General features: G+C 38.1%; 29 protein-coding genes (1 of these 29 cut by a window edge). 23 read left to right on the top strand and 6 right to left on the bottom strand.

The features are described from left to right. Positions 1 to 1393: 1393 nt before the first annotated feature. Positions 1394 to 2119 (bottom strand): YebC/PmpR family DNA-binding transcriptional regulator, encoded by a 726-nt coding sequence (locus EDF66_RS18880; RefSeq protein ID WP_132844318.1) that lies wholly within the window; start codon positions 2117 to 2119, stop codon positions 1394 to 1396. A 1-nt stretch (position 2120) separates the two neighbouring features. Next, on the bottom strand, positions 2121 to 3071 hold the full coding sequence (locus EDF66_RS18875; RefSeq protein ID WP_132844316.1) for an NAD-dependent epimerase/dehydratase family protein: 951 nt from the start codon (positions 3069 to 3071) through the stop codon (positions 2121 to 2123). Positions 3072 to 3546: 475 nt separating this feature from the next. On the opposite strand from EDF66_RS18875, the gene EDF66_RS18870 reads away from it, so the two are divergent. The 5 genes from EDF66_RS18870 to EDF66_RS18850 all read left to right on the top strand — a co-directional run bounded on the left by EDF66_RS18870 (position 3547) and on the right by EDF66_RS18850 (position 9976). After that, positions 3547 to 4539 (top strand): aspartate-semialdehyde dehydrogenase, encoded by a 993-nt coding sequence (locus EDF66_RS18870; RefSeq protein WP_021190281.1) that lies wholly within the window; start codon positions 3547 to 3549, stop codon positions 4537 to 4539. Positions 4540 to 5019: 480 nt separating this feature from the next. After that, positions 5020 to 5553 (top strand): sigma-70 family RNA polymerase sigma factor, encoded by a 534-nt coding sequence (locus EDF66_RS18865; RefSeq protein ID WP_132844315.1) that lies wholly within the window; start codon positions 5020 to 5022, stop codon positions 5551 to 5553. Between the two features lie 66 nt (positions 5554 to 5619). Continuing rightward, a complete protein-coding gene (locus tag EDF66_RS18860) occupies positions 5620 to 6222 on the top strand; it encodes a hypothetical protein (protein WP_132844313.1) in 603 nt (200 codons plus the stop codon). A 16-nt stretch (positions 6223 to 6238) separates the two neighbouring features. Then, the gene (locus tag EDF66_RS18855; RefSeq protein ID WP_132844311.1) at positions 6239 to 7438 is read left to right on the top strand and encodes a hypothetical protein; all 1200 of its coding nucleotides are present in this window, start codon (positions 6239 to 6241) and stop codon (positions 7436 to 7438) included. Positions 7439 to 7564: 126 nt separating this feature from the next. After that, complete coding sequence (locus tag EDF66_RS18850) at positions 7565 to 9976, top strand: TonB-dependent receptor (protein ID WP_243656089.1); 2412 nt, start codon at positions 7565 to 7567, stop codon at positions 9974 to 9976. A gap of 142 nt (positions 9977 to 10118) precedes the next feature. Here EDF66_RS18850 and EDF66_RS18845 read toward each other — a convergent pair whose 3' ends face one another. Further along, a complete protein-coding gene (locus tag EDF66_RS18845) occupies positions 10119 to 11126 on the bottom strand; it encodes a Kelch repeat-containing protein (protein ID WP_132844309.1) in 1008 nt (335 codons plus the stop codon). 6 nt (positions 11127 to 11132) lie between these two features. Continuing rightward, complete coding sequence (locus tag EDF66_RS18840) at positions 11133 to 12521, bottom strand: DUF4270 family protein (protein WP_165902472.1); 1389 nt, start codon at positions 12519 to 12521, stop codon at positions 11133 to 11135. A gap of 121 nt (positions 12522 to 12642) precedes the next feature. Here EDF66_RS18840 and EDF66_RS18835 point away from each other — a divergent pair, with 121 nt between their 5' ends. The 4 genes from EDF66_RS18835 to EDF66_RS18820 all read left to right on the top strand — a co-directional run bounded on the left by EDF66_RS18835 (position 12643) and on the right by EDF66_RS18820 (position 17370). After that, the gene (locus tag EDF66_RS18835) at positions 12643 to 14058 is read left to right on the top strand and encodes a sensor histidine kinase (protein ID WP_165902471.1); all 1416 of its coding nucleotides are present in this window, start codon (positions 12643 to 12645) and stop codon (positions 14056 to 14058) included. Between the two features lie 8 nt (positions 14059 to 14066). Next, positions 14067 to 14750, top strand: coding sequence for a response regulator transcription factor (locus tag EDF66_RS18830; protein ID WP_132844305.1), 684 nt, complete (start codon positions 14067 to 14069; stop codon positions 14748 to 14750). Between the two features lie 252 nt (positions 14751 to 15002). After that, complete coding sequence (locus EDF66_RS18825) at positions 15003 to 15545, top strand: TetR/AcrR family transcriptional regulator (RefSeq protein WP_021188632.1); 543 nt, start codon at positions 15003 to 15005, stop codon at positions 15543 to 15545. A gap of 118 nt (positions 15546 to 15663) precedes the next feature. Next, the gene (locus EDF66_RS18820; RefSeq protein WP_243656088.1) at positions 15664 to 17370 is read left to right on the top strand and encodes a glycoside hydrolase family 3 protein; all 1707 of its coding nucleotides are present in this window, start codon (positions 15664 to 15666) and stop codon (positions 17368 to 17370) included. A 73-nt stretch (positions 17371 to 17443) separates the two neighbouring features. Here EDF66_RS18820 and EDF66_RS18815 read toward each other — a convergent pair whose 3' ends face one another. After that, positions 17444 to 19564 (bottom strand): carboxy terminal-processing peptidase, encoded by a 2121-nt coding sequence (locus EDF66_RS18815; RefSeq protein WP_132844303.1) that lies wholly within the window; start codon positions 19562 to 19564, stop codon positions 17444 to 17446. 405 nt (positions 19565 to 19969) lie between these two features. Here EDF66_RS18815 and EDF66_RS18810 point away from each other — a divergent pair, with 405 nt between their 5' ends. After that, the gene (locus tag EDF66_RS18810) at positions 19970 to 20707 is read left to right on the top strand and encodes a dienelactone hydrolase family protein (RefSeq protein WP_132844302.1); all 738 of its coding nucleotides are present in this window, start codon (positions 19970 to 19972) and stop codon (positions 20705 to 20707) included. 45 nt (positions 20708 to 20752) lie between these two features. On the opposite strand, the gene EDF66_RS18805 is transcribed toward EDF66_RS18810, so the two are convergent. Next, a complete protein-coding gene (locus EDF66_RS18805; RefSeq protein WP_132844300.1) occupies positions 20753 to 21874 on the bottom strand; it encodes a tetratricopeptide repeat protein in 1122 nt (373 codons plus the stop codon). Positions 21875 to 22180: 306 nt separating this feature from the next. Here EDF66_RS18805 and EDF66_RS18800 point away from each other — a divergent pair, with 306 nt between their 5' ends. The 13 genes from EDF66_RS18800 to EDF66_RS18740 form a co-directional block, all read left to right on the top strand. Continuing rightward, on the top strand, positions 22181 to 25150 hold the full coding sequence (locus EDF66_RS18800; protein WP_132844299.1) for a SusC/RagA family TonB-linked outer membrane protein: 2970 nt from the start codon (positions 22181 to 22183) through the stop codon (positions 25148 to 25150). Between the two features lie 22 nt (positions 25151 to 25172). Beyond that, complete coding sequence (locus tag EDF66_RS18795; protein WP_132844297.1) at positions 25173 to 26714, top strand: RagB/SusD family nutrient uptake outer membrane protein; 1542 nt, start codon at positions 25173 to 25175, stop codon at positions 26712 to 26714. A gap of 11 nt (positions 26715 to 26725) precedes the next feature. Further along, positions 26726 to 27385 (top strand): fasciclin domain-containing protein, encoded by a 660-nt coding sequence (locus EDF66_RS18790; RefSeq protein ID WP_132844296.1) that lies wholly within the window; start codon positions 26726 to 26728, stop codon positions 27383 to 27385. A 2-nt stretch (positions 27386 to 27387) separates the two neighbouring features. Then, complete coding sequence (locus EDF66_RS18785; RefSeq protein WP_132844294.1) at positions 27388 to 28356, top strand: DUF5007 domain-containing protein; 969 nt, start codon at positions 27388 to 27390, stop codon at positions 28354 to 28356. A gap of 14 nt (positions 28357 to 28370) precedes the next feature. Continuing rightward, positions 28371 to 31544, top strand: coding sequence for a SusC/RagA family TonB-linked outer membrane protein (locus EDF66_RS18780; protein ID WP_132844293.1), 3174 nt, complete (start codon positions 28371 to 28373; stop codon positions 31542 to 31544). Between the two features lie 10 nt (positions 31545 to 31554). After that, a complete protein-coding gene (locus EDF66_RS18775; RefSeq protein ID WP_243656087.1) occupies positions 31555 to 33147 on the top strand; it encodes a RagB/SusD family nutrient uptake outer membrane protein in 1593 nt (530 codons plus the stop codon). A 13-nt stretch (positions 33148 to 33160) separates the two neighbouring features. Further along, positions 33161 to 33892: a hypothetical protein gene (locus EDF66_RS18770; protein ID WP_243656086.1), complete on the top strand. Its 732-nt coding sequence runs from the start codon at positions 33161 to 33163 to the stop codon at positions 33890 to 33892. A 3-nt stretch (positions 33893 to 33895) separates the two neighbouring features. Further along, positions 33896 to 35506 (top strand): DUF5008 domain-containing protein, encoded by a 1611-nt coding sequence (locus EDF66_RS18765; RefSeq protein WP_132844289.1) that lies wholly within the window; start codon positions 33896 to 33898, stop codon positions 35504 to 35506. A gap of 45 nt (positions 35507 to 35551) precedes the next feature. Then, the gene (locus tag EDF66_RS18760) at positions 35552 to 37297 is read left to right on the top strand and encodes a LamG-like jellyroll fold domain-containing protein (protein ID WP_132844287.1); all 1746 of its coding nucleotides are present in this window, start codon (positions 35552 to 35554) and stop codon (positions 37295 to 37297) included. Between the two features lie 11 nt (positions 37298 to 37308). Continuing rightward, entirely contained in the window at positions 37309 to 39318 is a 2010-nt protein-coding gene (locus tag EDF66_RS18755) for a M60 family metallopeptidase (protein ID WP_132844286.1), read from the top strand. Between the two features lie 12 nt (positions 39319 to 39330). Next, positions 39331 to 41085, top strand: coding sequence for a LamG-like jellyroll fold domain-containing protein (locus EDF66_RS18750; protein WP_132844284.1), 1755 nt, complete (start codon positions 39331 to 39333; stop codon positions 41083 to 41085). 23 nt (positions 41086 to 41108) lie between these two features. Further along, positions 41109 to 43058: a hypothetical protein gene (locus tag EDF66_RS18745; RefSeq protein ID WP_132844282.1), complete on the top strand. Its 1950-nt coding sequence runs from the start codon at positions 41109 to 41111 to the stop codon at positions 43056 to 43058. Between the two features lie 183 nt (positions 43059 to 43241). Beyond that, positions 43242 to 43634 carry the 5' portion of a sigma-70 family RNA polymerase sigma factor gene (locus EDF66_RS18740; protein ID WP_132844281.1) on the top strand. The gene runs 189 nt beyond the window's last position, so only the first 393 of its 582 coding nucleotides appear in the window; its start codon is at positions 43242 to 43244; the stop codon falls past the right edge of the window.

Below are 43634 nucleotides of genomic sequence, written 5' to 3'. Positions count from 1 at the left end.
GTCCAGCCTTAAATCTGGGTTTAAATCCAGCAGGTTTATTTGCCGTTTCAGCAGGCGTGTTCTGTTGATCCGTTTGATCAAGCTGTGCATCTACTTTTTGTTCCGCATCTGCCGGTTCTGCTGTAGTCGCCGGTTTTGTTATTCCAGCCTTAAATCTGGGTTTAAATCCAGCAGGTTTATTTGCCGTTTCAGCAGGCGTGTTCTGTTGATCCGTTTGATCAAGCTGTGCATCTACTTTTTGTTCCGCATCTGCCGGTTCTGCTGTAGTCGCCGGTTTTGTTACTCCAGCCTTAAATCTGGGTTTAAATCCAGCAGGATTGTTTGCTGCTTCAGCAGGCGTGTTCTGTTGGACCGTTTGATCATGCTGTGCATCTACTTTTTGTTCCGCATCTGCCGGTTCCACTGTAGTCGCCGCTTTTGTTACTCCAGCCTTAAATCTGGGTTTAAATCCAGCAGGTTTGTTTGCTGCTTCAGCAGGCGTGTTCTGTTGATCCGTTTGATCAAGCTGTGCATCTACTTTTTGTTCCGCATCTGCCGGTTCCACTGTAGTCGTCGGTTTTGTTACTCCAGCCTTAAATCTAGGTTTAAATCCAGCAGGTTTGTTTGCTGTTTCAGCAGGCGTGTTCTGTTGATCCGTTTGATCAAGCTGTGCATCTACATTTTGTTCCGCTTCTGTCGGTTCTGCTGCAGTCGCCGGTTTTGTTACTCCAGCCTTAAATCTGGGTTTAAATCCAGCAGGTTTAGTCGCGATATCTGCAGTAGGATCAGCTTGTTCTTTTTTATCGTCGACGCTTTCTGTATTGGTCGAAGGTTCAGATACAGGGGACGATGTTATTCCGGCTTTAAATCTAGGTTTGAATCCGGCCGGTTTTGCTGTTACTTCTTGTGATATGGCAGCATTCTGGGTTTTTTCGACATCCTCATCTTTCACTTCTGCTTCAATAGGAGGAGCTATGGCAGGTTTTACCAGTGTTTTAAAGCGTGGTTTAAAACCTGTAGATGGAGTGGCCGTTTCAGCGGCAACAACTTGTTGTTCTTTTACAATTGGAGCAGGTTGTTGTATTTCTTTCTTGTCAACTATTGGCTCCTCTAATCGATAACTTTTTCGGAGTCTATTGAACCAAAATTTCTTGGTATGGTCAAAACTTTTTGCACCCATGGCCACATAGTGCTTTTTAAATTCTTCATAAAGTGAGTTGTCCGCTTTTTTTAAAGCAGTTAAGTCAATCTTTTTTTTAGCGAAAAATTCTTCAAAAGTCATCCTGAAAGTATTTAGTCTATTACAAATGTATACTATTTTATTAAGCTTTAATAGCTTGAGTGCTATTTTGAAATAATTTTGGGTATAAAAAAAGAGCGACAAGCGCTCTTTTTTTATGTTGTTCGAAAAATATTAAGCCATGTTGTGGTATACAGCTTGAACGTCATCATCTTCTTCAATCTTGTCGATTAGTTTTAATACATCTGCAGCATCTTCTTCCGAAATTTCAGAATGAGATAAAGCAATACGTTCTAATTTTGCTGAAGATACCGCGATTCCTTTTTCCTCAAGTAAACGTTGCATATTTCCAAAATCTTCAAATGAAGTTTGGACAACAACTACATCATTTCCCTCTTCATCAGATTCCACATACAATTCTTCAAGACCACCATCAATGAGTTCTAATTCTAGTTCCTCTACATCCAGATCTTCTGTTGCAGGAAATCTAAAAAGAGATTTACGGTTGAAAATAAAGTCTAGAGATCCTGTTTTACCCAATGTTCCACCAGCTTTGGTGAAATAGCTACGTATATTGGCTACAGTTCTATTGGTGTTGTCGGTTGCTGTTTCAATTAAGATAGGTACTCCGTGAGGCCCATATCCTTCATATACATATTCTTCATAGCCTTTGGAATCTTTTTCAGAAGCTCTTTTGATAGCAGCTTCTACACGATCTTTAGGCATATTTACAGCTTTCGCATTGTTTATCGCTGTACGTAATCTAGAATTTGATTCTGGGTGAGGACCACCTTCCTTCACCGCAATTGCAATTTCTTTTCCTAAACGCGTAAATTGGATTGCCATTTTGGCCCAGCGTTTAAACTTACGTTCCTTTCTAAATTCGAAAGCTCTTCCCATGTTATATTTTGTTTGTTTTAAGATTCTCTATCATATCGACAGTAAGCTTTGCTAAATCAAAAGCAGGCTTCCAGTTCCAATCTGCTCTTGCTGGAGAGTCCTCAATACTAGCTGGCCAAGAATCTGCAATGGCTTGTCTAGGATCATTCTCCGAGTAAGTGATTGTAAAATTAGGAAGAATTTTTTTAATTTCTTCAGCTAGTTCTTTTGGGGTAAAACTTACACCTGTTAAATTATAGCTTGAGCGAATCGTTAAACTTTCTTTTGGAGCATCCATCAACTTTAAAGTACCGCGGATAGCATCGTCCATATATAACATCGGTAGTGCTGTATCTTCAGATAAGAAACATTCATACGTTCCTTTCTTAAGTGCATCATAGAAAATATGAACAGCATAATCTGTTGTGCCACCTCCTGGTTCTGCTTTCCAAGAGATAATACCTGGGTAGCGAATACTGCGGATATCTAATCCACGGTTTTCCTGATACCATTCAACAAGTCTCTCGCCGGCAAGTTTGCTGATTCCATAAATGGTATTTGGATCCATCACACAGTATTGATCTGTATTTGTTTTAGGTGAATGAGGTCCAAATACTGCAATTGAGCTCGGCCAAAATATTTTTGATACTTTATATTCAACAGCAAGATCAAGCACATTGAGCAGACCGTTCATGTTAAGGTCCCAGGCTTTTTGTGGATAGATTTCACCAGTCGCCGATAGCATGGCCGCTAATAAATATACTTGTGTTGGTTTATATTTTTGGAATAGGGATTCTATTGCACTTTTGTCAAGTACATTTAGGGTTTCAAAGATTTCCCCATCCTTTAAATTTTGAGGTTCTCTAATATCGGAAGTAACGACATTTTCAATACCAAATTTTTCTCTTAAAGCTGTGGCCAATTCTGTTCCGATTTGACCATTTGCACCGATTATAATAATGCTTTCTTTCATCGATGCAAATATAGTATTTTTATTATCCTAATCAATGTTTCGAAACCATTGAAATGATTAACAGTTATTCTTTTTTTAGTTTTATAAAGTCTTTATTGTCACGGTATTCGGCTCGTTTGCTGTTTCGTTTTAGCGTTTTTTTTCTGATTTTTTAGCAAATTTTATTTGCTTTTATTTTTAATTAAACATGGTTTTATTTGAGAGCAATCGATTGCTTATTTTGCAGCGTCTGTCGTGCTATCAGTTTGTTCTATTTTATACTTAAAAGTTTTAATTTTAGAATAGTTCAGCAAGATATTATTTTAAGATATTTTATTAAAATAGGACTAGGCTATTGATATTACTATTGATTAATCTATTTTTTTGCAATAATCATTAAATATTAGCCCTTAATTTCGTAAGTTTGAGAAATAAGAATGTTCTCATTAGAACATTTATAATACATTTTATAACAAATTAAAGAAAAAGTAGCAAGATGAAAGTCGCAGTAGTCGGCGCAACAGGCCTTGTAGGTACTGAGATGTTAACAGTGTTAGCAGCGCGCAATTTCCCAGTTTCAGAATTAATTCCAGTAGCTTCAGAGCGTAGTAAGGGTAAGGAAATTGATTTTAAGGGAAAGAAGTATAAGGTGGTTACTCCATCTGAAGCTATTGCTTTAAAACCTGATGTTGCTTTGTTCTCTGCTGGTGGAGGTACTTCTTTAGAGTATGCGCCATTATTTGCCGCAGCTGGAATTACAGTTATTGACAATTCTTCTGCTTGGCGTATGGATCCGACCAAGAAATTGGTTGTTCCGGAAGTTAATGGAGATGTATTAACTGCTGAAGATAAAATTATCGCTAATCCAAACTGTTCAACCATACAGATGGTAGTTGCCTTAAAGCCGTTGCATGACAAATATAAAATTAAGCGTGTTGTCGTTTCTACTTATCAGTCTGTGACTGGTACAGGTGTTAAAGCTGTTGAGCAATTGATGAATGAGCGTGCGGGTATTAAGGATGGCGAGAAAGCTTATGCTTACGAGATCGATTTAAATGTTATTCCTCAAATTGATGTATTCCAAGAAAATGGTTATACAAAAGAGGAAATGAAAATGATTTTGGAAACAAATAAGATTATGGGTGATGATTCCATTAAAGTGACTGCGACTACCGTTCGTATTCCAGTAATGGGTGGACACTCTGAATCATTAAATATTGAGTTTGAGCGTGATTTTGATTTAGCAGATGTTCGTGAAGCATTAGCTGCTCAAAGCGGTGTGATTGTCGTTGATGATCCGGCTAATTTGCAGTATCCGATGCCAAAAGATGCACATGGTAGAGATGAAGTATTTGTCGGCCGAATTCGTCGTGATGACTCACAAGCGAATACATTAAATATGTGGGTAGTTGCGGATAATTTGCGTAAAGGTGCTGCAACTAATACCATTCAAATTGCAGAAACATTAAGAGAAAAGGGATTAATTTAATCTGATCTTCATATACGTAAAGAGCTATATCAACACATTGATATAGCTCTTTTTTGTTTTTGGGCTTGTCCCATTGTATTTCTTCTTAATTGCACATCAATCACTTTAAAATGATGCCCTCTCTTTTACTCATTAGAGCTAACTACTTTTCCTATTTTTAACATTTTTTTAATGGATTGCTACGTTTTAAAGAAAATGTGATTAACGTCTACATTAACAGTAATATTTCTACTGCTAGTGTTCACATTTCGTAATTTATTTTTGTGTTCCGTTTTTATTATCAATAAAAAATCCCATCATTCTACCTATTTTATTTGCTTTTTATTTTTTAAGTCGCGATGAAACTTTTTCCATATCTCATGAATGAAAGTTCGGAGATACTCCAACAAATCAAGCTTTTAAAATGTAGGAATAAAAATATTAGGATAATTTCTTAGACTTTCCTATACTTGCATTAAATTAGATTTATTCTAAATAGTGATGAAAGAGCAAAATAATAATGGTATTGATTTTCGATTCTCTGAAGGATTTGAGCTCCTTTATAGACGAACTGCGGATCAACTATTCCATATTATTTTTCGGCAGACTGGTGATAAATCTGTTACGCAGGGTTTGGTTCAAAATATCTATTTGAAATTGTGGGAAAGAAGATTTGAACTCAAGTTGGATCTTCCTGTAGAGCACTATCTCAATCGATCAGCAAAACTTGCCGCATTAGACTATCTAAAAACTGCATCACGAAGAAAACATCACCTACAGGAGATTCTAGGTCAACAAGTACGCGTAACTCAGGAAACAGAGCACGCTATTTTATTTGATGATCTGAAGTTTCAGATCAATGGGATTACAGATCAACTTCCTCCTAAATGTAGAACGGTATTTTTATTAAGCCGGGAAGAGGGATTAAACATCCGTGAGATTTCGAAAAAACTTGCTATTGCTGAAAAGACGGTGGAAGCTCATTTAACAAAGGCTTTAAAGACCATCAGATATTATCTCGAAAAAAAAATCTAAAAAAAACAAATCCGACTAAGGGTATTTGTCCAGTTAGCCAACTAGTTTATTAAAAGATATATTATTTTGGAAATAACCCCAGAAATTTTAGAGCGTTATAATAATGGAACTGCTACTGTTGCGGAAAATGCCGCGGTGGAGTTGTGGCTTGAAAATGACGATCAGGCTGAAAGTACTCTTATGCCCGATGAACTTCAGGAAATGGGATCGGAGGTCTGGAGTAATATTCAGAATATCACTCAGAATGGAAATGGAGTTATTTCAGGATCTGTTCCAAAGATAAATCGCCTCTATACTAAAGTGGCAGCAGCCGCTGTTCTATTATTTTTATTTAGTGCTGGAATATATCATAAGTTTAATTCGGCTTTATTAGATCATACTACTTCTGAAGGTGTTGTCTTTACTTCCGGTAAGGGGCCTATGGAAGTTTTGGGTAATCATTTTAGAATTGAATTTTCAGGATATCTTCAAATCATCAATAAATCGCACGAACCTAAGTCTATTGAATGTACAAATGGTGAGAAGTATACGTTAGCTCCAGGAGAGACTTATTATATGGAGACGATTGCTGGCAGAAATTATTTAATTGCTGAGGAAACACTCTCTCCTGAGGATAATTATGTGCGGTTTGTAACTGGTGATGTTGAAGTTTTTACAGAGACAATTTAGCCTATAGGATTGAGCGATGAGAATTATTGAAAAACAAAGAATGTGGACGTTGCTTTTTTTATTGTTTACTTATCTGACATCTTGCGATTCTTTCAATAGGCCACTGGATGATGATGGAACTATTGTGATTGGCACCCGGGTTAATACACCAAAAGGACGTGTTTTTTATCTTGGGGCTTACGCTGGTATTCCGGAGCAGGTGGATGCACAGGATATGCTTATGTTGGGCAGTGATGTATCTATTTACTCTTACGGTAAACATCCCTATGTGTGGGATGGTACCACTTCTCGATTAAAAAAGTATGCTGTAAATAATAAGATGAATCTTGAAGCTCTAGATTCTATAGATTTGGGAGGTATAGCTAATCGCAGTTCTTTTGGTTCTGTTGCCTTCATTTCTGAGACCGAAGCTTATGTTTTTTTTCTAGGTGAGGGCAAAGTCGTGCAGTTTGATCCTAGTACGATGAAGGTTTCAAAGTTAGTCGTGACCGATGTTTTACCTGGAGGTCCCGATCCTAAAATTGGCACAAATACTTACTATTCATTTATAACCAATGATACAACAGTTCTTTTACCAGTCGGAGCCAATCCTGGTAATTTTGGCAGATTTCCTGATCGTGCGTCAGTTGCAGTATTCAATACTAAAACAAAGGTAGTTAAATACAATATGGATAGCCGGATGTCGATTGGCTATCATAATTTTGCTCAGGATGTAGCGAATGGAGAGCTGTATTATAGACCTTCAAAGTATATCGCCCGTATTCGCGACTATGTTCCGGCTCAGCACAATCCTCCGATAGGTGGTATATTACGTATGAGGTCAGATGGTACTTATGATCCTGATTTTTTTATAGATCTGGAAAAGATCTTGAATGCACATTGTATTCTTTCGGTGATCAATGTTAGAAATAAAGAGGCTCTTGTTCAATATATTGAGCATGACTGGAGTGTTCCTAAAGATCCTGGAGAATGGTATAGTGGACCAACGCAGGTTGCAAGGGTGAACTTGGAGACACTGAATGTGGAAACTAATGATTATTTAAATACTTATGGCGCTCTTTATCCTGTAGGGGAGGTGGATGGAAAGCAATATTACTCGAATTTTGGGGCAAATGATAACAAGTACCATTTTCTGGAATTTGATGACTCTGGTGATTTTATTGATCGCGTGACATCTGTAAGTGGCAGTGGTATATATATAGCACGTCTGAAATAGTATCGTAAAACATATGTACTGTGTAAGCAGCTGTTTTCATGCAGCTGTGCTAAACTGTGGCCTTTGTGTTTCGTTTATTGAAATTTATTATCTTTTATATATTTTTATTTATTTATTGTTTCAAATATGAAATTACTTTTATCAATTATTATTTGTAGTCTTTTACCCTTTTTGGGACTTGCACAAAAGCAGGATAGGGTGAAGGGAAAAATTATGCTTTCTGAAAGCATGCCTGCAAAAGATGCGCTCCTCAGGTTAATAAATACAGCATATCAGTCGAGGACAAATGAAAAGGGAGAATTCTATTTTAATGATCTGCCTACGGGACAGTATATCCTACAGGCAACTATTAATGATGTTGAGCTAATTAGGGAAAACATTTTGATTGACCAAACCCATTCGGAGCTTCCTGTTATCTATGTGATCAAAAAGATGAATAATCTTGACGGGGTTACCATATATGGTTATCGCCGTAATAAATTTTTAGATCGTGACAGTACTTCCGTTGCTAAGATGCCATTGTCGTATATGGAGAATCCACAATCTTACAGTACCGTTAATCAAACGATTATGAAAGAGCAGATTACGACGGATTTGTCGGAAGCCTTGAAAAATGCTCCGGGTATCGTCAAAATGCAGGGTAGTCCAGGGCGTGGAAATGGTGACGGCAGTTTTTACTATAGTTTGCGTGGTTTCCCTACGAAAGTATCTATGGTTGATGGTGTTCCTGCTAATACAAATGGTGAAATTGATCCAGCTGATGTGGAGCGCATCGAAATTATCAAAGGGCCGTCAGGGACCTTGTACGGTGGGGCCGTTACATCTTTTGGAGGTCTAATCAATGTCGTGACCAAAAGGCCAAGGGATTACTTTGGAGGAGAGGTTTCTTATACATTTGGCAGCTTCAATCTTAATCGGCTTACTGCAGATGTTTATGGTCCGGTTACAACTAATAGAAAAACACTTTTTCGATTAAATTCTGCTTATCAATATCAGAATGGCTTTAGAGATTCTGAGTTCAGAAAATCATTCTTTGCAGCACCCAGTTTTAGTTATCAGGTTAATGACCGTCTTGTCTTTAATTTGGGTGCACAGATCTACAATTATGAGGGAACGAATACGCCAATTATTTTTTTAAGTAGGAGCCGTCAATTATTTGCAAGAACGCCTAAAGAATTAGGATTTGATTGGAGCAGATCTTACTCGAATAATGATATGACTTTGAAAGCTCCTGCCATTAATGTCAGGTCAGAAATTAATTACCAGCTATCGGATAGCTGGACTTCTCAAACCCTAATTTCCAGAAATTTTAGAAAAACCGAAGGTCTGTATCAATATCAATTTATTCGTGGCAATACTAGTGATGCCTTATTGGAGCGGAATGTACAATGGAATAATTCCGAAGGTAGTTCGACCAGCATACAACAGAATTTCAATGGCACCTTCCAAATTGGGGGTATTCAAAATAAGTTACTGATTGGGTTTGATTATTTAAATCAATCTTTACGCAATAACCATTCACCTATTGTAAAGTATGACACCATTAATGGACAGAATTTAGAAAGTGATTATGGTTTTATTTCTAGGGAGCTAGCGACAGCAAGTATTCAGAAATCTAAATTAAATATGTTAAGAAACTATACGTCAAGTAATGTTTATGGCGCATACTTTTCTGATGTAGTTTATTTGACAGACCGTTGGACTACGCTATTAAGTTTACGTGTGGATCATTTTGATACACGTGGTCAGTTGAATTTAAATACCAATGTGCGCGAGGGTAATTTTAAGCAGACGGCTTTGTCTCCTAAATTTGGAATGGTTTATCAGATTATTAAAGAGCGCTTATCTGCTTATGGAAATTATATGAATGGCTTCAAAAATGTGGCACCAGTGAGCCAACAGCTTGAATCTTACAGTGGGGTTATGAAACCACAGTTAGCTAATCAATGGGAAGCCGGACTGAAATCTAACTTTTGGTCTAATCGCTTCAATTTTACAGCTTCTTATTATGATATTGTTGTTAATAATATGAGCCGTGATATCGAGGTATTTGAGGGGGATAAAGGTTATAAGGTTACGATACAAGATGGAGAGCAGCGCAGTAAAGGTGTGGAGTTTGAGCTTATTACTAATCCAGTTAGAGGATTAAATATGATGGCTGGATATACTTATAATGATAGTAAGTATCAAAAAGCTAATCAAGAAGTTGATGGAGGTAGACCGACATCGGCTGGGCCTGCGAATGTTTTTAATTCGTGGATCAGTTATGTTTTTCAAACGAAGACTTTGCATGGCTTAGGATTGGGTTTTGGCGTTAACCGCGTTGGTGAGCAGATTTCCGTCGATAATAATATTACAGGGCGATTTACTTTCCCTGCTTATACGTTGGTGAATGCTTCCGTATCCCTGGAGCGTGAGAAATATCGATTTGGCTTTCGGATGAATAATCTAACCAACAGTAATTATTTCGCAGGAGATGGAGTTATTGTAGCGCAGATGCCTCGTAATTTTGCAGCGCAACTTAGTCTGAAGTTTTAGCACTAAATCCAATCATCAAAAATGCAATCAATAGTTCGTTAATGCTCGTTATTATAGTTGTTAACGTGCTGAGTAAAGCATTCTCAAATAATAAAGGGGCTGTATTATACAGCCCCTTTATTATTTAGTATTTTTTCTTTGACTATTTTACCGGAACAAATTTCCAAGTATCGTAGTATTTGTTTGATCCGTTTTGACCAGTAGTGATATAACCTACATTGTCAATTCCAAATCCAACAGCATCTTGTCTAGCTTGACCTTGGAAAACTTGGTTATCAGCATTCCAAACATCAGTTGTTGGGTTATATTCCCAGATCGTGTTGATTGTCGTGTTTTTTCTACCACCTACTACATACGCTAGATTGTTCAATACAAAAGTAGATGCGCTTGAACGTGTTAAGTTGTATGTGTAAGAGTTATCACTACGATCTAAATCATTTAATGGAGTCCATTTGGTACCATCAAATTTAAAGAAATCTTCAGGGTATGAGCTATTATCGATACCACCACCTACGTAAGCGACGTTATTGATAACAAAAGCAAATCCATATCTTCTGTTCGATTTTAATGGGCTTTCTACAGCAGTCCATGAATTAGCTGTAGGATCGTATTTGTAGAATGATTTAACGTTTGTATTGTTATCGTTTCCTTTAGAACCAGTACCTACATAACCGAAACCACCAATTGAAAAAGCAATTGCACCATAACGAGCTGCATCAGCAGGTAAGTCTGCAATTTTAGTCCAAGTGTTAGCTGAAACATCATATTTATAGAAATCTGATAGTGCATTTGTTCCATCATAACCAGATCCTACATATCCATTGTTTCCAATTGAAAAAGCAACAGCAGCATAGCGAGCTGAGCCAGGGAATTCGGCCTTTTGAGACCACGTTCCTGAAGTTGCATTATATGCCCAAATATCTTTTTTAGGCACAGATACTTGACCTTCAGTAGCAAGACCAGTTGCTACATAAGCGATATTGTTAATTAAGAAAGATACTGCCCCACTTCTTGCGCCACCATCGAAAGCAGAACCTTTAGTCCATTCTGTTACCTCATCTGTAGTATCATCATCCTTTGATTTACAAGAGTAAGTAGAGAAAGTAACGACGCACGCTAATAATATTAGTAGCCAATTTTTCTTGTTCATAAACTGTTAAAATTTAGTATATAAGATGTTTAATTTTATTCTTGGTTTGTTATTTGCATCCTTTGCAATAATAAGTCGATCTGTAGTTGCGAATAAACTACTTTGCGGCACACTCAAGAATAAAGATGTGTTAAAGTAGCTATCTTTTTTTATATTATTAACATATTCGATCATATTAAACGTATATTTTGCATTCGCACCAAACTCATCTCCTCCTGCCAAAAATCCATATTGAATAGGATCTTGCTGTCCCTGTTGCTGTAAAAATACGGGTGTAGTAATGATACTTACCGGATTTCCACCAGCATTCGCGATCATCAGCACGACGCGAGCAGGCGGGATAAAAAATGAATTGCGATATTTATTTTCTGTTTCTATAACGAGTTCAACCTTATTGATCGCTACAGTTGGATCGTTAACTAAATCCAATAATGTTGGAAAAGTTAATTTAACGACTGCTCCTGTGCTACCTTCCAGGAAAACATCGCCGTTTGTTGCACTGCTTTTCAATTCTGGATTTGTAACACTTAATGTATTGAATGCTGTTCCTGTACGGTCAGCTTCTACATTATTAAACTGATAAGCTTTGTTGCCCAAATTAAATGAAGTAGATTTATTTACTTTAAATCCTTCGTCGTTTATATAGTTATAATGTACCTGCATACTCACGGTATCTTTAAAACCGATCATTGCCGTGTTATTATTTCCAGGAACAAGTGCTATCCCTTTGAAGTATTCATTGAAATTGTCATTTGATGCAATATTTCCATGCCCATCCTTGATATAAGAAAAGAGTGTATTTCCTAAGTTGTCATTTAATCGGATTGCGATTGAATCTAATTTTTTCACAAAGGGTTTAAATGACAAGGATCCTAAAGCAGTTGGTTCGTAGTTAAATTTTTGATTATTATAAACTGCTGCTCCATTAACATAATAAGGCAATTCATTCGTGCCAGAACCAGTATTTACTTCTTTTAATATAATCTGTTGGGTTAATTGGTGGACAGATAATGTTTGCGTTTTCGTTGTATCTCCGTAGAAATATTTGTTAGGTTTTAACACAAAAGTAATGGAGTCATATTTTGCTGCTGTTGGAATTGAGCCAGCAATAATGTTATCGATAGCCATGCGCATATAAGACGTCGAAAGGACAGATCCTGTTGTGGTATTCGAAATTTTTCCGGCTAGAATCATTCCTGTTCCAGATGTTGGTACATCATCTAACAGATAAGTTGATGTATTCACCTGAAAGGTATCGATAGGAACTAATCCTATGGATTCATCTCTTGAATTGTCTAAAGAGAGCGAAATATCTTTATTACAAGCTGAAATGCCTATCAGTAATAACGCTGAGAATAAAAATTGAATACTACGTCTCTTAAAATTTCTTATCATGCTTAAAAATTGAATATTGCAAATGTAATCAATGCGCATTGTTAATCAGTGTTATATTTTGTTAAATATGGTTAATTACCAAGGCGAATGCAAATCTAGTAATTTAAATTTGTTTTTAATTATGGCAAATAAGTTTAAATTATTGATAACACTTTCGGTATTAACAGGTATCGGGATGATTAGTATCTTGGGTATATGGCTTTACGGAAGTTACAATAACCGGCTTGATCTGTTCCTTTCTTCGGCAGAACGGAGTATGTTTAATGTTGTACAAGATGTGTATCAAGCTCATAGTAATGATCTAAAAAGTGATCAGGGCGGGGCATTGGGAAAATTACGGAAAGAATTAAAAGCAAGATATACAGATGCTGAGATAGACTCGCTATTTAAAGATTTTGGATCCTATTACAAACAGTCAAAAGCTGGACCATCTCGAGGAGGAAAGACGATGGGATCACCTTATCCGCACGGAAAGTCGGGAGGAGAAATGATGGCACCTTATTTATTTTCACAGATCGATGTCACACCAGCGATGATCGACGAAATAAATGAAAAGTTTGCCTCTGCTTTAGAAGCTAAGGGAGTCCGCGCAGAATATGATGTTACGACCGATATTTTTCCAAGGGATAGCTTGTTCGCTATCCGTAAGGAATATAGAGCAAAGAAGTTAGCGTGGACAAGACCGATATTGATAGATGCGTCGGACAGTCGCTTTTTAATCGTCAAATTTAAGCGGGTATGGAAAAATCTCCTGTTTGATTTAGGATGGCAGCTGGGCATTGCTATACTTTTAATCAGTATTTTTATCGGTTCCTTTCTCTATCTCTTTAAAACAATCTTTCGACAGAATCGATTAGCTGAGATGCAAAAGGCATTTGTTAATAATATGACGCATGAGCTGAAGACCCCTGTCTCTACTGTTATGACTGCTATCGAAGCGATTCAACTCTATGGGGTAAAAAATGATCAGGTGAAGATGGATCGTTATTTAGCCATTTCCCGTCGTGAGCTTGATCACTTGTCGGATATGATTGATCGGGTTCTTCAATTGGATGTTGATGAACGAAAAGGTCTCAAACTTGAAAAAAAAGAGATTGATCTGATGCTCGTTTTAACGAATGCGGCAGACACTTTTCGGATCAATGTCAGTAAGGAAGTTAAAATTTCTGTGAACAGTTCTATTCCTAACTTAGCATTAAATGCCGATGAATCGCATCTCCGCAATGTTATTAATAATTTACTAGAAAATGCAGTCAAGTATTCTGCTAATACGGTTGATATTATTATAGATGTCCATGACTATAACGATTATATTGAGTTTAGTGTTGCTGATAAAGGGAAGGGCATCGCTCCGGAGTATCAGAAAGAGATTTTTGGTATGTTTTTTCGCGTTCCTGAAGGTAACTTACATCCAGTAAAGGGTTTTGGAATCGGCTTGGCCTATGTGCGCCAGGTGATACTGCAACATGGAGGTAAAATTACAGTAAAAAGTAGTCCAGGTAAAGGTAGTGCCTTTACGATCAAAATACCTAAATAAGCAAATTTATGATTGATATTTTATATGTTGAAGATGAAGCGAGCCTGGCACTTATTGTTGCTGATAGTCTGGAGATGAACGGTTTTTCAGTAAGACATTGTCAGGATGGGCAACTGGCTCTTCGTTTGTTTGAAAAGCAAAAGCCGGATATTTTGCTTATTGATGTGATGATGCCAGTGATGGATGGCTTTACGTTGGCTACACATATAAGAGCCTTAGACAGTCAGGTGCCTATTATTTTCCTTACCGCTCGCGTGCAGACAGAAGATGTTGTTAAAGGTTTTCATTTGGGGGCGAATGATTATGTTAAAAAACCTTTTCGTATTGAAGAGTTGGTCGTTCGTATCGAATCATTGGTTAAGAACAGTCCTAAAATGCAGCTTAGTCAAAATTTAATGATCGGTGATTATGTCTTAGACAGCTTGAGACAGACACTCAGCTATAAAGGCGAAAGTATTAAGTTGTCTTATCGGGAGAGTGAACTGTTAAGGAGCTTGTATGAAAATAGGAATCAGGTAATTCCTCGTGAAGATATCATGAAGACCTACTGGAGTTATGATAAATATTTTTCTGGAAGAAGTCTTGACGTATTTATAAGTCGAATCAGAAAATATTTGAATCAAGATCCACGGATCAAGATTAGCAATATACGAGGTATAGGTTATATGCTTTCTGTTGAGGAATTGCTCTGAAGGCGTTCTGTAGGGCTAAGTTTTCTGGACTTTGGTCAGCTCTTGAAAATATTATTTTTAAGTTACAATTGAGGGACTCTGTAAGGAAAAGAATAAGTATATTTAAAGGAGTGATCTGAAGATGGAGAAGTATTTATCAGTGATCAATTAAGAAGAACGGATTGAATAATTTGCTTTTATATTTAGGACGATTATAATTGGGTATAAACGCAAATTTATCTAAGTTTGTACGCTGTAAAAAGGAATAAAAAAATGAAAGATAGTGTATTGAGTAGAAAAGAGAAAATTGTTCGTGAGGCATTGAATTTGTTCTCAGAACAAGGTTATGCAGATACCTCTACCAAAGCTATTGCTCAAAATGCGGGTGTGTCTGAGGCTTTAATTTTTAAACATTTCGGGAATAAGGATGCTTTATTGGTTCACCTTATTAAGGCTGGCTATCGTAAAGTGCTGACACATCATAAGGGTATGATGACTTACCGTGATTCTAAAGATTTTTTACGTAAGATGATCAATTTACCGAGTAAGCTGGTCGCTGATGAACCTATCTTTTGGAAATTACAAGAGCGCCTTTCCCATCATCCTTTTTCAAGACAACAGCATGAACAGTTTATGAAACCCGTGCAGGCGATTATTGTGCGGGCTTTTAAGGAGCTGGGGTATAAAAATCCGGACTTGGAAACCGAATTTTTATTGATTGTAATCGATACTTTATGGAAAAAGGAAGCTAATGGTGAACTTGATCATGCGATGGAGCTAGCCATATTATTGGAAGAGAAATATAACTTGATATAGGTTATATTTTTTTGCTCGATAATGCAAGTTTATGCATGTTTCATAAAATTGTTGCACAAACTGTTTTTTATTGTGTGAAAAATACCCGTTATTCGTATTCTATTTTAAACAAAAAATTATGTTAAAAAAACTAGCTTTGGGTGTTGCCGCACTGGCATCTTCCATCTCTTTTTCACAAGCTCAAGATAAGAAGGATTTTGTGAAATATATTAATTCTCCCCATGCTTGGGTTGATTCTGTATTTAATAACTTGACACCTAAAGAACGTATCGCCCAACTTTTTTTGGTGCGTGCCCATACCAATCTGGGACAGCGTTATATTGATTCTGTAGCACAGGTTGTTCAAGATGAGCAATTGGGCGGTCTTGTTGTATTTCAGGGCGGGCCGGTTCGTCATGTGGATATGTTCAATCGTTATCAGCATCTTTCAAAAGTGCCTTTATTGATCACTTTTGATGGAGAATGGGGTTTAGGCATGCGTCTTCCCGATTCAACGCTATCTTATCCTTATCAGATGACTTTGGGAGCTATACAGAATGATCAATTGATTTATCAAATGGGCCAAGAAGTTGCAAAAGATTTTCATCGGATTGGCATGCATTTTAATTTTGCTCCTGTTGTTGATATTAACAATAATCCTAAAAATCCAGTTATCGGATTCCGTTCTTTTGGTGACAATAAAGAGAATGTCGCAAAAAAGGCTAAAGCATATATGGATGGAATGATGAATGGTGGCATTATTTCATCACTCAAGCATTTTCCGGGACATGGTGATACTGATGTTGATTCTCATCATGACTTGCCTCAACTGACCTTTACAAAGGATCGTCTAGAAGCTTTGGAAATGTTTCCATTTAAAGAATTAATTCGTTCTGGTGCGCCTGCGATTATGGTTGCTCATATGAATATTCCAAGTTTAGACCCTACTCCTAATATTCCCTCTTCCATTTCAAAACCTATTGTGACAGGGATATTACGTGAAGAGTTAGGTTTCCGCGGTTTAACGGTAACCGATGCCATGGATATGAATGGTGTGAAAAAGTTTTTCCCTCATGGTGAAGCTGACGTAATGGCTATTATTGCAGGCCATGATTTGTTGGAAGTATCTGAAAATAGTAAACGCGCTATTGACCTTGTATTGAAAGCAATCGGGGAGGGCCGAATCAATCAAGCGGATTTGGATGCGCGTGTTAAAAAAGTACTCGCGTCAAAGCTGTGGTTGGGTTTAGATCAATATCGTGATGTGAATACCGTAAATCTATATTCGGATCTGAATAGAACCTCTTCAAAGCAGCTGATAGACCAATTGGCGGCATCATCGGTCACGGTTTTGAAATCTACGGATAAAATAAAATCATTTAAAAATTCAGAAAAAACGGCAATTGTCAATATCGGATTAAAATCTCCGGGCACTTTTCAACAGATAATGGCCGATGCGCTGACTAATGAAACGCAGTATTTTGTTACTGATGAAACTAGTGAGGCGGAATTAAAGAATATCATCAAAGAGGTCAAGAAAAATAAACAGATTATAGTTGCGATTCATGATACACGCTCTCGCCCAAGACCTGAAGTACCAGCGAATAATGAGGTAAAGAATTTGGTAAAAAAACTGGCTAAGAAATCAATCGTTACTTTTTTCACGAATCCTTATGCATTGGATGGTTTTAAAGGTGTCCATAAAAGTAAAACTATTTTAGTTGCTTATCAAAATGATGATTTTATGCAACGTGCTGCAGCAAAAACAATTTTGGGACAAAATATTGCTACAGGGAAATTGCCGGTCACTATCAATAAATATTTCAAGTACGCTGCGGGTAAATAGCGGAATTGATTCTTTTAAAAGAAAAAGGGGCTTATCATTTGATAAGCCCCTTTTATTATGGATAGAAATACATTTATTTTTTTTCTTGGATGATCATATCTGTCATCACTTTAGCACTTTCATCCTGTACAAAGTCAAATTCCATTTTAGGTTGTGGTTTACCCTCTTCCCATAGCGGCAGACCCCTTTGTTTCAACAAAGCATTGACACGATCTCTATTTTTCTTTTGGAAATCATCACGCTCTTTTTTAAACTTATCAAGTTGTAATGGAATTTTAGTTCCCTCGTCGCGTTTTTCAAAGGTTGCAATGTCTTCCAGTAAAAACTTGTATTCTGTCGAGTTTTTCATTCTCGCTTCGTGCTCTTGTTCAAGTTTTTTGTTCAATGCAGATAGATCTGCTACTTTTTTATACGTACTTGATTTGATTTGATCCCAAGGTAAAGCAGAAGGCTCGGAACTCTCACCGAATTTTTCTGCAGAATACTGCGTCGGGAATGTCACATCTGGGCTTACACCTTTATGTTGTGTGCTGCTACCATTTACACGGTAGAATTTCCCTAATGTAATATTGATCTGACCATATTCTGGCGCACCATTTGGGGTGTCAGGATCTTTTTCGTTTTGTGCTTTTAATAATAATTTACTTGTAGGACTGATCACGCGTGCCATATCAACAGCAGACTGTACCGTACCTTTACCGTATGATTGAGAACCTAAGATGACACCACGGCCATAATCCTGAATTGCACCGGCAAAAATTTCAGACGCTGAAGCAGAGAAACGATTAATCATGACGCCTAGAGGTCCATCCCATGATACTCCTGCATTTCTATCTTCTTCCACATCAATGGTGTTACGGACATCCCGTACTTGTACTACTGGACCTTTATCAATAAATAAACCTGTTAGGTCGATTGCTTCGGGAAGTGACCCTCCGCCATTGAAACGTAAATCTATTAAAACAGCATCTACTTTTTCCTGTTTTAAGGTATCCAGCAATAAGCGCACATCGCGGGTTGTACTTTTATAGTTTGGATCACGCTTACGGTATGCTTCAAAATCCATGTAAAATTTTGGTATGTTGATGACACCAACACGATAATTCTTGCCATCTGTACCTTTAACAGTTAAGATTTCTTTTTTCGCAGATTCTTCTGCTACTACAATTCGCTCTCTTGTTAATGATACTATTTTCGGGTGAGATCCAACCGGCTGACCAGCAGGTAAAATCTTTAAACGAACAATTGTTCCAGCAGGACCTTTAATTTTAGCAACTGCTGCATCTAATCTCCAACCGATGATATCCTCAAATTCTCCATCTTTCCCCTGTGCCACACCTACAATTTTGTCATCAATGGCTAAGCTTTTATCTTTAAAGATCGGTCCTCCAGGAATGATTTCACTAATAGTCACCATTTCATTGTCGATTGTCAATCGTGCACCAATACCTTCAAATGTATTAGCCATACCTTCATTGAAAGCCTGTGCAAATGATGGGTTAAAATACGATGTATGTGGATCAACGGCATCTGTCAATGCAGTCATGATTACCTGGAATGCATCATTTGAATTTATTTTCTTTCCCTGAGAAATTAAATTGTTATATCTTTTGCGAAGGGTTTCCTTCTGTTTAGTTTCTGTACTATCTGTTTTTTTAACAGTTGTCATTTCCAGATTTAACAAATCATATTTTACACGATGCTTCCATTGTGTATCTGCTTCTGCTGTGTTTTTGAACCAGCCTAACTTCTCACGGCTTGGTAAATAGCTTTCATCGATTGTGAAATCTTGTTTTACATCGACTTGCTTCAATGCATATTGCATGCGTTCTAAGTAGCGTTTAGAGTATACATTGAAAATATGAAAAGGAGCAGATAAATCACCATTACGGAAATCCTGTGCGATTGAATTTCGATATTGCTGAAACTCGTCGATATCAGATTGCAACAAGTAGTTTTTTCCCTGGTCTAAAGATTTAATTAAGTTATCAAATACGATTTTAGATATGGAATCATTCAGCTGTACTTTTTTATAACTGGTCGATTCTAAAAGTCCTGCAACTTCTTTTGCTATGACTTCGTGTTGCGCGCTAGGCTTTAGACCTCCTTCTACTTCGCTTAAATTAACACGGGGCTTCGAGCCACAGGAGACAATTGAAATAACAAAAAGGGTGAATATTAGCTTTTTAAACATATTTTCTATAATTTTAATAGTCATTTTTATTTATTGAGATAGCGCTTTAAATCCAAAGAGCTAAATTTAAATAATTTCAGTTCATAAATTTCAACAAATCAACAAATTTATTTGATATTTTAATTGAAAAATATGCACTATTTTATATTTCTTTTAATAATAACTCATTTTAATGAAGTTAAGTATGTTTTCTGAAAAACCAACCGTTCCTGTAATAATAATGTTATCTGATCAATCATTTCCTAAGATAGCATCATTATGTCTAGCTAATGTTCGATTCAGTCTATATATTAAACTGTTTAGTAAGGCCCATTTATACCATTAAAAACTAACACTAATAAATAACCGAGTGCAACGAGCTCATTTATACCATTGAAAACTAACACTAATAAATAATTTTTTCTTATGAAAGCTTTAATAATGACAATCATATGTTTTTGTGCCACAGAAACGAGTTTCGGTCAGCTTAAGCCTGTACGTTACTCCGACGGAGACCAAGCATTAGCTGGTTTAGTAAATACAGATGCCGGCGAGGGTGCTCCTGGGGTTTTGATTCTTCCTGCCTGGATGGGTATTGACGATGAAGCGACACAGGCCGCGGTACAGCTCAGCAAGGAAGGTTATATTACATTTGTTGCAGACATCTATGGAGAAGGAAATAAACCCACTACTGCTGCTGAAGCTGGGCAACAGGCGGGAAAGTACAAGAACGATTCAGAAGCATATCAAAGAAGGATCCGTTTAGCCTTAGAACAACTTGTAAAAGCTGGAGCAAGTCCACGCCGTTTGGCCGTGATTGGCTATTGTTTCGGTGGTACCGGAGCACTTGAGGCGGCTAGGGCAGGTATGGAAGTACAGGGTGTTGTTTCCATTCATGGTAACCTCGGTAAAGGTAACCGCCCTGATGGCCCAATCAAAACTAAAATATTGGTTCTACATGGTGCCGCAGATCCTCATGTATCTCCAGAAGAGATTGCTAACTTCCGAAAAGAGGTGGAGCATGCAGGTGCCGATTGGCAAATGATCTATTATGCAGCAGCAAAACATGCCTTTACCAATCCTGCTAGTGGTGATTTCGAACCTTTAGCAGCGCAACGCTCCTGGAAACATTTACTCGTATTCTTACAGGAAATATTGAAATAAAAGCTTGAAATCTATTCAGACCATTCAAGCAGGTTACAGCTTAATTTATAGATCTTTAACCTGCTTGAATGTCGCTTTTAAGCTGGTGAAGTTTTGATAAGTTTTATCAGCCTCTTCAAAGTCTTTTAGATGCATGTACACTTCGCCAAGTTTATCTAATACAGCGAGCTCAAGTGGTACATTTTTCCTTTCGCGGGCTAGTAGAAGCGTAGATAAAAATTCTTTTTTGGCTATTTTAAAGTTTTTATCTAACAATTTTGATGAAGCTAGCAGATATTCAATTGCCGGCAACTCATCTGTGATCTTTTTATTTTCTGCTAGTTGCTGTGCTTGAAGGAGAAACCATTGTGCTTCTGTGTATTTATTTTGCTCAAAATAAACCTGCGCTAATTGTTCCCAGGCTATTATTTTATCTTCATAAGCTTTTGCTTTATTATAGAGCGGTATCGCTTTTCTGATAATATTTTGCTCAGCCTCACTATAATTTTTCTTACCGCTTTTGGCCAATGCTATTTGCATCCAGGCGTTAGCTTGGTCATGATAGTCTTTTGATTGAACTGCCAGGTTCAAATTTTCCTGAGCTACAACTTCAGCTTTTTCAAAATTACCGGAATAAAGTAGCACTGCCGCTAAGTTTTGATGTAAGACAATACGATCCAGTTTATTGCTTTCTTTTGCCGCAATCAGGATTGCATTTTCAAAATAGGAAATTGCCTGATCGGGTAAATTATTATTGATTGCAAATAGCCCTGCTTCATTTACTAGTGCGAGATTAACTTGATCGTCGTAATTTTGTCTGATGCGGTTCAAGAGTTCATTCCATGTTGCTAAGTCCGTAGGTTCTGGTTTCATTAAATATTGAAACCGTCCTATATTCGGTAGACTTTTAACTTGGGTGAGTAACGTTTTATAGCGAAGTTCTTGAGCAATCTTTTTTGCATAATCTTTTCTCATATTACTATCAAAAATGTCAATCAATTGCTCCGTTCTTGATTTAGGTGGAGGGACAAAATATACCTTTGGACCTATTCCCTTGAAATTACTGTTATACTTTGTTATTGAACCAGTATAATCTTTGGTTAATTCCTGCGCATAAGACACGAAGCATAATGCTACTAAATAAGCACTACTGAGAAAGGCTATTTTCCAAAATTTCTTTTTAATCATGTATAATACCTGCTGTTGGTGAGGATCTTACAAAGATGTATAAAAAAAGTGTAAAATACTGTTAAAGTCCCTCATTTAAGCTTACATAACCTAATTTTTTCATTACATGATCGTGTTTTGATGTACAAAATACACGATAACGTTTTCGCCATTCACGCAATCGATTGTGTCTGTTTTCGATATTAAGAGTTCGGTAACTATGACTTAATATTATCAAAAATTTGATAGGAAATTCAAAACATAACTGTCAGATCACTACCAATTATTGACATGCTATTTATAGCAATTAACCAATAACTAAATTTCATGAAAAAAGCTTTTGTCTTTTATTCGTTGCTAATTTGCTGTGGCACTGGAAGTGTTACACATTCTAAAGCGAAGCCTTTTGAAGTCAGGAAAAGCCATTTACATGGTTGGAAACAAGGTAAGGATTCATCTTTATCGGATACACTTTCAAAAGACTCCATTGTTTACTATTCCTTGGATCCAGCAAGACCATTTTTGGGACGGGACACCGTTAATCTTGCGAACATTCAAAACAGGCCCTACTTGACTTTGGAGCAGATGCTAAAAGGTAATATTGCAGGTGTTTATGTGCAAGAGCCATCCGGAGAACCTGGTACCATTAAGCAGAATATGATGGTTAGGGGCTTAAGTAGGCCAATATTGTCAGCAGTAGATTTTAATAAAAGTAAACCATTGGTAGTGCTCAATGGGATCCCGTTGATTGATGATCCAAGTATTATTTATGACATCCAGAATTATAGCATACAACCCATCGGGTCTGCCACCAGTTTGAACAGTATGTTTGATTTGGACAATATTGAATCGATCCATGTGCTTAAGGATTATAGTACTTTGGCGATATACGGTCCCAGGGCTGTGAATGGTGTCATCTATATCACAACTAAAAATGCAAAAGCTGGCCAGCGAAAAATGAGTGTCAACGGACACTATGGTTTTGCCGAACCTTCAGGCGTAAGTACTATCAATGCCGAATTTGAAAAAACGTTTAGAGAACCTTTTTATAGACGGTATGCTACTTTGCAACAACAGAGTGCTTATCCGGCATATTTAAGTGATTCGTCCAATGTTAATTTTTACGGTCCGTCCAACTGGACAGATTCTTATTATCAGCAAAAACCCATTTATGCGATCAATGGCAGTTTAGAAGGGGGGTCTGAACGTGCCAATTTCCGTTTTTTTGGTAATTATAAAGGAGATGCAGGTGCTGCCGATGAAACGTCTTTAAAACGTTATCAAGCTGCTTTTTACCTTAATATGCAACCAGTAACTTGGTTGACTATTTCAAGTATGCTCCAAGGAACACGACTTGAAAGAGGTCGTAATCGTTCCATTATCGAACGATTGGGTGAAACGGCTTTCATTCCCGATTTATCAACTCCTATTGCCCCAAATAAAGATATGTATGGCTTATATCTTAACGAGTACAAAAAAACAATCGACGATAATGTAAATTCCAGTCTATTAGGTTCTTTCTCTCTGAATTTTGCAATACTTAAAAACCTCAACTTCTCCCCAAAAATTCATCTTGATTACAATGAAAATGTAAGAAATGTTTTCTGGCCGTCGACGTTGATGTCGGGCAACAATTATGTTTCTAATTATTTCGGTTATAACGAGCGTTTGGTCTTTGACAACTTATTGAATTATAAGTATGAGTTTGATACGGAAAAAAGTTTGTTGTTGGAAGGTGGCTTTAACTTCCAGGCAGATGCTCAAAAGTATAATTATATCCAAGGATATAAAGGACCAAATGATTTTATAAAGGTCAATGTGGTCGAAGGTAATTCCGATAAATCCAATTATTTAAAATCCGTAGGTTTCATTCCGTATTATTATCAAGATCGTATTGAGCACCGTTTGGCCTCGTTATATGCCCGAGCTACATACGAAAAGAAAGATGAATATCAATTATCGGCATTAATCCGTCACGATGGATCATCGGCAATACAGCCATCTAACCGTTGGTTCACCTCCTACACAGCAAGTACTGCATACAATTTAAATTATCTTATTAAATCTGACGCTTTTAATTTCTTTAAAGTGCTTGCTTCATGGGGCCGGATGGGTGATGTGCCAACAAATGATCGTGATGCAGCAGGACCTCAATATAGCTCTGAATTGGGCTGGAAGGGCAACAATAACATATTTTCATATAACGGCATAGGCACGATCTCAAGACCATACCAATCGGGCTGGATAGGATACGATTTGCCGTGGTCTTATACGGATCTGTTCAATGCCGGATTTGATATTGAACTACAGAATAAGCGTATCAGTGCTCGTGTGGAATATTACAATAAGAATAGTAAAGATGTAATTTTTGCAGTGCCAACTGTGGCTGAGTCTGGTTATCAATTTGAACGATTGAGTGGTATGGACATCAATAACCAAGGTATTGACTTAGCTGTTAATTTTAACTATCCCTCTCAAAATAATGGTTTTTCATGGAATGGGTCTTTCAATGTTTCCTATAACACAAATGCATTAAAAGCTTTGCCAAATGGATTACAAGAAGTAGAAATTGGCACTCGGAAATTAGAGGTAGGAAAACGTATCGATCAATTCTGGTTATTGCAAAACAAGGGAATCTATCAAAATGATGTTGATATCCCCGTTGATCCCAAAAACTATAAAATTCTGACTTACAACGGTACAACCATGAAAGGTGGTGATCCGCGCTGGGTAGATCAGAATGGAGACTACGACATCAACAATGATGATCGTACTTTAATGGGCAATGTCATTCCGAAATATACGGGAGGATTTTACAACAGGTTTGCTTACAGACAGATTGATTTTAGTTTCCTGCTTTATTTTAATCTAAAAAAAGATATCCTCAATGCGCAGGCAGCCCGTTATTTTGACTTTGCCAATCAAGATGAGGCGCATGACCTAAGTGCTGTCCGCGATATTACATATTGGGAAAAGAATTTTGATGAAAAAGCATACCCGATGTATAATCCCTGGTCGCCAGTTGCGCCTTATCAGGCTGAGCAGGATATGTTTATGGAAGATGGCTCATTCCTCAAATTGCGCAATATTACTTTAGGATATGATTTTACCAAGTTAGCGCAAGCAAATAATATCAAGTTTACCAAACTCTATTTGTACGCAACAGCAAGCAATTTATTGACCATCAGTAAATATTCAGGACGTGATCCAGAGTTAGTTGATTTTTATGGTTACGACAATGGACTTGGTTTACGCTTACCTAAAACATTCGTTTTAGGGTTAAAAATGGATTTTTAAGGAGAATAAGAACATGTTAACGATGATAAAGATCAATCGATATATGAGAAGAATAGCGGCGCCTGGGGCACTGTTATTTGGACTGGGCACACTAACATTATTGGGGGGCTGCAACAAAATGATGGATGTAGATTCTCGTCATATTGTCAATGAAGAAAATAAGTGGAAAGATATCAATGATGCGCGGGGTTCTCTAATGGGGGTATATGGTTTATTGCGCAGTGCCTTAGCTCAAGATAATGCCCACTGGATGTACGGTGAATTGCGAGGAGGGGATTTTACGGCTGTTAATAAACGAGATCTGGAAGTTATTATTTCAGGCGATTTAAATTCGTCTTATGCCTTAGTCCAAAATTTAAGTAACTGGCGTAAATTTTATGCTGTGATCAATGCCGCCAATTTATTCATTGAAAAATCAGGCCAGATTGTAACACTTGATGCACAGTATACCAGTTTAAATAATAAAATTGATGTTGCACAGATGCGTGTCATCAAGGGCTTCTGCTACTATTTATTAGCACGTACCTGGGGCGATGTACCTATCTGGGATAAAGCTTACGAAGGGAATTTTCCGAGCATTAAACAGTCTTCCGAAAAAGAAGTGTTGGCTTATGCTGAGCAAGAAGTAAAAGCGGCAAAGGATATTCTTCCATTTGTTTATGCCGACTTAACCGACCCAATTTATCCGGCACAGTATTATTTTGGTCAAGACCGCGCAGCTTGGAATGGCGTATTATTCAATAGATTGTCGGCAAATGCTATTTTGGCACATATCGCTGCCAGTTCCAACAATTATCTGGGAGCCTCTATTTATGCTGATTATGTGCTTACGAATGCCGGCAAAGGTGGTGCCGCATTTATTGAATCGAGCAACCTAACGAATGCGAATGGTTTCTTTTTCAATTCATCAAACTCGCAGTTGGTTGCTTTTCCTTTTAAATGGTCTGCTAATGAAGCTTCTTATCAAGGGCATCTTGAACAATTGACACTTGCAAGTCCTCTGGTTTCCAAGGCCATTCCAGATATCTACATCCCCACAGATCGTATTGTTCAAATATTTGATGAACCATCGGATGTTCGCTTTCAAATTACCAGTACTGGTGAACCGCAGTCCACTTACTTTTCAAATTTAGGAGGTTTATATCCCATTTTTAGTAAAATTAAAGTGATCCGAGAAGGAGTTTCCGGAGCTGACGGATCGCTCCCATTATTTAGTTCGGCGATTGTGTTTTCTCGATTGGAAGAGATTGCTCTGTTAAAAGCCGAATCGCTTGTTGTGCTTGGGCAGAATGATGAAGCAAAAGGATTATTGGATCAGGTTCGTAAAAGCCGTGGTTTAGCAGAAGCTCCTGCAGGGAATTTATTAGATCAGATTTTTTCGGAGCGCAGACGTGAGTTGATGGGTGAAGGGTGGAGATGGTATGATTTGGTGCGATATAATAAAATCAAACGAGACAATGCTGCTTTCAATACGTTGATCGATCAAAAAGGAATTTTTTGGCCAGTTGCAAAAGAAGCATTGAATAACAACAAAGCGTTGAAACAAAACCCTTACTGGTTGTAAAAACTACTATCATGAAAAATTATATTTTAATCGTTTTATTAGGATGTTGTACGCTATTCTTTTGGGCCAGCTGTACAAAAATGGATGGCTATTATGACTATCAGAATAGAGAAAATTTATTTAATGGCAATACCATTGAATACCTGGAATCCAAAACTCAGGTATACGATTCACTATTGAAAGTATTGAATCTGTATCCAGAACTCAAAGCAACTATGAAAACCGATAGTGTCACGTTGTTTGCTCCAACCAACTCATCGTTTCAATCGGCGCTTTATAACTTCAATCTTATTCGTAAGAATCAGAAAAAAAATCCCTTATATATTAAAGATCTTGATTTGGTGCAGTTGGATACCGTGCTGAGTAAATACCTGGTTGGCGGTATTGTGACAACAGATTCAATGCTTTTTGTCGATGGACTTTTTATTAAAACATTGAAGATTAGTCAACCTATGCATGCGCAGCGTATCAAACAACAGGCTACAGGCTTGGTTGATGGCGGCTTGGTAACAGTTTTCTATAGTGATACAAAGGGATCGAATTTTAGTACTTATTGGACAAGATCAGCAACTCAAGCTGTTAATATCAAAACTACAAATGGCGTTGTACATATACTGTCTAACGGGCATGAGTTTGGTTTTGGTGAATTCTTAACCCGTTTTAATCGATAATTATGAAAAAAAGAACGATCACAAGGGGACTGCTTGGTTTGATAGCACTGGGTATGCTGGGGTGTAAAAAAAATTTCCCTTCCGATTTAGATGCCTTTAGTTTAGAAATGAATTTTTCAACAACTGAATTTCAACCCATACTAGGTCGTACTACCTCTTATACAAGTATTTTTAATGCAGATCAATCGACTATGCCGTTGACTTTTCGTATTTCAGATGTCCGAAATTATGAAGGGAAACCTGCTCCTGAGCTCCTGAAGCTTTTTCCTGTTTCGATTTGGAAGAGTCGCTATACAGGCGAGGAAAAATCATTGAACGAAATTCGTGCTAAGCGTGATACTGTCATGCGACCTCTATGGGAAATCGGCGAGCATTCAGGGAATCTAACTATGCATAGTGCCAGTAATGCCAATATATTGAAAACATACCCCGATTCGGGTTACTACTTTGATGTGGATGTAAGTAATAATGGTGGGCGTCGTTTTTTTAAGAATATGCGCCTGATTCCAAAGAAAGAAGAGTCTAGCGATGGCGGTTTTTTTATGTCAACGGGAGTTTTAGGCGACTCTACAAAAAATATATTGATACCTATACAAGTATGGTATCATAAAACCGGTGAAGGAAGTTCTATTTCATTCAAGGTATTAGGTCCTGATCTAAAACCGATCAAGCTTTCGCGTTTCAATGAGACTAATTGGGATGAACTTGTGCATGGTTTTAACAAAAAAATGTCCAGCGATTCCACAGTAGTTCGATATGATGTGGAATATCCAATGCCACTTGTACCTACTATTGCAACCAAATGGAACAGTGGTGATTTTGCAAAATCACAATTTCAATATTCGAGAATAGCACTAGGTGGGATTAGATTACAGAGCCGTATAAACATTTTTTACAGCATTTACGAAAAGGGAGATTGGGATGTGGTGATCTATTTTCCTGATGAGGCGCCATTATTTGATAACGACTAAGATTATTATATAAGATGAAAAAATATATATTGTTAAATTTTTTTATACTCTTTGTTTCGTTCCTGAGTGCACAAGACATGGTAGCTGTGTCTGGCTTTGTTCAAGATCAGCAAAATAGAGCTGGTGTTGCCAACGCAACCATTCGGTCCACAAAGCTAAACAAAGCAATTGGAACGACAGACAAAAAAGGATTGTTCAGAGTCAATGCTCCAGTCAATGATGTATTGGTCTTTACAAGCACGGGGTATACACAAGTAAAAGAGTCTTTGGAGGGAAAGAAAGCCTTCACCTTTACGGTTTATATGACTAGAGCTGAAAATAAGTTGAATGAGGTCGTTGTACAAGGATTTATGCAACGGAAGCGCGAAACATTGACATCTTCTGCCATTACCATTGATGGGAAGCAACTTCAAGATAATCCAGTTTCCAATGTGACAGAGTTATTGCAAGGTAAAGTTGCAGGTATGAACGTTCAGGTTAGCAGTGGCCAGCCCGGTGTTCGTGCATCTGTTCTTGTACGTGGACTATCCAATATTTCAATGAGTGGGTCAGGTCAGGATGCTTTTCTGACACCGACTTCACCTCTATACATTGTTGATGGGGTTCCTGTCGATGACAATACCGACTTTCAATATGGGTTCAACAGTGCCGGCACTGGTATTAGTCCAATTTCATTGATTCCACCTGAAGATATTCAGTCGGTAGATGTGCTGAAAGATGCGGCAGCAACGGCATTGTATGGGTCTCGCGGAGCATATGGTGTTATCCGGATTACCACAAAAAGAGGTTTGTCAAAGGTGCCTATTATTCAGTATTCTACCAATCAATTTTTTAAAGTACCACCCGAATTACGCTCTATTCTGGGCGGCCGTGGTGAACGTATGTCAAGAATCAATCAAGTGCTCAATTATGGGGAAAATTATTACCATGGTCGTGATTTGATTTTTGACAATCAGATTTTGTCCGATAGTTTAAATCCTTATTATAATAATGCCACAAACTGGCAGGACGTGTTTTATAAGTCTACCTATAGCCAGTCACATAACGTCAATGCCTCTGGTGGTGATGCAACCTTCAATTATAAGATTAACGGACAGTATTACAATGAGAAGGGGATCATTCAAAATACAGGTTTTGATCGCTATACCTTGAGTATGAATTCAGAATATCGCCCTAGTGACCGTTTCCGTATGTTTGTGAATATGTCTGGAAATATCGGACAACAAAAAACAGGAACGGGTACCTCTGTTTCGCAAGGAGGAGTGGCGAGCTCTTCTTCAGCATCCTCTTTATTGCCTGGACCAAGCTCAGCATTTGTAGATCCGACATTAGCAGCATCCATACTCGGCCGCAATGACAATCGAACGACAGATGTGAAGTCCAATCTAGAGCTTGAGTACGAAGTAATTAATGGCTTACGTTTTAAAAATAACTTCAGCTATAACTATTCAGCAAATAGAACCGACAATTTTTCACCAGCGGTTTCCAATAACAACAATTCTAAATTATATAATTTCGATTCGCAGCGCAATACCATATATAATATGGGTCAAGTGACTTATCTCAAGGCTTTTGGTGAAGATGAGAAACATATTTTGACTACTTATATCTTGAACGAGATCAATGTCAACAATTCGATTGCTAAAGCGCAATTGAAAGAAGGATTTAGTAATGATCAGTTAGAAGGCCCCTTTAGTTTCAATGGTAGTTCAGCAAAAGGAGGTGTTCTCAATAATATGTCCGATGTCCGTTCGGTAGCTTTCGCAGGGGCGGCGAGTTATAATTATATGTCAAAATACATATTTGATGTTACGTATAGATTCGATAAGTCATCCACTGTAGGGCCCGATGTCGCGTGGCAGAAGAATCCATCCTTATCTGGCCGGTGGAATATCCAAAAAGAAAGTTTTATGGCCGATGCAGCCGACACATGGTTAGATTACCTATCGTTGCGTGCGGGTTGGGGAAAAAATATTGTCCCAACAGGTACGGTGTTCGATGCTAATGGTAAATATATATTTACAGGTGCATTTAACAATAATCCTACTATCGGTTTTAACTGGGGGCAGATGCCCAATAGCTTGTTGATTCCGTCAACAACAACATCAAGTAGCTTAGCGCTGGAAATGGGTATTCTAAAAAATAGAATTACAACTATTCAAGAATTCTATTACAAGCAGGTAGATAATATGTTGTGGGAAAGACCATTGGCAGATCACAATGCATTTAGTAATATCAAAACTAATGATGTCAGTATGGTCAATTATGGATACGAATTTACTTTTATGTTCAGACCATTGAGTAACCAGAGCAAAGTAAATTGGAATATTTCGTTAAATGGTGCTGTCAATCAGGATGTGTTGACGCGTTTACCTGACAATGCACGTCAATATATTGTTAAAGACGATTCCGGAAACGGATTTGATACCTACTACCGCTTAGGACGTAACAGCTTATCATATTTATTGTACAATTATAGAGGAACTTTTGCAGATGATGCTTCTGTTCCTGTCAATCCTGATACAGGCGAACCTTATAAAACAGTAAAGGATGGTACCACTTATTATTTTCAAGGAGGCGATCCTTTTTGGACGGATCTAAATGGTGATTATATCTTAGATGACCGTGATCGTGTGGTGGTTGGTAATGCTCAACCAAAGATTACTGGAGGACTTTCGACTTTTGTCCAGTATAAAGGGATGAGCATTAATGTTAACTCCTCATTTACTTTAAAACGCGATGTCATTAATGCGGCATTAGCGAGTCAGATGGGATCTTACGGCAACCCACTATTTGGGGATAATAATGGCCAAAAAGATGCTGCATTATTACCTCTAGATAAATACGACTTTTGGACTCTTGTAGGTAATAATAGTGAATGGCCAAATCCGTATGATTTTTTGCGACGTAGTGGCGTACAGCCCTTCCGTCCTAACCAAACGTTGTTTTTAGAAGATGGATCCTATTGGAAAATCAATAGTATCACTTTAGCCTATAATTTCCCAAGGGAATGGACGCAACGTTATAAGATTACTTCTTTACGTGTTTTTGGGACGGCCAATAATGTGCATACCTTTTCAAAATATAGCGGCCCAAATCCAGAGGGAGTTACAGCAATGGGCTATGACCGATCGGATGGTTATCCTACACCAAAGACATATACATTGGGTTTAAATGTTCAATTCTAATCTTAAGAGCATGATAATTAACAAAATTACAAAATATACAATAGGGGTACTAGTTCTTTTTAGTCTGTTTGGCTGTAAGAAATTCTTGAATGTAGAGCCCATTGATAGCCTTTCAGGTAATAATTTTTGGCGTAATAAAGACGATGCAGAGACATTTACAAGGGAAGTTTATCGGCTCTTTCGTTCAGGTGTGGGTATTGATCGTCCCGTATTATTGATCGGAGATTTCCGTAATGCTCCTGTATTGAAAACAGCGACTTTTCCTAACCGAAATGACATTAGTATCATTGGTCGTGGTGATATCCGCACTTTAGTCAACACCGTTAGACCAACACCAGGAACCGATGCTGAACGTTTCTGGACGTATAATGTGGAGTGGGATAAAGTTAGTGATTGGACACCTATTTATAAGGTTATTCAATCTGCCAATATTTTATACGATTTGGTGCCAAAAGTTGCTGAGAATGATCCTTCTTTTTCAGCTAATGAAGTGAAGAAGTATCAGGCAGAAGCTGTTTTTATGCGTAGCATGTCTTATTTTATTTTGATCCGATTATTCAGTGATGTGCCTTATTATACCAATTCTTATAATCAAGATGCTTTGCCGCGTACAAGTCATGTCGAAGTGGCAAAGAAATGTTTGGCAGATTTGGCTGAAGTAAAAGACGATTTACCTTGGACGTATAGCGATCCAGCAAATCGCGGTGTACGTGCCATGAGAGGATCGGCCTTGGCACTGATGATGCATCTTAATATGTGGCTGGCCGGATTTGACAAAGATAATGCAACGTCCTATTATACAGCAACAGATGTTTTAGGGGATGAGCTTTATCAAGAGGGCGCTGTAGCGGCCAATGCCTACGAACTGCTACCTATCGAACGGGTTGCCGAAGTTTTTAACGGTCGTTCCAGAGAAGGGTTATTTGAGATACCTAACAATGTAAATTATGGTGAATCGTATGGCAATCTACGGAAGACTTATTTTGCGCATGTACTTCATGCGCCCTATTTTTTATTGAATTCGACCACAACGAATTTAAGCGAGCTGACTTACGATCCTAATTATATGAAAACCATTTATCCCGACGGTCAAGAGGACGGTCGTATTAAAAGCTGGTTTACCGATTTGAAGGGTGAAAATTTCATGTACTCTGGCACCGGCGCCTTTACCTTCTTTAAGTTTTTCAATCTAGCATTAGGTTCTGGCAATACTGCTCAATCGTTGGGGAATTACCAGATTATATTTCGATTGGCAGATGCGGTTTTATTACAAGCTGAGGCCAATGCCAATCTTGGAAAAGATGGCAAAGCTACTGAGTTGTTGAATCTGATTAGGGGTAGAGCTAAAGCAGGGCTTTACCCTGCATCCAATAATTATGAAAACAACTTATCAGATGCCATTTATTGGGAACGCTGTAAAGAATTGATGGGCGAGGGTCATTATTACTATGATCTTGTTCGTACAGGAAAAATCTATGACCCGCTCTATAGTAGCAGAGCGATGAGCTATGCTGGTTTTGTTGCAGGTGGATGGACCTGGCCGATTAACCCCAAAGCGATGAATAATAATCCCTATATGACACTTAACGACTATTGGAAATAAGATAATCTCTACAATGATGAAAAATATACTATTTGGTTTATTGGTGCTGATAAGCGTGGTTGCATGTACCAATAAAGATTATTTTGAAGATACGGGTACACATGACCCAAAGTTTAATGGTAATATGATGGCCTATCTTGACGCTAAAAGTCAGCGTCCTGAAGATCCTTTTGATACCTTAACACAGGTGATCCGATATGCTGGGATGGAGGATATTTTTAAAAATGAACAGATCACCTTTTTTGCTCCTCCAGATCCGACATTTAGAAAAGCAATTGATGGGTTGAATACTTATTTGTATCAGCTCGGAAAAGATACAATTACTTCCTTTAAACAGGTTAAACCTGTAGTTTGGAAAAAAATATTGTCACAATACCTGATCAAAGGTGACTATGGTCTGATTGACTTCAGGCAAGTAGATACAACTGCGCTGTATGCATTCGGAGGTCAGATCTTTCAGTCCTATGATGAAACGGAATCTATTAATGTAGGTGTCGTGTACCACGATTTAAAAAATGGTGATGCCACCATAAAATATGGCGGAGCTAGACAGATTCTACTGTCGTATGTACCCGATTATTCAACCCCATCATCCGATTGGGTAAATACGTTCGTCTCATCGTCCAATATCAAACCGACCAACGGGCGGGTTCATGTGCTGAATTATAATAGACATCGGTTCGGCTTTGTTTACTCGCGTTTTATTGTAATGGCCATTGAGCATGGAATTGATTATACCAAGTAAGTTATGAAAAGAATGAAATTAACCACTAAGCTATTCGTGATATTTGTCCTTTCAAGTGTCATGTCCTGTAGCAATAAAATAGAATATGGACCAGATCCGTATGCAGGGGGTAAGGAGCCATTAGATGTTGTTTTTCAGGAAGGTACGCCTAGTCCTTCGCAAGCGAAAGTAGGCAGTACTGTGGTATTTAAGGTCAATGGGCTTTTGAAATATAAAGATCAGATTAAATTTTACATCAATAACGTTGAGTCAGATATCGTAGATATCACTGATTCGACCTTGACCAGCGTAGTTTCAGAGAATACGAGTACTGGAGGGGTCAAAGCGGTTGTAAATGGGCAAGTATTTGCAGGACCGAATTTGCCTATTATCGGTAAATTAGGAATCGATCTTACCTTCCAGTCTGGTGTAGGATCCAACGGACCTCTATTTTCGATTGCTAAGTTTAGCAATAATCAAATTTTTATTGGTGGTATGTTTTCCGATTATAACGGAAATGGAGCTTCCTCCAAGATTTCAGGTTTAGCACGAATCACCAATGCCGGAGAATTTGTGCGAGGAATGAAATTTGGACAAGGAGTAACGGGTAATGTTAACAGCATGAACGAACTTAACGATGGTAATATCCTGATTTCAGGAGGCTTTCAACGTTATGATACCGTTAGCATGATTAAAAATATGACCACCATCAGTTCCGTAGGTGCATTACTTGTCAAGTCAACGCCGATATTAAATTTGACGGACGATCCAAACAAAAGCAATATCATCGTTCCAGCATTTAATGGCGGTTCAGAAACATCTATTTTAAAGACTTTTGTTCAGAATAATAAAGTAACCATCGTTGGAGGGTTTAAAACCTACAGCAGTAATTATTACGTCCGTTCTACTTATGATAATATTTTGACCGATTTCTTTGGTATGAATGGTGTCGTTCGAATGAATATGGATGGGTCACTTGATTCCACTTATTTTGTCGATCATAAAAGTATTCCCAAAAGAAGCTATACAGGGGTTAATGGATCCATCTTCGATGCGCATCTCCAGTCTGATGGCAAATTAGTGCTAGTAGGTATATTTTCGACTTTTAATGGTAGTAATGCCGCAAACGGTATTGTTCGACTTAATGATGATGGCACCTTTGACCCTAGTTTTCAAACAGGTTCGGGTGCGAATGGGATGGTGTTTGACATCAGTTATGTTAAAGAAACCAAAAAATATGTTCTCACCGGATCTTTTACCAGTTTTAATGGCATACCTGCAAATGGTATAGTGGTTATCAATCTAGATGGTTCGGTAGACAAAAGTTTCCAAAGTAAAGGTTTTACGGGGGGTACCCCCTCTTATGCGGTACAGTTAAGTAATGGACTTATTGTAGTTACTGGGACGTTTAAAACTTATGATAGCATCATTCGTGAAGGCTTGCTGGTTTTAAATGCAGATGGTACCCTAGCACAGGATTATAATAATACGGGGCGGTTAGTCGGTACGGTCAATGATTCTTTAGAGGGTACTAATTCCTTAGGTCAACGTACATTAACACTGGTCGGAGGTTTCACTTCCTTTAATGGGAAGAGCAATTTAGGAAACATTGTTCGTTTGACCATTTTAGACTAACATACTAATAGACCCATTATTCAAGAGAAATAAACATATAGGATTATGTGGAAGAATTATAAAAACTTTGGGATAATCGCACTCTTAGCGGTTCATCTCACCAGCTGTAATAAAGACTTGGACAATAAGTTGGACTTTGACCAAAATCCGTCCGATCTTCAGATTCAGGCCAATCAATACAAGATAGCCTACATTGTTGTGGAAGGAGCTGTTGGTACCGTCGTGGGTAACGAGGCGACAGATTACGGTAATATGCCAAATTTAGCGGCCATGACTTTAAATTCAACTTTTAGTTGGAATTCGGTGAGTAATGAAAATGGACTATTAACGAGCAATTATGCCGATTTGTTAACGGGTACAGAAATTACTAAACATCAAGTAATCAACGAGCAAGCAACTGGAAATAATTTGGCAAATTATCCAACACTATTTAAACGGATCAAACAATATACAGATGCGCGTACCGCCCTGGTAAGCAACAGTGATGCGGTACAGCTTCTTGTTGAAACAGGATCTTTGGATCTGAATAAACAAGTGGCATCTGATGAAGAGGTATTGGTACATGCGAAGGAAGAATTAAAGCGAGAAGAGGTCGGGGTTTTGGTGGCAACTTTCTCTGATGTTCAAAAAGCGGGAAGGCAATTTGGTTTCGGCCCCAAAGTAGCTGGATATGTGCAGGCATTGCATACTTTCGATCAACGTTTAGGAGATTTGATGACCACCATTAAAGCGCGTCCAGGTTATAAAAATGAAAAATGGTTGGTTGCAGTTGTATCTAGCAATGGTGGGGATTATACCTTAGATCCTGCATTACAAGACGGGAGTATTTATGCAATACCTGCACGAAACAACTTCGCATTGATGTACAATAGCGATTTTACCTATAAACTTGTTGAGAGAATGGAAACAGCAGATCCGTCGTGGATCTCGTCTGCGGCGACGTATGTGAGTAATGGAACTGCAGCAAATCAGGTATATGGTAAGATGTCAGCATCAGACAGTAAACTTTATGATATTGATAAGTCAAAAGAATATACGATTCAGTTGAAGGTTAAATTTTTGCAATTTGGGGGCTATAATACGACACTTCTAGGTAACCGATCAAGTACGAGTGGTGGTGAAGCTGGCTGGGCATTTTTAAATGGTTACAGTAGTACCAATGATGAATCGAGTGCTAATATTCGTCTAAAAGTAGCCGGTACAACTGCTTATTTCACCCAAAAGTTAGAATTAAATAGCTGGTATACCTTGACAGGTCGTTTCTTTCAGCAAGAAGGTAAACAGTTTATGACTATTTATGTCGATGGCGTAGCCGGCGAAACCAAAGATATCTCAGGTGTTAGCGGTATTGGATCAGGTGTATTCCAATTGGGCTACGGTTCTGGATTTATTAAGGATACTCAAAAGCACATGATTGGCGATGTCCGTTTTTATAATACGGCACTTCCTGTTGCTCAGATCCAGAGTAACTATTGTACAACGATGTCTACGGCTTTGTCCGATGCATATTACCCCAATCTGATCGGTTACTGGCCTGCCAATGATGAAGCTGCAGTAATCCGCGATCAAAGTCCAAGCCGACGTAATTTTACTATGGTGGGTCCATTTGCTTTTACCAGTTTCTCTGAGAGAGCCGGTAATCTATGTCCAACATTGCCCGATTATTTAGAACGTTACGTGATTCGTTCGGTCGATATTCCTAAAATGGTATACAACTGGTTGGGTATTATTGAGGTTGGGCAGTTTAATTTGGATGCACAAAGTTGGGCTCCAGCATTTTCAAATCAATAAAAAACTAAAAGATGAAAAGGCAATTATTATTTTGTTTTTCTTGTGCAGTATCTTTGGTCCTGAACTATTCTTGTTCCAAAGATTACGGGTACTTATTTGATAATGGATATTCATCCGGAGAATATACCGATACTGTTGGTGCTGCTATTGATACCAACCGTTTTAAGATCGACTATTCAAAATATACCCAAGCACGTGTTTTTCCGGGTTTGATCGGTGATAAGGAACCGCGTTTGGAAAATTATAAGGTGACGATTGATCTTAATTTTGATGAAATCAGATCCTCCGATTTACGTATTTCAGTTGCTCCAGGCAATTGGCAGAGTACCAGTATGTATGCACCTGCAGGTGAACTTATTGTCATTGAGGTGCCTGCAGGTATCTATGGACTTACCGCTCAGATCGGTGCGCATACACATAATAGTGCAACCGGTATCCCTGCTCCTCAGCGTGATTTGCAAGTCGCTTCACGCCAAGTGTTGTTTCCCGGTAAAAATTACCTACGCAACCTATACGGCGGCTTGATTTACATCCTTCCTTCTAGTCCTTTAGGACGTACCGCCGATCTTCTTTTTTCTGGTGTTGTACAGGCTCCAAGTTTCAAATTGGGCGAATCGACCGATGCAGAATGGTTGGATAAGGTTTCCAAATCAACAGTTCCTTGGTTTGAGCTGGAAGGAAAACGCATGGTATTAACTCTAGAAACCGCCAAGCTTAAAAAGTTTCCTTTACTTAATCCTACCGCTTTGATGACTAAATGGGATGAAATGATCCAAAAAGCATATTGGGATTGGACGGGTATGACAGAAGGAAATCCAGACGTCCGCCACCGTGCCCCATTCAATAAATGGCGTATTGTTCATGAAGTACTTTTCAAAGCTGGTGTAGCGCAGTCGTCCGGTTATCCTGTTCATGCCCGTAATAGTGATGAATATTTTAGACAGGCTACGAGTTTACAATCTGTAATGACGCAAAATTGGGGTACTTATCATGAGCTGGGACACAATATGCAACAGGGAAGTACTTGGAATTTCGATGGCAATGGAGAAGTGACCAATAACCTTTTCAGTTTTAAGATGGCTTGGGTTAATGGGCAGCAACATACTAAGATAGCCGAAGTTTGGCCTACAGGACAGGCTTGGATTACTTACTCCGCACCTGTTGGCAACACTGATGCGGCCAAAACAAAGACATGGGCCAATATGGAGACCATTTCCAAAAATCATAACGATGCTAAACTCATCATGTATGCACAGATTTTTGAAAAATATGGATATGAATTCATGACATATTTGTACACGAGAGCACGAAATGCGCGGTTTACATCGGCCAATAATCAGTCTAAAATTGACTTTTTCTATGAGTCCTTATGCGAATATACAAAAATGGATATGGAACCTTTTTTATCAATTGGTTGGGGCATCAAGGTTAGTGACGTATCCAAACGTTATGTGGTTGAAGATTTGAAATTACCTTTATTGAATCAATATTTCTGGCTTTATAATCCGGTAACACATACGGGAGGTGAAAATGCTTATTACCCAGAACTTCCAAAAACGGGATGGATCGCTACTGCCAGTAATAATCAAACAGATGCGAGTAATACATATGTGCCTTCAAAAATGTTAGATGGTGATATTAGTACATTTTGGTCATCCTGTTGGAATGCGACTTGTACCGGAGCCGCATTTTCTTCACCTACATGGACGATAACAGTACAGACAGGTGCAAATAGCATCGTTGCTAATGGCATTTCACTGTCTATCCGTCAGGTAGCTAATCATGCCAATCATTTCAAAAAATTTAGTTTAGAATTAAGTGAAGACAATGTTTTTTGGCAACCTGCGGGAACGCACAATATGACCCGAGATTTATTTAAGCAATATTTTTTCTTTAATTCTGAAACGAAAGAAACGAGGACCTTTAAATATGCTCGTATCAAAATTAACAAGGCCGATTTGTTCACACCAACAGATTATGCTTCGATTGCTGAGCTTGGTTTTATCAATGTGACACCCTAAAAAGACTACTTTATGAAAATGAATTCTTATAAAATACAGCTCTTATTGCTTACGGTGATCGTAGCGTTCACCAGTTCCTGTAAAAAGTATTTTGATCCTCCTCTAATATTCGAAAAAGAAGAATCAAGACCTGCCGTAAAAGATCGGAAAGTTTTGCTTTTGGTGATCGATGGACTTTCAGGTCGTGAGTTGGCCAAAGAAGTTCCTGCTACAATTAAGAGCCTATTGCCACATGCTAAATATACTTTCCGCGCATTTGCAGATGCAAATACGGGCGATGCTTCTACGTGGACATCGTTATTAAGTGGTAAAAATAGCGCCAATCATGGTGTTTTTGGCAATAGTTTCGAAGAAGATATCGATGAAGATGATCCACATGGCAATAATTCGACTGCTGTTGAAGGTTTTTTTACCATCTATCAAAGATTGCTGGAAACAGGTCGTACCTTAAAATCATTGGCGGTGTCCGATTATGGCGCTATGCAAGATCGTTTATTGGGGCTGGCAGATACGAAGATTATGGTAGACAATGATCAATTGGTTCGTGATAGCGCAGTTGCAGCATTAAAACGAGGCCCTGCAGAACTTGCGTTTGCTACAGTCAATTTTAGAAGTGTCAATGAGGCTGGTCTTCAAGCCGGTTTTAGCTACGACAATGCTGGTTATAAAGCTAATTTGACGACTGTAGATGGTTATATCGCAGAAGTCCTTGCAGCTTTAAAAGAACGCAAAAACTATGCGACCGAGGATTGGTTGGTTATTGTTACATCCAATCATGGAGGTTTGGAAAATGGTTATGGCGGTGCTAGTATGCCAGAACGGGAGATTCCGATGATTTTCTACAATGAAAATTTTCAGGAAACGCATATTAAAGATGCAGATGTGACCAATTCTTTGACGTTAAATAATAAAGGTGCGACTTATATAACCCCAACAATTTCGGCTACGAACTCAGCTCTGTACGACATCAAGGATGGTCAGGAGTATACCATTATGTTTAAGGTGAAAAATTACGTAAAACCAGGAGGGACAAGCCATCAAGTTATTTTAGGTAGAACCTCTCACGCCTACAGTTCCAATAGAGGCTGGCATTTTATGCTGGAAGGTGCTACTACAGGAAAGTATCGAGCGCTACTTGGTGATGGTGGTGGGCAGTTACAAATTGTAGGTCCAGTTGCAGGTGCAGTGAATACCTGGGAAACAATAGCCTTAAAGATCTACAATAAAAGCGATGGTAAACGTTATGCGACTTTATATGTAGACGGGGTGGCAGGAACGGAAAAAGATGTTACTACAGACCGTAAAAGTTTTCAGACAGCGGCCAATTTTATTTTAGGTTCAGGCAATGTAGCTTCAATTGGTACTTTCAATGGTGACATTAATAATTTAGTATTCGTTAACAAAGCATTGACTGACGAAGAAATCAGCGATTTTACTTGTCATGCCGCGCTAGATGATAAGACGAGCTATTGGGGTAATGTCAAAGGATTTTGGAAAGCAGACGAGGGGTATGGATATAAAATCAACAATAGTGCGACGGGTAGTGATAGTAATACTGCTTTTACATTCGATAAATCAACTGCCGTCTGGAAATTACAAGATCAGTGGAACTGTCTTTCCGATCAGGACAAGAAGATGCAGTTTGTTATGAATAGTACTGATGCGGCATCGCAGATTTACTACTGGCTTAATATTCAACCGGCAGAATCATGGAAACTAGCTGGAAAGGTTTTCTTGAATAATTACGAAACGGAATTTATTAAATAATCTATTCAAGCCTATTTTGTGAAATGAAAAAAAATATTTTTTATACCATCTTCTGTGCACTTATTACACTAGGTGCATGTAAGCGGGATGATTTTTGGAATCAGACTACTGAAGTTAATCGGGGTACAATTTCCGGTATATTGACCAATACGGATGATAATAGTGCGTTCAAAGGTGTTAAAATTTTATTTGAGCGTCAGACAAAAGGTGACGGTAGTCGTACTTTTGTCGATACCGTAGCTACAGATGCGCAAGGGAGTTTCAAATATGAAGTTCCTTATCCCAATAAAGTTAAAGTATCGATTCGAGATACAGGTCGTTATCATTTGGATGAAACTTATGTGGAGTTGACCGAAAAGAAAGATTATCCTATTCATCTAAAAAGCTTTCCAAGATTTGGGGAGAGTAGTATTGAAGTATTGTTACAGGATGAAAATAACCAACCTGTTGAAGGTGCCCGGATTGCATTGTTAGTTAGAGAATCTGCTAATGAATCCTATTCTGTTGTTGATACAATCCATACATCTGTTACGGGAAAAGTTTTATTTGACAAGATCGCTTTTCCGGTACAGTATAAAGTACGTATTGCTGAAAGAGGTGCCGCCTATGATTTGGATTCTTTGGAAGCACGTCTCTTGTCTAAAGACAAAGACCAACAGGTGCTCTCTACTAGAAAAAAGTTTGGACAAGGTGATCTTACCTTAAAAGCCAATTATTTTTATTCTCAAAAAATTGCAGACTTAGAATCTGTTACATATAAGTATAGAAGTATTCTGGAAGATGACTTTGGGCAAGAACAAACGGTAAGGCTAACTTCAAGTGGTGAATTGCTGTTGCCAAAGTTAAATTACCCGGGAACTTTAATTTTAACATCCAATGCGGATACGAAATTACCATTTCATGGACTCAGATTGGAACTGGAAGAAAAAGATTTCTTAGGAACATTTAAATTAGAGTTTAAAGATGTCAAGCCACGTTATTCAGTGCCCAATTTCAATAATTTGAAGGTCTCTACTTTGAATCTGGGAACGATTAATGCAAAAGGGGCTCAAGCGGTTACAATGGATAACGATGGTAATTTGTATATTGCAGATGGCACTCTAAATCAGTTGATTAAGCGTGATGTTTATGGCCATAGTATTGTTGTAGCTGGTTCTGGGGCAGCAGGTTCCATTGATGGTGCAGCACTCTCAGCTACCTTTAATGGCTTATGGTCCGTTGCACTTGATTCAAGCGGAAACATTTATACGGTGGATGCGGCTAATGTTTCTGGAGCGCATAAAGTTCGAAAAATAAGCAAAAATACAAATGGCGAATATGTCGTGAGTACACTAGCCGGTTCAGGTAGCGCAGGAGGTGATAATGCGAATGGTACTGCAGCTACTTTCAATCGTCCTACAGGCCTGGTATTTGATAAATTCAGGAACTGTTTATATGTATCAGAATGGTTGGGTAACCGTGTTCGCAAGATAGATCTAGCGACTTCCAGTGTCAGTACTTTAGTTGGTTCCGGTGTTGCAGGTTTGACAGAAGGAATTGGAATAGTTGCGCAGGTGAATTATGCACATGCACTTTCGTTAAGTTCTGACGGAGCTTATTTATATATTACACATTTCAATGGAGCAGGATTATCTCGAGTAAGATTGAGTGATAATTATCAAGAAGTAATGACAAAGAGTTTAAATCAACCTAGAGGGGTTTTTGTTACTTCAGATCATCAGGTTGTTGTTTCAAATAGTGGTGCTCATAAATTAGTTTTATTGTCACAATTAGCATCAAATTCCAATAGTGTATTGACTACAATTGCTGGTACAACTGCTGGAACAAGTGATGGTGATGCTCTGTCTGCCAAATTTAATTTCCCTTTTGGTATGTACTATGATCAATGGACGGGAAATTGGTACATCGCAACATCTTCAAATGGAGCTGGAGCGGGTAGCGTGCGGGTGATGCGTTCTGCAGATTTAGATTAGATTTTTATATCTACCTGTTTAAAAAGTGGAGGATCCGTTCTCCACTTTTTTATTTTTTAGGTATTGCGCTATTTTCTCTTTTTCATTACTTTTAAAAGTTAGAAAGATGTTGTAATTTCTTCCTTCCGATAAAAATTTCTAACTTTAAAATCACTTATAGAAATCTAGATTTAAGAAAACCATATGTTAGGCCATTCTCCATCACCATTTTCCTGGGAAGAATTACGCTATGCAATTGCTATGGAGCGCGATGCTCTGGCATTCAAGAAACTTTTCTTACAATTTTATAAAGATTTAAAAATATTTGGAATGGGTATGGTCAAGTCCGGTCCTGTGGTAGAAGATATTATTGCTGATATTTTTCTAAAAGTGTGGTCATTAGAGGCTGGCCTAATGCAGATTGATCAGATAAATACCTATTTATATAAGGCTGTCAGAAACAATGCGATCAAGTATCTGGGAAGATTACCTTTACAAGTTGATCTATCTGAAATCATCAATTTTGAATATCATGTTCTTACTCCTGAACAGGTTTATATTTCCCAGGAGCATATTACGTTGATAGAAGCCGCAATT

It is taken from the genome of Sphingobacterium sp. JUb20, assembly GCF_004342035.1.
Lineage (GTDB): Bacteria > Bacteroidota > Bacteroidia > Sphingobacteriales > Sphingobacteriaceae > Sphingobacterium > Sphingobacterium anhuiense.
This window is presented reverse-complemented; position numbering and strand designations above follow the sequence as displayed.

What these genes read in the sequence shown, in the direction of transcription:
- EDF66_RS18880 (WP_132844318.1), bottom strand. Translation starts at nt 2,119, where the DNA reads ATGGGAAGAGCTTTCGAATTTAGAAAGGAACGTAAGTTTAAACGCTGG.
- EDF66_RS18875 (WP_132844316.1), bottom strand. Translation starts at nt 3,071, where the DNA reads ATGAAAGAAAGCATTATTATAATCGGTGCAAATGGTCAAATCGGAACA.
- EDF66_RS18870 (WP_021190281.1), top strand. Translation starts at nt 3,547, where the DNA reads ATGAAAGTCGCAGTAGTCGGCGCAACAGGCCTTGTAGGTACTGAGATG.
- EDF66_RS18865 (WP_132844315.1), top strand. Translation starts at nt 5,020, where the DNA reads ATGAAAGAGCAAAATAATAATGGTATTGATTTTCGATTCTCTGAAGGA.
- EDF66_RS18855 (WP_132844311.1), top strand. Translation starts at nt 6,239, where the DNA reads ATGAGAATTATTGAAAAACAAAGAATGTGGACGTTGCTTTTTTTATTG.
- EDF66_RS18850 (WP_243656089.1), top strand. Translation starts at nt 7,565, where the DNA reads ATGAAATTACTTTTATCAATTATTATTTGTAGTCTTTTACCCTTTTTG.
- EDF66_RS18845 (WP_132844309.1), bottom strand. Translation starts at nt 11,126, where the DNA reads ATGAACAAGAAAAATTGGCTACTAATATTATTAGCGTGCGTCGTTACT.
- EDF66_RS18840 (WP_165902472.1), bottom strand. Translation starts at nt 12,521, where the DNA reads ATGATAAGAAATTTTAAGAGACGTAGTATTCAATTTTTATTCTCAGCG.
- EDF66_RS18835 (WP_165902471.1), top strand. Translation starts at nt 12,643, where the DNA reads ATGGCAAATAAGTTTAAATTATTGATAACACTTTCGGTATTAACAGGT.
- EDF66_RS18830 (WP_132844305.1), top strand. Translation starts at nt 14,067, where the DNA reads ATGATTGATATTTTATATGTTGAAGATGAAGCGAGCCTGGCACTTATT.
- EDF66_RS18825 (WP_021188632.1), top strand. Translation starts at nt 15,003, where the DNA reads ATGAAAGATAGTGTATTGAGTAGAAAAGAGAAAATTGTTCGTGAGGCA.
- EDF66_RS18820 (WP_243656088.1), top strand. Translation starts at nt 15,664, where the DNA reads ATGTTAAAAAAACTAGCTTTGGGTGTTGCCGCACTGGCATCTTCCATC.
- EDF66_RS18815 (WP_132844303.1), bottom strand. Translation starts at nt 19,564, where the DNA reads ATGTTTAAAAAGCTAATATTCACCCTTTTTGTTATTTCAATTGTCTCC.
- EDF66_RS18810 (WP_132844302.1), top strand. Translation starts at nt 19,970, where the DNA reads ATGAAAGCTTTAATAATGACAATCATATGTTTTTGTGCCACAGAAACG.
- EDF66_RS18805 (WP_132844300.1), bottom strand. Translation starts at nt 21,874, where the DNA reads ATGATTAAAAAGAAATTTTGGAAAATAGCCTTTCTCAGTAGTGCTTAT.
- EDF66_RS18800 (WP_132844299.1), top strand. Translation starts at nt 22,181, where the DNA reads ATGAAAAAAGCTTTTGTCTTTTATTCGTTGCTAATTTGCTGTGGCACT.
- EDF66_RS18795 (WP_132844297.1), top strand. Translation starts at nt 25,173, where the DNA reads ATGATAAAGATCAATCGATATATGAGAAGAATAGCGGCGCCTGGGGCA.
- EDF66_RS18790 (WP_132844296.1), top strand. Translation starts at nt 26,726, where the DNA reads ATGAAAAATTATATTTTAATCGTTTTATTAGGATGTTGTACGCTATTC.
- EDF66_RS18785 (WP_132844294.1), top strand. Translation starts at nt 27,388, where the DNA reads ATGAAAAAAAGAACGATCACAAGGGGACTGCTTGGTTTGATAGCACTG.
- EDF66_RS18780 (WP_132844293.1), top strand. Translation starts at nt 28,371, where the DNA reads ATGAAAAAATATATATTGTTAAATTTTTTTATACTCTTTGTTTCGTTC.
- EDF66_RS18775 (WP_243656087.1), top strand. Translation starts at nt 31,555, where the DNA reads ATGATAATTAACAAAATTACAAAATATACAATAGGGGTACTAGTTCTT.
- EDF66_RS18770 (WP_243656086.1), top strand. Translation starts at nt 33,161, where the DNA reads ATGATGAAAAATATACTATTTGGTTTATTGGTGCTGATAAGCGTGGTT.
- EDF66_RS18765 (WP_132844289.1), top strand. Translation starts at nt 33,896, where the DNA reads ATGAAAAGAATGAAATTAACCACTAAGCTATTCGTGATATTTGTCCTT.
- EDF66_RS18760 (WP_132844287.1), top strand. Translation starts at nt 35,552, where the DNA reads ATGTGGAAGAATTATAAAAACTTTGGGATAATCGCACTCTTAGCGGTT.
- EDF66_RS18755 (WP_132844286.1), top strand. Translation starts at nt 37,309, where the DNA reads ATGAAAAGGCAATTATTATTTTGTTTTTCTTGTGCAGTATCTTTGGTC.
- EDF66_RS18750 (WP_132844284.1), top strand. Translation starts at nt 39,331, where the DNA reads ATGAAAATGAATTCTTATAAAATACAGCTCTTATTGCTTACGGTGATC.
- EDF66_RS18745 (WP_132844282.1), top strand. Translation starts at nt 41,109, where the DNA reads ATGAAAAAAAATATTTTTTATACCATCTTCTGTGCACTTATTACACTA.